The sequence below is a fragment of the Mycobacterium sp. NPDC050041 genome (genome assembly GCF_049541695.1).
Classification (GTDB): Bacteria; Actinomycetota; Actinomycetes; order Mycobacteriales; family Mycobacteriaceae; genus Mycobacterium.
On the sequence record NZ_JBMVDG010000011.1, the window covers coordinates 57,159 to 114,829 of the forward strand.

Here is a 57,671-nt window from a genome sequence, read left to right on the forward strand (position 1 = left end):
CGTGGTGGCCCCGGCGTGGCTGTCGGGCGGCGTCGAGATCTTCGGCGCGGTGGTGCCGAGAACCCGGATCTTCATCCTGGTGCTCGCGGTCGCCTGCGTGGCCGTGCTCGCGACCCTGCTCAAGGCCAGCCCGATGGGCAGGCGCATCCGCGCGGTGGTCGCCAACCGTGACCTCGCGGAGACGAGCGGGATCTCCTCTCGCAAGACCGATATCACCACCTTCTTCATCGGTTCGGGCCTGGCGTCGGTGGCCGGTGTCGCGCTGACGCTGATCGGCTCCACCAGCCCCACCATCGGACAGAGCTTCCTGATCGATGCCTTCCTGGTGGTGGTGGTCGGCGGGCTCGGCCAGATCAAGGGCACGGTGATCGCGGCGCTGGCGCTGGGCTTCTTGAACTCGTTCATCGAGTACAACACCACCGCGTCGCTGGCCAAGGTGATCGTGTTCGTGATCATCGTGATCTTCCTGCAGGTCCGCCCGCAGGGCCTGTTCACCGTCCGGACCAGGAGTCTCGTATGAGGACCATCATCGGACGGTGGCAGACGTGGGCGGCCTTCGGGGTCGCGGCGCTCGTGTTGTTCGTCGCGGCGCCCGCCGTGCTGTCGGACTTCCGGCTCGGCCTGCTCGCGAAGTTCCTGTGCTTCGCGATCGTGGCCGTCGGCATCGGATTGGCGTGGGGCCGCGGCGGAATGCTCGTTCTGGGTCAGGGCGTCTTCTTCGGCCTCGGCGGCTACATGATGGGCATGCACCTCAAGATCGCCGACGCGCAGATCCGCGGTGACGACGTGCCGGACTTCATGCAGATCGCCGGCGTGCGCGAACTGCCGGCCTACTGGGCGCCGTTCGCCTCGCCTGCGTTCACCCTGCTGGCGATCGTGGTGGTGCCCACGGGCATCGCCGCCGTTCTCGGTCTCGGCGTGTTCAAGCGCCGCGTCAAGGGCGCGTACTTCGCGATCCTGTCGCAGGCCCTGGCGGCGGCACTGGCGATCCTGCTGGTCGGCCAGACGGGTCTCGGTGGCAGCAACGGGCTCAGCGGCTTCCGCACCTTCTTCGGTTTCACCCTCAACGACCCGGTGAACCGGCGAATGCTGTTCTTCATCGCCGCGGCCACCCTGCTGGTCGTGGTGGCGGTGGTCCGGCAGTTGATGCAGAGCCGATACGGCGAACTGCTGGTGGCCGTGCGTGACGGTGAGGAGCGGGTGCGTTTCCTCGGCTACGACCCGGCCAACATCAAGGTGGTGGCGTACACCGTGGCGGCGCTGTTCGCGAGCGTCGCGGGCGCGCTGTTCACCCCGATCGTGGGCTTCATCGCGCCGTCGCAGGTGGGCATCCTGCCGTCGATCGCGTTCCTGATCGGCGTGGCGATCGGTGGCCGCACCACACTGCTGGGCCCGGTGCTCGGCGCGATCGGGGTGGCCTGGGCGCAGACGCTGTTCTCCGAACGCTTCCCGTCGGAGTGGATCTACGCCCAGGGCCTGCTGTTCATCGTCGTGGTGGGCTTCTTCCCGGCCGGTTTCGCCGGCCTGAGCGTGCTGGCCCGCCGCTACCGGCGGCGCAAACCCGATGCGCCGCACACGAATCCGACGCCGTCGGAACAGGTCTGCGAGCCAGAACCCGACACCAGAGTGGGAGCCGCGACATGACCACCGCGCAGGCGCAGCCGCAGCCGGTGGCAGGCGGAAACATCGGCATGGGCACCGAGTACCTCGAAGTACGCGGGCTGACGGTCGATTTCGACGGGTTCAAGGCGGTCAGCGACGTCGACCTGACGCTGTTCCAGGGCGACCTGAGATTCCTGATCGGACCCAACGGGGCCGGCAAGACCACGGTGATCGACGCCATCACCGGCCTGGTTGCCGCCTCGGGTTCGGTGAACAAGTCGGGGGTCGAACTGCTCGGCAAGAAGGTGCATCGAATCGCCAGGCAGGGCGTCGGTCGCACCTTCCAGACGGCCAGCGTGTTCGAACAGCTCACGGTGCTGCAGAACCTGGACATCGCGGCGGGCGCGGGCCGCTCACCGTGGACGCTGCTGCGCCGGCGTTCCGGAGTGCTGCCCGCCATCGAGGAGGCCCTGGAGACCATCGGCCTGACCGACCTGGCGGGCAAGCCGGCTGGAGTGCTCGCCCACGGGCAGAAGCAGTGGCTGGAGATCGGCATGCTGCTGGTGCAGAACGCCGACGTGCTGCTGCTCGACGAGCCGGTAGCCGGGATGAGCACCGAGGAACGCGAGGAAACCGGGAACCTCTTGCGGCGCATCGGTGGTGAGCGCACCGTCGTGGTCGTCGAGCACGACATGGATTTCATGCGCGCCTTCGCCACCTCGGTGACGGTGCTCGCGCGCGGCCAGGTGATCGCCGAGGGTTCGGTGGCCGAGGTCCAGGCCAATCCCAAGGTGCAGGAGGTGTACCTCGGCACCGCCGCGGCGGGCGCCGAAGGCATACCGGACGAACTGATCGAGGAAGTTGGCGACTGATGCTCGAACTCATCGACGTCCGCACCGGCTACGGCCGGTCGGAGGTCATCCACGGTGTCAGCCTCGAGGTGCCGTCCGACGGGGTCGCCGCGGTGATGGGCCATAACGGCGCGGGCAAGACGACGTTGTTGCGCGCCGCGGTCGGGCTGCTGAAATGCACTGCGGGCACGGTGCTCTTCGACGGTGAGGACATCACCAGGCTGCGACCCAGCGCCCGGGTCGCGCGCGGCCTGGCGTACGTGCCGCAGGGCCAGCAGTCGTTCGGGCAGCTGACGACGGCGGAGAACCTGCAGGTCGTCGCCGACGGGCGCAAGAACGGCAGGAAACTGATCGACGAGCAACTCGACCTGTTCCCCGCCTTGAAGGAACTGCTGACCCGGCGAGCGGGCCTGCTCTCGGGCGGTCAGCGTCAGCAGCTGGCGATCGCCCGTGCGCTGATCACGTCGCCGACGTGCCTCATCCTCGACGAGCCGACCGAGGGCATCCAGCCGTCGGTGGTCGCCGAGATCGAGGCGGCGATCACCGCGCTGACCGGGCGGGGCGATCTCGGCGTGCTGCTCGTCGAGCAGCACATCGGTTTCGCCCTCGAATCGTCGCAGCGCTACTACATCCTGGAGGCCGGCCGGGTCACCTCGAGCGGGGCCGGCGGATCGGCGTCGGAGGCCGACGTGCGCGCCGCGATGGCCATCTGACCTGCAGGTGCCACCCGCGAGTGTGCCGGGTGCGCCCCCGCTTGCGTGGCGTGTGTTGGACGACACGCGGCTGAATCCGGGCATCCGCGCACGATCACGCCCGTCGAGCGGGCACACTCTCCGCGTGACCGAACCATCAGTGTTTGCGGATTCCGGCAGATTCGTGGTCGCCGAGGACGGCCCGAAGGTGCTGGTCATCGACCGTGGCCGTACGGCGCCGGAGGTGATGGTGCTGGTGTTGACGATCTTCAGCCTGGTCTTCGGCGGGTTCGGCGTCGTATCGCTGTTCTCGGCCTTCACCGGCACGCTCTCGCTCCGGTCGTTGGTGATCGGCGGCTTCTTCTTCGCCATCGGGGTGGTCTCGCTGCTGGTGATGAATCGGATCAACGAGTCCATCGAGCGGGCGCGGTCGATGCCGCTGAGCACCATGCGCCCGGTGGCCGTGTTCGACCGCAGACACCGGGTGTACCTCGACGCGGACGGCGAAGTCGTCGCGCCGCTGGATCAGGTCCGTTTCGAGCGCAGGATGCAGATGACGTCGAGCGCGTCCAAACTGGTGGCGGTTACTCCCCGCGGCGCGCGGGACCTGCTGCGCGGCACGCCGTTCAACGGCGTCGGCAAGCTCGACGGGGTGCTGACGGATCTCGTGCACGCCGGTCGATAGCGGTTTATTGACGGCCGAGACTGTCCACGTTCGGGTCACGGCGGCGTCGCGGTGACCTAGCATCACGCTCATGGCCGATGCGGACGGTTGCGGGTGCTCACAGCCGTTGTCCGCGTTGTCACGCCGGGCCATGATCACGGCGTCGGTGTCGGCGGTGGTCGGGGGCGCCGCCGTCGGCTCGGCGGGCCTCGGTTCGGCGGCACCGCCCCTGGCGCAGACGCTGCCCGAGAACGCGCTGGTCACCCTCGGAGTACAGGCGGGGCCACCACCCGTTCCGCACAGGACCGGCGTCTCGTCGGCACTGAAGATCGGCGCCGCCGTCTATCAGATCGATTGCGGGCTGGGCTCGTTGAACGCGTTCACCGACGCGGGCTTCCGGTTCGACGATCTACAGAGCATGTTCATCACCCACCTGCACACCGACCACATCGTCGACTACTACAGCTTCTTCCTCTCCGGTGGCTACACCGCGGCCAAAGGCAAGGCGGCGGTGCGGGTTTACGGTCCAGGGCCTGCTGGCGGCCTGCCGCCGAGCGAGGTCGGTGACCCGCAGCCGGCCACGGTCAACCCCGCTGAACCCGCTCCGGGACTGGCCGCGACCAGCCGGGCGCTCCTGCAGGCCTACGCCTACACCAGCAACATCTTCATCCGCGACATGGGCACCGTCGACATCGAGGATCTGATCGATGTGCACGAGATCGCGGTGCCACCGGGCTCCAGTCATGTCGACAGATCACCGAGAACCGCGCCCTTCCCCGTGATGTCCGACGACAACGTGACCGTCACCGCGACGCTGGTCTCGCACTACGACGTGTACCCGGCGTTCGGCTTTCGCTTCGACATGAGGAAGTCGCCGGTCTCCGTGACGTTCTCGGGTGACACCACCAAGTCCGACAATCTGGTGGAACTGGCCCGCGACACCGACATCCTGGTGCACGAGGCGCAATTCAGCCTCGACGACGCCTACTACAACGACAGGTTCCCGCCCGACTATCTCGTGCGGTCACACACCTCGGCCGAGCAGGTCGGTGAGGTCGCGGCGGCGGCGAACGCCGGACACCTCGTGCTGAGCCACTACTCCCCCACCGACCTACCCGATTCGCAGTGGCTCGCCGCGATCGGGAAGCACTACACGGGCCCGGTGACCGTGGCCAGGGACGGCCAGGTGTTCGCGCTCTGATCAGCCCAGCCGTGCGGGCAGGCGAGCACCGAACAGCCGCACCGCGTTACCGGAGCCGACCATCCGCCGAGTGGCGTCGTCCATCGGGAATGCGGCAAGGAAGGCGGCTCCGGCCTGGTTGTCGTCCATCGGGTAGTCGACCGAGAACATCACCCGGTCGGCGCCCATCACCTCCAGCGTGCACGCGAATGCCGACGGACAGAAGTTCCCGCTGGTGGTGACGAAAACGTTGCGGCGCAGGTACTCCGACGGCAGGTGCTGCAGCCGGTTCGCCGAACCCGAGCCGCCGAGCCCGTAGTAGCGGTCGGTGCGGTACGCGGCGAACGGCAGCATCTCCCCGAGGTGGCCGATGATCATCTGCAGTCTCGGGAACTTGTCGAACAGGCCCGAATAGATGAGCCGCAGCAGGTGCGTGCCGGTCTCGACGGCGAAGCCCCACGACGCCAGGTGCAGGCCGGCATCGACGTAGGGTGCGAACCAGGCGTCCATCACCGCGGGGTGCGGCGTGGTGGGGTGCAGGTAGATCGGAACCCCGAGCGCCTCGGCCTGTCCGAAGAGATCCTCGTAGGCCGGATCGTCGAGATACCGGCCGCGACTGTGCCCGTTGACCAGTGCGCCGACCAGTCCGAGCTCGGTGACCGATCGGCGGAGTTCGTCCGCCGCCGCACCGGGGTCCTGGGTCGCGAGGGTGGCGAAACCACCGAAGCGATCCGGGTGTGCGCGCACGGCCTCGGCCAGGTCGTCGTTCGCCAGGCGCGCCAACTCGACGGAGCGCGCGACCTCGTCCTCCTGCTGGACGCCCGGATCGAACAGGGACAGGATCTGGAAATCGATGCCTGCGGCGTCCATCTGCTCCAGCCGCAGGGGGCCGCGGTCGTAGAGCCTGTCGTAGGCCACGGTGTCGTGGGATTGCAGCCATGTGCCCACCACGTTCCCGACGCTGGCCGGGTCCCACGCGTAGTGCTCCTCGAGCGCGATCAGCGACATCGGCACCTCCGGCGGGTCGGTGACCGGACCCTACCGCGACGCCCCGCGCCGGTGGAGGGTTCGCGCGGATGCGGGTGTCAGCGCAGGTGATGGCGTAGCGGCGCCAGAATGCCCCGACTGAATCCGGTTCCGCGCGGGCGAGTGTGCGGCGTGTCGTCGTCCACCTGCCGATCAAGCGGCAACACGCCGCACGGTCGATGAGAGAGTCAGCCCAGACGGGTCAGCACGTCGGCGACCACGCCGTCGATCGGCACGTCGACCTGCGCACCGGTGGCGAGGTCCTTCACGCCGACGGTGCCCGCGTCGATGTCCCGGTCACCGGCGACCAGCGCGAGCACCGCACCCGACCGGTCGGCGGCGCGCAGCGCGCCTTTGAGCCCGCGGTCGCCGTATGCCAGGTTGACGCTCACCCCGGCGCCGCGCAGTTCGGCGGCCAGCACCGCGAGCCGGAGCTTGGCCCGCTCCCCGAGCGGCACCCCGAACACGTCGACCGCCCGGGCCCGTCCGACCTGCTTGCCCTCGGCCTGCAGCGCCAGCAGCGTGCGGTCCACCCCGAGCCCGAAGCCGATCCCGGACACGTCCTGCCCGCCGAGGCGGCGCATCAGGCCGTCGTAGCGCCCGCCGCCGCCGATCCCGGACTGGGCGCCCAGCCCGTCGTGGACGAACTCGAAGGTGGTCTTCGTGTAGTAGTCCAGACCGCGCACCATCCGCGGGTTGACCACATACGGCACGCCGAGTGCCTGCAGGTGGGCCTGCACGGTCTCGAAGTGCTGCCCGGCGCTGTCGGAGAGGTGGTCGAGCATCACCGGTGCGTCGGCCGTCATCTCCCGGACGTGTGGCCGCTTGTCGTCGAGCACCCGCAGCGGGTTGATCTCCGCGCGGCGCCGGGTCTCCTCGTCGAGGTCGAGCTCGAACAGGAACTCCTGCAGCAGCCGGCGGTACTGCGGCCGGCAGGTGTCGTCGCCGAGCGAGGTGAGCTCGAGCCGGAAGCCGTCGAGGCCCAGCGACCGGAAGCCGCTGTCGGCGATCGCGATGACCTCGGCGTCCAGCGCGGGATCGTCCACACCGATGGCCTCCACGCCGACCTGCTGCAGCTGCCGGTACCGGCCCGCCTGCGGTCGCTCGTACCGGAAGAACGGCCCCGAATAACAGAGTTTGACCGGCAACGCGCCGCGGTCGAGCCGGTGCTGGATGACCGCGCGGATGACGCCCGCGGTGCCTTCGGGCCGTAGCGTCACCGACCGGTCGCCGCGGTCGGCGAAGGTGTACATCTCCTTGGACACCACGTCGGTCGACTCGCCGACGCCGCGGGCGAACAGCGCGGTGTCCTCGAAGATCGGCAGCTCCACGTCGCCGTATCCGGCGCGCCGGGCGGTGGCCAGCAGGCCGTCGCGCACGGCGACGAACCCCGCCGACTCGGGCGGCAGGTAATCCGGGACACCCTTGGGCGCCTGGAATGAAGACGGATCCGTCACGTTGTCAGCCTCTGAGGAACGGGTTGGTGCGGCGCTCGTCGCCGATCGTGGACTTCTCGCCGTGGCCCGGCAGTACCACGGTGGCGTCGTCGAGCACCAACAGTTTGGTCAGGATCGAGCCCAGCAGGTCGCGGCCGCTGCCGCCGGGCAGGTCGGTGCGGCCCACCGACCGGCGGAACAGGGTGTCGCCGGTGAGCGCCACCTCGGTGGCGTCGCCCTCGAGCCGGAACACCACCGAACCCCTGGTATGACCCGGGGTGTGGTCGACGGTCACCACCATGTCGCCGAGGTCGAGCTTCTCGCCGTCGGCGTCGAGTTCGATCACCTGCCGCGGTTCGCGGAACACCGCGCCGAAGGCCATCCGGCCCAGGCCGCCGAGGAAGCCCGAGGTGAAGTCCTTGACGGGGTCCGTCAGCATGTACCGGTCGTCGGGGTGGATGAACGCCGGGCAGCCGTACATGTCCGCGACCTTCTGCGCCGACCAGATGTGGTCGATGTGGCCGTGGGTGAGCAGCACCGCCGCCGGGGTGAGGCGCTGTTCGTCGAGGATGCGGCGCAGCGGGCCGAACGCCCGCTGGCCGGGGTCGACGATCACGGCGTCCGATCCCGGCCGCGGGGCCAGCACGTAGCAGTTGCACTGCAACATGCCCGCGGGGAAACCGGTGATCAACACGTCCACGAGTTTCCCATGCCGGATCTCCCGCGCCGATCCCGTGGGTCGTTCACCGTCCACTCAGCAACCTTTGGCACACTCGGTGCCGACCGGACGCGACGAGCGGCGGAAACGAGAAGGGACTACCGGCGGTGCCCACCAACGAACAACGACGTGCAGCGGCCAAGCGCAAGCTCGAGCGACAGCTGGAGCGGCGGGCACAACAGGAACGCAGGCGGCGCCAGCTGACGATCATCGGATCGGTGGTCGGTGTGCTCGTGGTCGCCGGCGCCGCCGTCCTCGGCTTCCTCTTCCTGAAGGACGACTCGAACGCCGACACCGCCTCGGCCGCACCGAGCAGCTCGACCACCCCGGCCGCACCGACGCCGTCGGCAGACGGCCTGCCCCAGCTGCCGGCGTTCGCCGCACCCGCCGGTCTGGGCTCGAAGTGTGAATACCCGGCCGGCCAGGAGCCCGCGAGCAAGAAGGTCAACCCGCCCCGCGCCGGTGCGGTGCCCACCGACCCGGCAGAGGTCAGCGTCAGCATGACCACCAATCAGGGCAACCTCGGCCTGGTGCTCGACAACGCCAAGGCGCCGTGCACCGTCAACAGCTTCGCCAGTCTGGCGCAGCAGGGTTACTTCAACGACACGGTGTGCCACCGGCTGACCGCGTCCACCGGCCTCAAGGTGCTGCAGTGCGGCGACCCGACCGGCAAGGGCACCGGCGGACCGGGTTACGGCTTCGACAACGAGTACCCGACCAACCAGTTCCAGCCCGACGACCCGGCGCTGCAGAGCCCGGTGGTCTACCCGCGCGGCACCCTGGCAATGGCCAACACCGGCGCCCCCGGCTCCAACGGCAGCCAGTTCTTCCTGGTCTACGGCGACTCCCAGCTGCCGCCGAACTACACGGTGTTCGGCAAGATCGACGACACCGGGCTGGCCACCCTCGACAAGATCGCCGCGGCGGGCGTCGTCCCCGGCGAACGTGGGGCCGACGACGGCGCACCGACCAACGAGGTGAAGGTCACCTCGGTTCTGCTCGACTGAGTCCGGCACACCCGACGTGACCGCGCCGCCGCCCTACGGCGGGTATCCGCCCTATCCCGGACCGCCGCCCCGGTCGACGAACGCGATGGCGATCGCCGCGCTGGTGTGCGCCTTCCTGTTCGCGCCGTTGGGCATCATCTTCGGCCACATCTCGCTGGCGCAGATCAAGCGCACCGGAGAGGACGGCCGCGGGCTCGCGTTGACCGGGCTGATCGTCGGCTACGTCGCGACCGTGCTGAGCATCGTCTTCGTCGTGCTGATGGTGCTCTTCCTCGTCGCGGTGTCACAGGAGATCGACAACCGGCCGAGTGGCCCGGTCTACACCGCCGCTCCGCCGCCATCCGGGTTGGCGTTGCCCGCGTTCGACCCGCCGCAGCCGCCGGGCACCAACTGCCAGTACCCCGCCACGCCTGCCGCGGCGAGCAAGCGGGTCACCGCGCCACGGACCGGCAGGGTGCCCACCGAGCCGGCGACGGTCGGTGCCGGCATCGAGACCAGCCGCGGCAACATCGGCCTGACGCTGGAGAACGCCAAGGCGCCGTGCACCGTGAACAACTTCGCCAGCCTGGCCCAGCAGGGCTTCTTCGACGGCACCACCTGTCACCGGCTGACGACCTCCCCGGTGCTGAAGGTGCTGCAATGCGGCGATCCGTCGGGCACCGGCGCCGGCGGGCCGGGCTACCGCTTCCCGAACGAGTACCCGACCAATCAGTACCGGCTGTCCGATACGGCGCTGAAGCAGGCGGTGACCTATCCGCGCGGGACGGTGGCCATGGCGAATTCGGGTGTGGGCACGAACGGCAGCCAGTTCTTCCTGATGTACGCGGACTCCCAGCTGCCGCCGACCTACACGGTGTTCGGCACCGTCGACGAGACGGGTCTGGCGACACTCGACGCGATCGCCGCCGGCGGTGTCGCCGACGGCGGCGACGACGGCCCGCCCGCACGTGAGGTCACGATCACGCAGGCGCGGCTGGACTGACACCCGCCGGTGGTCTGGGATTCGCCGCCGCGCGTCCCCCGCCGGCCGGGGTGTAATGGTGTGACCCCGTTCGCGGGTCAGTGAGGGGACGGTCCGATGAGCATGGCGCCACCACCCGGCGGCCCGTGGCCGTCTCCCGGCACCACTCACGGTCCGTGGCAGCCGGCGCCGCCGCCCGCTCCGAAGCGTGCGTTGCGCTTGCTCGTGATCGTGGTGCTGGCCGTCATCGTCTGCGGGTATGCGTTCGCGCTGTTGCTGACCCGGGACCGGTGGGCGCCGGGCGCCACCTCCGGGGAACGCACCGAGCTGACGCTGCGGCCTGCGCCGGGATCGTCGGCCTCCGCGGATTCCCTCGAACGCGCCCGCGGCGTCCTCGAGGCGCGCGCCGCCGCCCGGGGCGGGCGCGGCGCGCAGGCGGCGGTGAGCGGCGACGCGATCATCCTGTCGGTGCCCGGCACCGACGACGAGTGGGACGACATCGGTGCGGCCGGGCGACTCGATCTGCGTCCGGTCATCCACGCGACCGAAGCGCAGTCGGCAGGCGGACCGACGGACAGGCCGAAGACGCCGAGCCCGCAGGCGGTGGCCGACGAGAAACAACTGCGGCAGAGCGCCGACCCGTCGATCCAGCTGCTGGCATTGCAGTTCCAGGCCACCCGCTGCGGCGACCACGACGCATTGGCGGGCCGTGACGACCCGGACCAGCCGTTGGTCACCTGCTCCCAAGACGGCAAGACGGTCTATCTGCTCGGCAAGACGATCATCGACGGCGAAAGCATCCAGAGCGCGGGCCACGAATACGACGAAGGAAGCCGCCGATGGGTGGTGGACCTCGAATTCGACAATGCGGGGGCCGGCCGCTGGGCGCAGTTCACCGCTTCCAACATCGGCACGCAGGTGGCCTTCACACTCGACACCGCCGTCCTCAGCGCACCCGAGATCGTGGAGGCCATGTCCGGCGGACGCACGCAGATCGCCGGGAACTTCACCGAGGGCGACGCCCGCGACCTCGCCGCGGCGCTGCAGGGCGGGGCGCTGCCCTTCCCGTTGACCCTCGAGTCGTCGACCACTGAAACCGTTCCGCTGCAGGACAACTCGACGACATGGCGGATCGGACTGCTTGCCGCAGGGGCCGTCGTCGTGGCACTGGTGATCGGCGGCGTGCTGCTGGTGGTCGGTGCCGGCCGCGGCCGGGGCGCGCCGCCCGGTTACGCCGCCGACGTGACGCGGTACACGTCGTAGACGCCCTCCACGTTGCGCACCACGCCGAGCAGGTGGCCCAGGTGTTTCGGGTCGCCCATCTCGAAGGTGAACCGGCTGATCGCCACCCGATCGTTGGATGTGGTCACCGACGCCGACAGGATGTTGACCTTCTCGTCGGCCAGCACCCGGGTGACGTCGGACAGCAACCGGTGCCGATCGAGCGCCTCGACCTGGATCGCGACCAGGAACACCGACGACGGCGACGGCGCCCACTCGACGTCGATCAGCCGTTCTGCTTGCAGCCGAAGGGAATCGGCGTTGGTGCAGTCGGTGCGGTGCACACTCACCCCGCCACCGCGGGTGACGAAGCCCATGATGTTGTCGCCGGGCACCGGGGTGCAGCACTTGGCCAGCTTGGTCAGCACCCCGGGCGCGCCGGGCACCGCGACGCCGGTGTCGTCGGTGCTGCGCTGGCGCATCGGCATGGTGGCCGGTGTGGACCGCTCGGCGAGTTCGTCCTCGGCCGCCTCGTCGCCGCCGAACTGGGCCAGCAGACGCTGCACCACGTGACGGGCCGACACGTGGCCCTCCCCCACCGCGGTGTAGAGCGCCGACACGTCGACGTAGCGCAATTCGCGCGCCAGCGCCGCCGTCGACTCCGCATTCATCAACCGCTGCAACGGAAGTCCACCGCGACGCACCTCGCGGGCGATGGCGTCCTTACCGGCCTCGAGCGCCTCCTCACGGCGCTCCTTGGCGAACCACTGCCGGATCTTGGCCTTCGCCCGCGGTGACACCACGAAGCTCTGCCAGTCGCGCGACGGTCCGGCGTTGGGCGCCTTCGACGTGAAGATCTCGACCACTTCGCCGTTCTCGAGCTTGCGCTCCAACGCCACCAACCGGCCGTTGACGCGCGCACCGATGCACCGGTGACCGACCTCGGTGTGCACCGCGTACGCGAAGTCCACCGGCGTGGAACCGGTGGGCAGTGTGACCACGTCACCCTTGGGGGTGAACACGAAGATCTCCTGAACCGCGAGGTCGTAGCGCAGCGACTCCAGGAACTCGCCGGGGTCGGCGGCCTCCCGCTGCCAGTCGAGCAGTTGGCGCATCCAGGCCATGTCGTCGATCTCGGCGGCGGCGTGCCCGGCAGGAACCGCGTTGCGGCCCTTGGACTCCTTATACCGCCAGTGCGCGGCGATGCCGTACTCGGCGGTGTGGTGCATGTCGCGGGTGCGGATCTGCACCTCGAGCGGCTTGCCCTCGGGTCCGACGACGGTGGTGTGCAGCGACTGGTACACGCCGTAGCGCGGCTGGGCGATGTAGTCCTTGAACCGGCCTGCCATCGGCTGCCACAGCGAGTGCACCACGCCGACCGCGGCGTAGCAGTCCCGGATCTCGTCGCACAGGATCCGCACGGCCACCAGGTCGTGGATGTCGTCGAAGTCGCGGCCCTTGACGATCATCTTCTGGTAGATCGACCAGTAGTGCTTGGGCCTGCCCTCGACCACGGCGTTGATCTTGGACTTGCTCAACGTGGCGTTGATCTCCGCGCGGACCTTCGCCAGGTAGGTGTCGCGCGACGGCGCCCGGTCGGCGACGAGGCGCACGATCTCCTCGTACTTCTTCGGGTGCAGGATCGCGAACGACAGGTCCTCGAGCTCCCACTTGACGGTCGCCATGCCGAGGCGGTGTGCCAGCGGCGCGATGACCTCGAGCGTCTCGCGGGCCTTGCGCGCCTGCTTCTCCGGCGGCAGGAAGCGCATGGTGCGCATGTTGTGCAGCCGGTCGGCGACCTTGATCACCAGCACCCTGGGGTCGCGGGCCATCGCGATGATCATCTTGCGGATGGTCTCGCCCTCGGCGGCGGTGCCCAGCGCCACCTTGTCCAGCTTGGTCACACCGTCGACGAGATGGCCGACCTCGCTGCCGAACTCGGCGGTTAGCGCGTCCAGGGTGTAACCGGTGTCCTCGACGGTGTCGTGCAGCAGGGCGGCCACCAGCGTGGTGGTGTCCATGCCCAGCTCGGCGAGGATGTTGGCCACCGCGAGCGGATGGGTGATGTACGGGTCGCCCGAGCGCCGCAACTGGGTGGCGTGCCGCTCCTCGGCCACCTCGTAGGCCCGCTGCAGCAGCTGCAGATTCGCCTTCGGGTGGATCTCGCGGTGCACCGCGACGAGCGGCTCGAGCACCGGGTTGAGCGTGCCGCGCTGGGCGGTCATCCGGCGCGCCAGACGGGCGCGGACGCGCCGCGACGCGCTCGACGTCGTCTTGGGGGCCTCCGGCGGCGCGGCCTGCTCGGCCTCCGGTGACACCACCGGCATCGGCTGGGTCTGCGTCAGGGACCCGTCATCAGCCACTGTCACACCTCCTGCCCACGTCCCCGTCCGTGTCGAGGATATCCCTCACACCGTGTGCAAGCTGGTGACCGGGAGCGGGGCCACCACCTCGCGGCCACCGAGTGCGGTCAGTTCGAGCACCACGGCGGCGCCCAGCACGGTCGCGCCGCCGCTGATGAGCAGCTTGTTCGCGGCCGCAACCGTTCCCCCGGTGGCCAGCACGTCGTCGATGATCAAGATGGTGCGCCCCGTCAGGTCGAGGCCGTCCGCGGGGATCTCCAGCGTGGCGGTGCCGTACTCGAGCTGATAGGTCTCGGTGTGCACCGGTGGCGGCAGCTTGCCGCCCTTGCGCACCGCCAGCACCCCGGTGCCCAGCCTGATGGCGACCGCGGCGCCGAGCAGGAAACCGCGGGCGTCGATGCCCGCGATCAGGTCGGCGCCGTCGGCGGTGACGGCCAGCGCGTCGGTGACCGCGGACAGCCCGCCCGCGTCGGCGAGCAGCGGCGTCAAGTCCTTGAACTGGATGCCCGGCTCGGGGAAGTCGGGAACCTCGCGCATCATCGTCGCGACGAGCCGGGAGATCTCACTCCGCTCCTCCTGCCCGCCGGTGCCAATTCCCGGGTCGGCCCCCTGCCCTTCGGGCGGGAGGTACCCCCGTCGCTCCTGCCCGCCGGTCACTGCGACAGCCGCCAGCGGTCCATGTTCCAGCCCGCGCCCCAGCGCGTCGGATTACTGCTCACCGCATACATCTTGTCCGAAGTCAGCAGCGTGCGCTGCTGGCGGTACAGCGGCAGCGTCGGCACGTCCGCCCACAGCACCGGCGCGCCCTCGCCGATCAGCCGGGCGAGCTCCTTGGGGTCGGACGTCACGGCCAGCGCGCCGATCACCCCGTCGATGCGTGGATTGGAGTAGCGCGGCAGGTTGTTGCCGTTGCCGGTGTGCAGCGCGTATGCGTCCATCGCCGACGATCCCGTCGAACCGCTGCCCGCCGCGCCGCCGGTGCTCGCCAGCAGGACGTCGATGTCGTTGTTGCGCAGGGACAGCGGGCCGATCGCCGCTCCGGCGGAGTCCTGAACGGTGATGCCTGCCGGTGCGCACGCCTTGGCGATCGCGCCGACGGTGGCCGCCAGTCGCGCGTTGGGTGTCTGGTAGCCGATCCGCACCGTGAGCGGCCGGTTGTTCAGCGCGGCCCGCGCGGCAACCGGATTGGCCGTCGTGAACTGCGCCGCCTCCTGCACGTTCTCGGTGGTGCCGAATGCGTCCTCGTTGGCCGGGTTGAGCCGCGAATTGGCAATGGGTACTTGGGCGTTGCGGGCGATGACGTCGCGCGGGGTGCACAGCGCGACCGCACGGCGAGCCGGCGGGGCGGCCAGCGGCCCCACGGGCGCGAAGATGAGCTGTTCGATGCCGGCCGACGGGCTGTCGCTGCGGACGTAGTCCTCGGGCAGATTGAGCGTGCCCGACGACCCCGCCGCGATGTCGACCACGTCGAAGGTGCCCTCGTTCACCCGGTCCTGGATGTCGGCGCCGCGCGGCCACACCGTGATGCGCTCGGTGACCGGCTTGGCGCCCCACCACTTGTCGTTGGCCACCAGCACTACCGCGCCGTCGCCGGTCACCGACTCAAGCTTGTAGGGCCCCGACGACGGGAACTTCTTCAGGTCCACATCGGGCCGCAGATCCCAGGTGGTGTTCCACGCCTGCGCGATGCGGTCGATGGTGCCCAGATCGCCGGACTGCAGCGCGGTGGTGACGTCGACGCCGAGTTCGTCGGCGAGGACGTGCGAGGGCATCAATGCGGTGGCGGCGAACAACTGGCCGAAGTCCACGAAACCCCGGTCGGGCGCGAACGACACCCGGGCCCGTTTCTGGCCGGGGGCGCAGTCGACCGAGGCGATGTCGCTGTAGCCGGACCGGTTGGCGGCGTCGAAGCTCGGGAACCGGCCGGACTGGGCGACCCACGCCAGCACCAGGTCGTCACAGGTGATCGGCTTGCCGTCGGAGTACACCGCCTTGTCGCTGATCTGGTAGTCCAACACCAGCGGCGTGCGGCCGAACACCGAGATGGTGCCGAAGTCGTGGTCGCCGACGATCTGACCGTCGGGCCCGTGGTAGTTGAACCCGGTGAGGACACGGGCGAACGCCTGCGGTCCGCCCGACGCGGCGCCGGTCACCGTGTTGGTGTTGTACGTGCTCAGCGACCCGTCGACGGCGTAGTCGATGGAGTCGGCCGAGCTGCCCGAACACGCGGACGCGAGCAACGCGGTGATCGACAGCGCCGCCGCCAGCGCGACGGCGCGCCGCTTGAGGGCTGCCATCGGCGTCTACCGCCGGGGGCTCCGCTTGCCCGCAGGCCGCCCGGTCTTGCTGGCGGTCGGGCGCACCGGTCGCGCGCCCACAGCGGGTTTGGTGCCGGCCGATGCGGTGACCGACTCGGTCTGCTCGGCCTTTCTGTCGTCGGCTTCTGTGGCGTCGTCGGCCTCGGTGTCGATGTCATCCGCCGCGCCGGCGTCGGCGGCCGCCGCCGAACTCTTGGCTGCGGCACCCGTCCGGCGCCGCAGCACCCGGCGGTTGTGCGTGCGGACCTTGTCGGTGCGCTCGCGCAGCGTCACCAGCAGCGGGGTGGCGAAGAAGATCGACGAATAGGTGCCGACGATGACGCCGACCAGCTGGACCAGCGCGAGATCCATCAGGGTGCCGACGCCGAGCAGCCACACCGCGATGACCATCAGCGCGAGGATCGGCAGTACGGAGATCAGGCTGGTGTTGATCGACCGCATGAAGGTCTGGTTGATCGCCAGGTTGGCGTGTTCGGCGAAGGTGCGCCGGGTGGTGTGCTCGAAGCCCTCGGTGTTCTCCTCCACCTTGTCGAACACGATCACCGTGTCGTACAGCGAGAAGCCGAGGATCGTCAACAGGCCGATCACCGTCGCCGGGGTGACCTCGAAGCCGACCAGTGAGTACACGCCTGCCGTGACGATCAGGTCGAAGAACAGCGTCACGATCGCGGCGACGGCCATCCACAGTTCGTAGCGCACACCGATGTAGAGGGCCGCCAGCACCAGGAACACCAGGAGTGCGATGAGCGCCTTCTGGGTGATCTGGCCACCCCACGTCTCGGACACCGCGGAGTCGCTGATCACCTGTTCGCTGGGCTGGCCGTCGGCGCCCTTCGGCTGGAACTCGTCGAACAGCGCGCTGCGCAGATTCGCGGCCTCGTCGTTGCTCAGCGTCTCGGAACGGATCTGCACCGTCGCCGAGTCACCGCTGCCCACCACGACCACCGATTCCGGCGGCCTGCCGACGGCGTCGGTGAACACGGTCTCGACCTGGGTGGTGGTCGCCGTGCCGTTGACGCCGTTGACCGGCATCGACACCTTGGTGCCGCCCTCGAAGTCGATGCCGAAGGTGAAACCGCGGATGACGATGCTGAGGAGGCAGACCGCCACGATGCCGCCGCTGATCAGGTACCACAGCTTGCGGCGCCCGATCACCTCGAAGGCGCCGGTGCCGGTGTAGAGCCGGACGAAGAAACCGTGTTTCGGCGCGGTCGACCCCGCTTCGGCGGGAGCCGCCTCGACCGCGGTCGACGACTTCTTGGTGTTCCGGTTGATGGCCGCCATCTACTGTCCCCGTCCCGTGGTCGCGTGCGACGCGGCGCGTCGTTCCCGGGCGATCTGCTGCACCGCGCCGAGCCCGTTGTACTTGGGCTTGGCCAGCGTCGGAGACGTGGAGGCCAGGTACACCAGCGGCCACGTCACCAGGAACACCACGACGACGTCGAGGATGGTGGTCAGGCCGAGCGTGAACGCGAAGCCCTTGACCTGCCCGACGGCCAGGAAGTACAGCACCGCGGCGGCCAGGAAGCTGACCGCGTTGCCCGACAGGATCGTCTTGCGCGCCCGCGCCCAGCCGCGTGGCACCGCCGAGCGGAACGACCTGCCCTCGCGGATCTCGTCCTTGATGCGTTCGAAGAACACCACGAACGAGTCGGCCGTAGTGCCGATACCGATGATCAGACCGGCGATACCGGCCAGGTCGAGCGTGTAGTTGATGTATCTGCCCAGCAGCACCAGGATCGCGAAGACCATCGCGCCCGCGGCCACCAGCGACAGGGCGATGAGCAGACCGAGTACGCGGTAGTAGAGCAGCGAGTAGAGCAGCACCGCGGCGAGGCCGACGGCGCCGGCGATCAGGCCGGCGCGCAGTGACTGCAGCCCCAACGAGGCCGACACCGTCTCGGCCTCCGACGACTCGAACGACAGCGGCAGCGACCCGTACTTGAGCACGTTCGCGAGCTCGCGCGCGGTGTCGTTGGTGAACGACCCGGTGATCTGGGTGCGGCCGCCGGGGATCGCCTCGCGGATCTCGGGCGCGCTGACGACCTGCGAGTCGAGGGTGAACGCCGTCTGGGTGCCGACGTTGGCCGCGGTGAAGTCGGCCCAGATCTTGGCGCCCTCGTCCTTGAACTGGACGTCGACGACGTACTGGCCCTGCTGCTGGTCCAGCCCGGACGTGGCGTCCTGGATCTGCTCACCGCTCATGATCGACTTGTTGAGCAGGTAGACCGTCTGGCCGTCGGTGGAGCACGTGATCAACGGCAGGTTCGGGTCGTCGTTGCCGGCCAGCACGTCCTCGTCGCCGCAGCGGGTGGCCTGGAACTGCAGGGCCAGCAGCTGAATGGACGGGTCGGCGCTCTGCCGCAGCTGTTTCTCGTCGGAGATGCGCTGCGCGAGGTCCTTGCGCTCGTCACCCTGACCGGGCGGGGCCTGGCCCGGCGGCGCCTGGCCCGGCGGGGCCTGACCCGGGGCGTTCTGTGCGGGCGGCGCCTGCTGGCGCGGGGTGGCGGGCGCGGGTTCGGTGGTGGGGTCTGGCGGCGCCGGCTGCTGCGGGTAGGGCCGCGGCTGTGGTGCGGGCTGCTCACCGGCAGGCGGCGCCGGCGCCACGACGCCGGGCGGCAGGCCTTCGGGCCCGCCGGGCAGGATGCCGGGCGGCAGGCCGCCCGGTCCACCGGGCAGGCCGGGAGCGCCCTCGGGTCCGCCGGGCAGTCCGGGTGCGCCCTCGGACGGCGGCTGTCCCTCGGCGTTGCCTTCGCCGGGCGCCTGGGCCTGGATCGCCTGGATGACCGGGCGGATGTAGAGCCGCGCTGTCTGACCCAGGTTGCGGGCCTCGTTGCCGTCGTTGCCCGGCACCGTGATCACCAGGTTCTCCCCGTCGACCACGACCTCGGAACCGGAGACACCGAGGCCGTCGACACGGGAACTGATGATCTGCTGGGCCTGGGCCAGGGCGTCACGGGTGGGCGGCGAGCCGTCCGGGGTGCGCGCGGTCAGGGTGACCCTGGTGCCGCCCTGCAGGTCGATCCCGAGCTTCGGGTCGGGCTTCTTGTCCCCAGTGAGGAACACCAGGAGGTAGACGCCGACGAGCAGCACCAGAAAGAGCGTCAGGTAGCGGGCAGGATGCACCGGCGCCGAAGACGATGCCACGTTGGTTGGGTCTCCTCGAGATCGAGATCAGTTGCTCAGCACGGCAAAGAGTACGTGGTGGGGCTGAGTGCTCTGCTGTCAGTCTTTCTTCAGCCGGTCCGAATCGGCGGTGGAGTCGACGACGGGAGCGCTCTCGGTCACCTCGGTGGCCGACGAGGTGAGCTCGGTGGGCGCGTCGATGTCATCGACGTCGTCGTAGTCCTCGGCGTCTGAGGTGATGCGGTCCCGCACGGCGAGCTTCATCCACGTGGTGACCACGCCGGGGGCGATCTCGAGGTCGATGTTGTCGTCGGTGATGCCGGTGACGGTGCCCTGCAGGCCGGACGTGGTGTGGATCCGGTCGCCGATCTGCAGCGACTCGTGCAGATCGATGGTGGCCTGCATCGCCTTCTTCTGGCGGCGCGAGGCGAAGAACATGAATGCGCCCAGGATGATGAGCAGGGGCAGGAAAACGACCAGGTCCATAACGGCAACAGTCTTTCGTGTCGGCTTGTGCGGCGACGGCGCCCCGGTTCAGTCAGGTCGCGATGCCTCGTAGTTGTCCAGTGTGCCATTCCGGCAGCTGGCAGCAGACTGCCCCGTGCGTTCGCTTCAGCACGGCGACGGCCTGCGCCCCCTGAAATGGAGCCGATCGGACCGATCCTGCGCAGGACGACGCCGGGGCAGCACCGCGCAGTCCGGCTCGGTGCCCGGCGTTCGACGATCCCGTCACACAATGCCGGTGTTCGCCACCGATATCGCAATTTTTCGCCCGTTCTGATACGAATTACCTAGCGCGTCGGGTCGGCGGGCGCCGTTTACAGTCGCGTCGGGCCGATCGCCGACTAGGCTCGGTGCCGAAGCCGAAACCCCCTCGCCGTGCCTTCAGAAACGCCCCGTGATCGCAGGAGTCGTGCCGTGACCAGTCTCGAGCAGAGCCGCCACCTCGTCACCACCGTTCCCGGGCCGAAGTCGCAGGCGCTCATCGACCGCAAGGCAGCAGCCGTGTCGCGCGGCGTGGGCACCACCATGCCGGTGTACGCGGCGCGTGCCGGCGGCGGAATCCTCGAGGACGTCGACGGCAACCGGTTCATCGACCTGGGCTCGGGCATCGCCGTCACCACCATCGGGAACGCGTCGCCGCGGGTGGTCGACGCGGTGCGCACGCAGGTGGCCGAGTTCACCCACACCTGCTTCATGGTCACGCCCTACGAGGGCTACGTCGCGGTCGCCGAGGCACTCAACCGGCTCACCCCAGGCGACGAGGAGAAGCGCTCAGCACTGTTCAACTCGGGGTCGGAGGCCGTCGAGAACGCGATCAAGATCGCCCGGGTCTACACCGGCAGGTCGGCCGTGGTGTCGTTCGACCACGCCTACCACGGCCGCACCAACCTGACGATGGCGTTGACCGCGAAGGTGATGCCCTACAAGCAGGGCTTCGGCCCGTTCGCCCCCGAGGTCTACCGCGCGCCGCTGTCCTACCCGTTCCGCGACGCGGAGTTCGGCAAGGAGCTGGCCACCGACGGCGAGCTGGCCGCCCGGCGCGCCATCGACGTTATCGACAAGCAGGTCGGCGCGCCGAACCTGGCCGCGGTGATCATCGAACCGATCCAGGGCGAGGGCGGCTTCATCGTGCCCGCCGAGGGTTTCCTGCCCACCCTGCTCGACTGGTGCCGCGACAACGGGGTCGTGTTCATCGCCGACGAGGTGCAGACCGGCTTCGCGCGCACCGGGGCGATGTTCGCCTGCGAGCACGAAGGCATCGCGCCCGACCTCATCGTCACGGCCAAGGGCATCGCCGACGGTCTGCCGCTGTCGGCGGTCACCGGCCGCGCCGAGATCATGGACGCGCCGCACGTCTCCGGGCTGGGCGGCACCTACGGCGGCAACCCGCTGGCCTGCGCCGCCGCCCTGGCCACCATCGAGACCATCGAGTCCGACGGGCTGGTCGCGCGCGCCCGCGAGATCGAGACGCTGATGAAGGACCGGCTGCACCGGCTGCAGGCCGAGGACGAACGCATCGGCGACGTGCGCGGCCGCGGCGCCATGATCGCCGTGGAACTCGTCAAGCCCGGCACCACCGAACCGGACGCCGACCTCGCCAAGAAACTCGCCGCCGCCGCCCATGCCGCCGGGGTCATCGTGCTGACCTGTGGCACCTACGGCAACGTGCTGCGGTTCCTGCCTCCGCTCGCCATCTCCGACGACCTGCTCGTCGAGGGACTCGACGTGCTCGCCCTCATCCTCGCCGACCTGTAAAGGAGCCCCTATGACCACGGTGAAGAACTTCATCAACGGCGAACTCGTCGACTCGGTGTCCGGCGCCACGATGCCGCTCGTCGACCCGTCCACCGGCGAGGAGTACGGCTCCGCCCCGGTGTCCAACGAGCAGGACATCGACAACGCCTATGCGGCGGCGTCGACGGCCTTCAAGGCCTGGAAGAAGTCCACCCCCGCCGACCGGCAGAAAGCACTGCTCGGCCTGGCCGACGAGGTGGAGAAGGCCGCCGCCGATCTGATCAGGGCCGAGGGCCGCAACACCGGCAAGCCCGATCACGTGACGGCGGCCGAGGAGATCCCGCCGATGGTCGACCAGATCCGGTTCTTCGCCGGCGCCGCGCGGGTCCTGGAAGGCCGGTCGGCAGGCGAGTACATGGCCGATCACACGTCGTGGATCCGCCGGGAGCCGATCGGCGTGATCGGCCAGGTCGCGCCGTGGAACTACCCGATGATGATGGCGATCTGGAAGATCTGCCCGGCGATCGCGGCGGGCAACACCGTGGTGATCAAGCCGAGCGACACCACGCCGGTCACCACCGTGATGCTGGCCGAACTCGCGGCCAGGCACCTGCCGCCCGGTGTGCTCAACGTCGTCACCGGCGACCGCGTCACCGGCGCCAACCTGGTCTCCCACCCGACGCCGGAGATGGTCGCGATCACCGGGTCGGTGGCGGCCGGCCGGGCCGTGGCGGTCAGTGCCGGCGGCAACCTCAAGCGCACCCACCTCGAACTCGGCGGCAAGGCGCCGGTGATCGTGTTCGACGACGCCGACATCGCGGCCGCGGCCGAGGGCATCGCGACCGCCGGGTACTTCAACGCCGGCCAGGACTGCACCGCGGCCACCCGCGTGCTCGCGCCCGCCTCGATCGCCGGCGACCTGACCGAGGCACTCGCCGAGCAGGCGAAGGCGGCGACGACGACGTTCGGCAGGGCCGCCGACGACGAGGACGCCTGGGTGCCACCGGTGAACAACGTCAACCAGATGGAGCGCGTGCTGAGCTTCTTCGACGACGTGCCCGGCCACGCGAAGGTGGCTGCCGGCGGAAACCGGCAGGGCGACAAGGGTTTCTACGTGGAACCGACCGTGGTGGGCGGCCTGCTGCAGGACGACCGGATGATCCAGAACGAGATCTTCGGCCCCGTCATCACGGTGCAGAGCTTCTCCGACGAGGACGAGGCGCTCGGCTGGGCCAACGGCGTGGAGTACGGGCTGGCGTCGTCGGTGTGGACCAGGGACGTGTCCCGTGCGATCCGCATGTCGAACGCGCTGGACTTCGGCTGCGTGTGGATCAACACCCACATCCCGCTCGTCGCCGAGATGCCGCACGGCGGGTTCAAGTCATCGGGCCACGGCAAGGATCTGTCGATGTACGGCCTGGAGGACTACACGCGCATCAAGCACGTGATGGTCTACACCGGCTGACGCGCGACTAGGTGGTCAGCAGCGCGACGATGATGGCGCGCAGTTCGTCGGCGGTGAACCCGTCGCCGTCGACCTCGGCGGCGATCAGGTCGGACAGCAGGTCGTCGGCCGGCCCCGCGCAGCGCGCCGCGACCATCACGTCGATGTAGGAGCCGAGCGCCTCGAGGGCGAACTCGTCGGCCTCGTCGGCCCAGCAGGCGACCTGCACCCAGTCGCGGCTCGGCAACCCGAGGGCACTGAACAGCACGCAGGACCAACGGCCCAGTGCGATCTCGGCGATCTCGTCATGGCTCTGCTGTGCCGCCGACGGGTTCAGGCGTTCGGACAGCGCCCGGTGCACCTGCTCGGAGAGACCGTGCAGACGAAGTGGCGTGGTCATCGAAAGCCTCCTGTTCTTGGGACGGCACTACAGTGCGTCACCACCGTCAGGTAACCACTTCGTCGGGCTAACCACCATCAAAGGTGTTGTGGAACACAAAGTTCCATCCCTCGTTCGGTCTGCTGGTGTGGGAAGGATCACAGAACGGCCGCCGAGCGCAATGCTCGGCGGCCGTGACTGCACAGCGGTTCAGCGGTGAGCCAGCGTGTTCCCACTACCCCGGTTGCGGAGCCGGCTGAGCAGACCGCGACGCCGCGGGGCGGCTTCCACGGGCTGACCGGTCGGCCCGTAACCGGTCGGCTGGCCGACGGGCTGCTGGCCGATCGGCTGCTGGCCGATCGGTTGCTGGCCGACGGGGCCTTGCCCGACCATCGGCTCGTGCGTGCCGTGCTGGTCGACGACGGGCTGCGAACCCGTGTTGGTGGTGAGCGGCGCATCTACCGGCCGCTGCGCATAGGCGATGTCACGCGCGCTGCGGACGGACAACCGGCCGATCGCGAGCGCGCCGAGGAACACGATGAGTGCACCGAGGCCGTAGAAGTAGGTCAGCTCCAGCCAGACCCGCTTGGTGTCGTTGGTGGCCACCGGCGCGCCGGCGTTGCCGAGGCCGAGCGGACCGGCCAGTGCGCGCCCGACGACGAACCAGGCGCCGGCCGCCACGGTCAGCCAGCCGCCGAGCATCGCCGTCGCGCGATTGCGTGAGGTCAACATCAGGAAGCCGCCGACCACGGTCACCACGCCGGGCAGGACTTCGAGCCACCCGCGGGCCGTCGTCCACGCCCAGACCTGGTCCGGGGTGAAGGCGAAGTCGAAGTACGGGCCGATGAAGGGGACGAGCGCACCCCAGAGGCCTAGCAGGATCAACAGGAATCCGCTGGTCGCACCTCGGCTGCGCGGAATGCGCATCCGTCCTCCCCGAACGCGCGCCGGGGTGTCCGTGCTGTCGTAGTCCTTCATGGTGCCTCCTTTGTTGAGGCGGGAGTACCCGTCCGGTGCCCTGCTGTAACGCTGCCGCGCGACCCGCGCCACCTGTTGTTTCGCCGGTTCCGGCCGCTGGTGCGACGCCGCGGCGGGGTGCCCGATCCGACGACCCACGAGAGCGACATCACAATACATTGACAGCCTATGTACAGCTGATCTAGGAATAACCTTAGTTTTACTAACGTAGTTCTGATCAGGCGCAGCGTCGCGTCACAATCTGCACCGATTGCACTGGAGATCGCGCATGTCCACTGAGACCCCCGACGAGCGGCTCGCTCGCCGTATCGCCGAATTGACCGCCACCGACCCGCAATTCGCCGCCACCACCCCGCTCGCGGACGTCAGCGCCGCAGCCGCGGCGCCCGGCCTCCGGCTGCCCGAGGTCATCGAAACGGTGATGACCGGCTACGCTGACCGGCCCGCACTCGCCCAGCGCACAGTGCGCCTCGTCGAGGACCCGTCCACCGGCGACACCACCGCCGAGCTGCTGCCGTCGTTCGACACCGTCACCTACGGCGAGCTCTGGGCGCGCGTGCAGAACCTGGCCGCGGTCTGGCAGGACAAGCCCGTTCACTCCGGTGACCGCGTCGCGATCCTCGGCTTCACCAGCGTCGACTACACCGTCGTCGACACCGCCACCATGCTGCTCGGCGCGGTATCGGTGCCGCTGCAGACCAGCGCCCCGGTCGAGCAGCTGCGGCCGATCGTCGCCGAGACCGAACCAACCCTGATCGCCGCAGGCATCGACATGCTCGACGACGCCGTCGAGCTGGTCCTCACCGGACATCAGCCCGCCCGCCTGGTGGTCTTCGACTACCGGCCAGAGGTGACGACACAGCGCCAGGCCTTGGAGGCCGCTCAGCGCCGGCTGGCCGACGGCGGTCGAGACGTGCCTGTCGAGACGCTCATCCACGAGGTCGCCCGAGGCGCCGGATTGCCGACCGCGACGACGGCGCCCTTGGACGACGCCGACCCGCTGAGCCTGCTCATCTACACCTCGGGCAGCACCGGCGCCCCCAAGGGTGCGATGTACCCCGAGCGCAAGGTCGCCGACATGTGGAAGGCCGCCAACAACAACGGCTTTCACGAGCAGAACCCCGTGGTCCCGTCGATCACGCTGAGCTTCATGCCGATGAGCCATGTGATGGGCCGCGGCATCCTCGTCGGCACGCTCGCCGCAGGCGGCACCGTCTACTTCGCCGCCAGGAGCGACCTTTCCACCCTGTTGGAGGATCTCGCGCTGAGCCGGCCGACGCAGCTCAGCTTCGTCCCGCGAATCTGGGACATGATCTTCCAGGAGGTCACCAGCGAGGTCGACCGGCGCACCGCGGACGGCGCAGACCGGTCCACCGCCGAGGACGAGGTGCTGGCCGAGACGCGCCGGAACCTGTTGGGCGGGCGCTTCGTCGGGGCCATGACGGGTTCGGCGCCGCTGTCCGCCGACATGAAGGCCTGGGTGGAACGGCTGCTCGACATGCACCTCGTCGACGGCTACGGCTCGACCGAAGCCGGCGCCGTGTTCGTCGACGGCGTGGTCCGTCGGCCACCGGTGATCGACTACAAGCTCGTCGACGTCCCCGATCTCGGGTACTTCCACACCGACCGGCCGCACCCGCGCGGCGAGCTGCTGGTCAAGTCGGAGCAGCTGTTCCCCGGCTACTACCGCCGGCCCGAGCTTTCCGCCGAGATGTTCGACGCCGAGGGCTATTACCGCACCGGCGACATCGTCGCCGAGCTCGGACCCGACCGGTTGCAGTACGTCGACCGCCGCAACAACGTGCTCAAGCTCTCGCAGGGCGAATTCGTGACGATCGCCAAGGTGGAGTCGGTGTTCGCGACCAGCGCACCGGTGCGCCAGATCTACATCTACGGCAACAGCGCGCGGTCCTACCTGCTCGCCGTCGTCGTGCCGACCGAGGACGTGCTCGCCGAGCACGAGCCGGCCGAGCTCAAGGCGCTGCTCACCACCGCCCTCCAGGACGCCGCGAAGGCGGCCGGGCTGCAGTCCTACGAGATCCCCAGGGACTTCCTCGTGGAACCGCAGCCGTTCACCCTGGAGAACGGGTTGCTCACCGGCATCCGCAAGCTGGCCCGCCCGAAGTTGAAGCAGCACTACGGCGAACGGCTCGAGCAGCTCTACATCGACCTCGCAGAGGGACAGGCCGACGAGCTGCGTGCGCTGCGCCGCGACGGTGCCGGCCGGCCGGCGCTGGAGACCATCGGCCGGGCGGCGGGCGCTCTGCTCGGCGCGGCGGCATCCGACGTGCGGCCCGACTCGCACTTCACCGACCTCGGCGGCGACTCGCTGTCCGCGCTCACCTTCGCCAACCTGCTCAACGAGATCTACGGCATCGACGTGCCGGTCGGCGTCATCGTCAGCCCGGCCAACGATCTGCAGGCGCTGGCCGGCTACATCGAAGCGGAGCGCACCTCGGGCACCAGGCGGCCCAGCTTCGCCGCGGTGCACGGCCCCGACACGGCCGAGGCGCATGCCCGCGACCTCACCCTCGACCAATTCATCGACGCCCGTACGCTCGCCGACGCCGCGTCCCTGCCCGCACCCCGCGGCGAGGTGCGCACAGTCCTGCTCACGGGTGCGACCGGATTCCTCGGCCGCTACCTGGCGCTGGACTGGCTCGAGCGGATGTCACTCGTCGGCGGCACGGTGATCTGCTTGGTGCGCGCCAAGGACGACGACGCCGCACGGCAGCGCCTGGATCAGACGTTCGACAGCGGCGACCCCGAGCTGCTGCGGCACTACCGCCACCTCGCGGCCGATCACCTCGAGGTGATCGCCGGTGACAAGGGCGAGGCGAGTCTCGGCCTGTCCGAACAGACCTGGCGCCGACTGGCCGACACCGTGGATCTGATCGTCGATCCCGCCGCCCTGGTCAACCACGTGCTGCCGTACAGCCAGCTGTTCGGGCCCAACGTGGTGGGCACCGCCGAACTGATCCGTCTCGCGCTCACCGCCAGGCTCAAGCCGTTCACCTACGTGTCCACCATCGGTGTCGGCGCAGGCATCGAACCCGGCAACTTCACCGAGGACGGCGACATCCGCGTCATCAGCCCGGTGCGCCGGATCGACGACAGCTATGCCAACGGCTACGGCAACAGCAAGTGGGCAGGCGAGGTGCTGCTTCGGGAGGCGCACGACCTGTGCGGCCTGCCGGTCGCGGTGTTCCGCTGCGACATGATCCTGGCCGACACCACCTACGCCGGGCAGCTCAATCTCCCCGACATGTTCACGCGCACCATCCTGAGTCTGGTGGCGACCGGCATCGCGCCTGCGTCGTTCTACGAACGCGACGCCGACGGCGGGCGCAGCCGCGCCCACTACGACGGCCTGCCGGTCGAATTCATCGCCGAGGCCATCGACACCCTCGGCGCCCAGGCGGTGGCCGAGCGCGGGGCGGGCTTCGAGACCTACCACGTGATGAACCCCTACGACGACGGCCTCGGGCTCGACGAGTTCGTCGACTGGCTGGTGGAGGCCGGCTATCCGATCAGCCGCATCGACGACTACCGCACCTGGCTCGACCGGTTCGAAACGGCCATTCGCGGGCTGCCACAGCAACAACGTCAGTATTCGCTCCTGCCGCTGCTGCACAACTATCAGCAGCCGGAGAAGCCGATGCGTGGCTCGCTCGCACCGACGGATCGATTCCGCACGGCGGTGCAGGAGGCCAAAATCGGGGCCGACAAGGACATTCCGCATGTCACTCCGCCGGTCATCGTCAAGTACGCCACTGATCTGCAGCTGCTCGGATTGTTGTGACGTCACCGGCAGATGCCGGATGCTGACACATTGCTGATGTTCAGCAAACCGGTCGTTGAATAGGTAACATCCCGTACCAACGCCGACGCGCGGGCAGTTGCGCGGCGAACCGTACGGGGGCGCGAGTAGTGGGACGGATTCGCCAGTGGTGGGGGCAACCCGACAACTTCCACTGGCTCTCCGAATATCTCGGCGCGCGTCAATTGCAGCGCTTCACCCGGTTCATGATGGGCACCATCGTGGCCGCGCTCGGCGCGGTCCCGGTGCTGATGCTGTGGAGTCCGTCCGGCCCGCACTCCCCCGTCGGCCGCGCCATGGCGGTGCTCGTGGCCGTGTGCTGCGCCGTGATGGCGACGATGTGGTTCACCCGGTGGCCCACGCATCAGCAGTCCGCCACGTTCGCGGTCCTGTCCAACGGGTGCATCGCCGCGTCCTGCCTGATGGAGGTCAATCCCGAGACGGCGCTGCTGGGTTCGATGGCCTTCGCCGCCCTGGCCGGATACGTCGCGTTCTTCCACTCTGTGCGGTACCTGACGCTGACGCTGTGCACGGCCGCAGGCACGGCACTGTTCGCCGCCTGGGAGATCGCCGCGGCCGGTGACGTCGCCATGGCGGCCGCCAAGCTGCTGGTGGTCACCGTCGGCGTGCTCGCCGTGCCGTTCTCGGGTCAGGTGCTCGTCCACCTGCTCAGCGCCGACGCACTGAACGCGAACACCGACCCGTTGACCGGACTGCGGAACCGGCGCGGATTCAACCGGGGCGCGCGGGAACTCATCGCCGCCTCGACCGGGGATCCGCCGCCGTGCTTCACCGTCGTGATGCTCGACCTTGACGGGTTCAAGAAGGTCAACGACACCCAGGGCCACGCGATCGGCGACCGGATACTGATCGCCGTCGGTGACAGCCTGCGCCGGGCCAGTCCCGCCGGGTCGGTGGTCGCCCGCGTCGGCGGCGAGGAGTTCCTCGTGGCCGAGACGACGCCCGCGAGCGAGGCCCAGGTGACCGCCGAGCGACTGCGCCGGGCGGTCGCGGCCAACCCGTGGGGCGTCACCGCGAGCCTGGGTGTCGCCAGCGTGACCCTGCTCAGCATCGACGGCGACACCACCCGGCGCATGGTCGGCCATCTCGTCGACTCCGCCGACGCTGCCATGTACGAGGCGAAACGGGCGGGCGGCAACCGGATCCGGCACAGCGGGGCGGCCGTCTTCCGCACCTGAAAATGCCTGCGCCGCCGCCTATCTCGTGCTTTTCCTACTCGAACAGGTCGGGCTGCCCCAGTGCGGTGGCCCGGCTCGGCGGTGACATGCCGAGGTGGGTCCAGGCCTGCGCGGTGGCCACCCGGCCGCGCGGGGTGCGCGCCACCATGCCGGCGCGCACCAGGAACGGCTCGCACACCTCCTCGACGGTGGTGGCCTCCTCCCCCACCGCGACCGCCAGCGTCGACACCCCGACCGGTCCGCCGCCGAAGCTGCGGGTCAACGCCGACAGCACCGCCCGGTCCAGCCGGTCGAGGCCCAGTTCGTCGACGTCGTAGACCGCGAGCGCGGCCTTGGCGATGTCGCGGGTGATCACGCCGTCGGCCCGCACCTCGGCGTAGTCGCGGACCCGGCGCAGCAGCCGGTTGGCGATCCGCGGCGTGCCGCGCGAGCGCCGCGCGATCTCGGCGCCCGCATCGCCGCCCAGGGTGATGCCGAGGATGCCCGCCGACCGGGCCAGCACGCGTTCGAGTTCGGCCGGTTCGTAGAAGTCCATGTGCGCGGTGAACCCGAACCGGTCGCGCAGCGGGCCGGTCAGCGCGCCCGACCGGGTGGTGGCGCCGACGAGGGTGAACGGTGCCACCTCGAGCGGAATCGACGTGGCGCCGGGACCCTTGCCGACGACCACGTCGACGCGGAAGTCCTCCATCGCCAGGTACAGCATCTCCTCGGCCGGCCGGGCGATGCGGTGGATCTCGTCGATGAACAGCACGTCACCCTCGACGAGGTTGGACAGCATCGCAGCGAGATCGCCGGCACGCTCCAGCGCAGGACCCGACGTCAGCCGCAGCGACGATCCCAGTTCGGCGGCGATGATCATCGCCAGCGACGTCTTGCCCAGCCCCGGCGGGCCCGACAGCAGGATGTGATCCGGTGTGCCGCCACGGTTCTTGGCACCCTCGAGCACCAGTTGCAGTTGTTCGCGCACCCGGGGCTGGCCGATGAACTCGCGCAGCGAGCGCGGCCGCAGGCTGGCGTCGACGTCGCCCTCGCCGACGGTCAGCGCCGCGGAGACCTCGCGCTCGTCGGGCGCCTCGGCGGACTCGGAGTCCTCCGGGCTGTTCGCGAAGCGGCCCATCGCTACTTCTTACCCAGCATCGACAGCGCGGCGCGCAGGGCGGCCGCCGTGCTCGCGCCCGGATCGTCGGCGAGCACCTTGTCGGTGGCCTCCTCAGCCTGCTTGGCGGCGAAGCCGAGGCCGACGAGGGCCTCCACGACCGGTGCCCGGACCGCGTGACCGCCGACCGCCGAACCGCCCGCAGCCGGGCTGACCGGCCCGATCTTGTCGCGCAGTTCGAGCACCAACCGCTCGGCGCCGCGCTTGCCGATGCCCGGCACCCGGGTGAGCGCGGTGACGTCGCCGTCGGCCAGTGCCTGGCGCAGCGCCTGCGCATCGTGCACCGCGAGGGTCGCGAGCGCGATCTTCGGACCGACACCCGACACGCCGAGCAGGGTGAGGAACAGGTCGCGGGCCTCGGAGTCGGCGAAGCCGTACAGCGTCATGGAGTCCTCGCGCACGATCATCGCCGTGATGAGGCGGGTCTCGGCGCCGCGCCGCAGCGTGGACAGCGTCGACGGGGTGGCCATCACCTTGTAGCCGACGCCCGCGGCCTCGACGACCACATGGTCGAGAGCGATGTCGATCACCTCGCCGCGCACCGACGCGATCACGTCGTGCTCCGCGACGGCGCCGGGGACGAACCCTTCTTCGTCTTCGCCTTGAGCGTCGCCCGGTATCGGCGCTGCTGTTCGGCCGCCAGCGCCTCGGCGGCGGCCATCCGCGCGATCATCGGCGCGCGCCAGCAGTGACAGATCGCCAGCGCCAGGGCGTCGGCGGCGTCCGCCGGCGTCGGCTTCGCCTGTAACGCAAGGATTCTGGTGACCATCTCGGTGACCTGCGCCTTGTCGGCCCGGCCGTTGCCGGTGACGGCGGCCTTGACCTCGCTGGGGGTGTGGAAGTGCACGTCGATCTCACGCCGGGCCGCGGCAAGCGCGATCACGCCGCCGGCCTGTGCCGTGCCCATCGCGGTGGACGCGTTCTGGTGGGCGAACACCCGCTCGATCGCGATCACATCGGGCCGGTGGGTGTCCATCCAGTGCTCGACGGCGTCGCTGATCGCCATCAGCCGGCGCGCCAGCGGCTCGTCGGCGGCCGTGCGGACCACGTCGACGTCGAGCGCGACCACCTGGCGACCCTGGCCGCTCTCGATCACCGAAAGCCCACAACGGGTCAACCCGGGGTCGACTCCCATCACGCGCACGCCAGCCCCTTCCCGAACAGCTGTTCGACACCCTAGCGCGCCCGCGCTGCCGGGCCGGGTGACGACACGCGGGCGTCGCGGCGTCCAGGTCAGAGCGTGAAGTGCCCGGACCGGCTGCCCTGGCCGATCTCCAGAGCCAGGTCGTTCAGCCTGCGCCCCGAGGCCGACCAGCCGCGCACCAACTCGTCGCCGACCTGGGCATGGGCCCGCTCGATGATGATCCGCCACCGCTGCAGGCCGAGGAATTTCGTCGCCAGCCAGAACGGCCACACCAGTAGGAAGGGTGCGGCGATCAGCAGTGCGAACCAGCCGAAGAAGTCGATGTCGGCCCAGTCGCCGATGTCGCCGAACGGCCACCATTTGCGCTTGAGGTTCCACTGGACACCGTTGGGATCCGTCACGACTACCGCCACGCGGCAATTGTGCTGCCAGTGAGCGAATTCCGGGTGATATCCGGGCAGCCGCCCGTCGCGCGATGTGACGTCTCGCGCAACCGCCGCTACCGTCGCGGGGGACCTGACCTCGATCCGTGGAGCTGATTTCACCCCGATGCCAGACGAGAACGAATTCGAGTCCGCCACCAATGTCGCCGTCACCCTGGCCTGGGCCTGTGGCGCCGTGGTCGCCGCGTACCTGGTGGGAATCGTCCTCACCTGGGGGGTGCGGCGCATCGGCCGCCGCAGTGCGGTGCTCTGCGACGTCGCGACGCTCACCCGCAGGCCGCTGCGGGCGACGCTGATCGTCTTCGCGGCGTCGGTCGCCGTGCAACGCACCTCCCACGACGCCGACCCGTGGCGCGGCTGGGTCGACCACACGATGCTGATCGTGAACATCGCCACCGTGACCTGGCTGCTGACCAGCCTGGTGATGGTGGCCGAACGCCGGATGATCGCCCGCTACGGCGGCGGCGAGGAAGGCGAGGTGACCGACGCCGACCGCGTGTGGCGCCGGATCCGTACCCAGGTGACGGTGCTGCGCAGGCTCGCCATCGCCGTCGTCGTCATCCTCGGCATGGCGGCGATCCTGATGACGTTCCCGTCGTTCTCCGACATCGGGACCACACTGTTCGCCTCCGCCGGTGTGCTGTCGGTGGTCGCCGGCCTGGCCGCGCAGACGTCGCTGGGCGCGGTGTTCGCCGGCATGCAGATCGCCTTCTCCGGCGCGATCCGGGTGGGCGACGTGGTGGAACTCGAACAGGGCCAGTGGTGGGGCCGCATCGAGGAGATCACGCTGACCTATGTCGTGGTGCGACTCTTCGACGAGCGCCGGCTTGTGCTGCCCTGCACCTACTTCACCACCACCCCGTTCGAGAACTGGACGCGCAACGCCACCGAGATCATGGGCACCGTCGAGTTCGACGTCGACTTCTCCGTCCCGTTCGACGAGATGCGCGCCGAACTGGACCGCCTGCTGGCCGCCAGCGACCAGTGGGACGGCCGCCGCGGCGTGCTGCAGGTGACCGACGCCGTCGGCGGGGTGGTGCGGGTGCGCATGATGGTCAGCGCCCCCAACGCCGGGGCCCTGTTCGACCTGCGGTGCGCGGTGCGCGAGGGAATGGTCTCGTGGGTGCAGCGCACCCCGCACGCCGTGGTGCCCGCCCAGCGCATCAAACCGGCGCCTGCCGAGGCCGAACGGCCGGCTCGCCGCGGCCGGGACACCGAGACCGCCCGCGTGGCGGCCGGCCTGTTCACCGGGAGCCCGGAGGCCGAGGAGCGCGGCCGGGCGTTCGACGACACCGTCGACTACGAGGACGAGTTCGTCACCATCAACGGACGCGCCTGACGCACTCGCCCTCGTGCGCGTGGGCACCGATCTACCATGCGCTCATGGCGTTCACCGGCCCGGCCCACGACCGGCAATCCGTGCGCGAGCGGCTCGAGCTCTACAGCGACGCCGTGGTGCGGCAGGACCTCGAGGCCTATCTGGGGTGCTGGGCCGAGGACGGCCGTCGAACCGGCGCCGGCGGTGAGTGCCAGGGCATCGACGAACTGCGCACCCACTGGAGCGAGGTGTTCGGCGCCGTCGAGAAGATGGCGTTCTTCGTCCAGGTCGCGGCCATCGAGATCGACGGCGACCGGGCCCGGGCGCGGTCGAGCAATCTCGAGATCATGCAGTTCCGCGATGGCCAAGCGATGCGACTGGTCGGCGAGTACGTCGACGAACTGCGCCGCGATGCCGGCGAGTGGGTGTTCACCCACCGCGACTACCAGGTGCAGCTGACGTTCTAGCTACTCCTCGATCTGGGCGAGGATCTCGTCGGGGATGTCGGCGTTGGTGTAGACGTCCTGCACGTCGTCGCTGTCCTCGAGCGCGTCGACGAGCTTCATGATCTTGCGCGCGCCCTCGGCGTCCAGCGGCACCGTCACCGACGGCTGGAATCCCGCCTCGGCGGAGTCGTAGTCGATACCGGCTTCCTGAAGGGCGGAGCGGACCGCGACGAGATCGGTCGGCTCGGAGAGGATCTCGAAGCTGTCGCCCAGATCCGTGACGTCCTCGGCGCCGGCGTCGAGCACCGCGGCGAGCACGTCGTCCTCGGCCAGGCCGTTCTTCTCCAGCGTGATGACGCCCTTGCGGGAGAACAGGTAGGACACCGAACCGGGGTCGGCCATGTTGCCGCCGTTGCGGGTCATCGCGACGCGCACCTCGCCCGCGGCCCGGTTGCGGTTGTCGGTGAGGCACTCGACGAGCACCGCCACCCCGTTGGGGCCGTAGCCCTCGTAGGTGATGGTCTGCCAGTCGGCGCCGCCGGCCTCTTCGCCTGCGCCCCGCTTGCGCGCGCGCTCGATGTTGTCGTTGGGCACCGAGTTCTTCTTCGCCTTCTGGATGGCGTCGTAGAGCGTCGGGTTACCGGCCGGATCGCCACCGCCGACGCGCGCGGCCACCTCCACGTTCTTGATCAGCTTGGCGAAGTTCTTGCCGCGCCGGGCATCGATGATCGCCTTCTTGTGCTTCGTGGTGGCCCACTTGGAATGGCCGCTCATCGGGGACTACCTCGCTCTGGTCGGTGCTCTGCTCGATCGGTGGCAACCCGACGATTCTACGTGCCGCGATGCCGGCGGTGAGGGGGCAACGCGCGACGCGGGCCGCGCGGCGTCAGCGGACCGCCCCACCTCACTCCTGTTACATGCGCCACAGCCACTACTGCGGCGAACTTACTCCGGAGTAAGATCGGCTCATGTCGTTCTCCCTCGAACTGTCCCCCGACCTCATCCACGTCCGGGACTGGGTCCACGATTTCGCCGCCGACGTCATCCGCCCGGCCGCCGCCGAGTGGGACGAGCGCGAGGAAACGCCCTGGCCGATCATCCAGGAGGCGGCCAAGGTCGGGCTGTACTCGATGGAGTTGTTCGCCGAGCAGGCGGGCGAACCCACCGGCCTCGGCCTGCTCGTGGTGTTCGAGGAGATGTTCTGGGGCGACGCCGGCATCGCGCTGTCGATCCTGGGCACCGGGCTGGCCGCCGCGTCACTGGCGGCCAACGGCACGCCCGAGCAGCTCGGCGAGTGGCTGCCGCAGATGTTCGGCACCGTCGACGACCCGAAGGTCGCCTCGTTCTGCTCGTCGGAGCCCGGCGCCGGCTCCGACGTCGGCGCCATCCTGACCAAGGCCCGCTACGACGAGGCCACCGACGAGTGGGTGCTCAACGGAACCAAGACGTGGGCCACCAACGGCGGCATCGCCAATGTCCACATCGTCGTGGCGTCGGTGCACCCGGATCTGGGCACCCGCGGCCAGGCGACGTTCATCATCCCGCCGGACACACCGGGTTTCACGCAGGGCCAGAAGTTCCTCAAGCACGGCATCCGGGCGTCGCACACCGCCGAGGTGGTGCTCGACGACGTCCGCATCCCGGGCCGGCTCATCGTCGGCGGCAAGGAGAAGTTCGACGAGCGCATCGCCAGGGCGCGCGAGGGCAAGAGCTCCAAGGGCCAGGCGGCGATGGCCACGTTCGAACGCACCCGGCCCACCGTCGGCGCGATGGCCGTCGGGGTGGCACAGGCCGCCTACGAGTACGCACTCGACTACGCCAGGCAGCGGGAACAGTTCGGCCGCAAGATCGGTGAGTTCCAGGCGATCGCGTTCAAGCTGGCCGACATGAAGGCCCGCATCGACGCGGCGCGCCTGCTGGTCTACCGCGCCGGCTGGATGGCCCGTAACGGCAAGACGTTCGACAACGCCGAAGGGTCGATGGCCAAGCTGGTCGCCAGCGAGACCGCGGTCTACGTCACCGACGAGGCGATCCAGATCCTCGGCGGCAACGGCTACACCCGCGACTACCCGGTGGAGCGCATGCACCGCGACGCCAAGATCTTCACCATCTTCGAGGGCACCAGCGAGATCCAGCGGCTGGTGATCGGGCGGGCGGTCACGGGTCTGCCGATCCGCTGATCCGGGCCGGCGACACCGGCGACACGGATTGCTGCAGACGGAACATCGCCGTCACAGACCGGAAACAAAGTCGCCCTAATTTTGCCGAATGACCCAAGAGCTCAGCGACGAGGTGCGGCGCAACGAGGCGGTCGAGGCCGACCTCGACACCATGACCGCCACCAAGGAGACGCTGGAGGACTACACGCTGCGCTTCGCGCCGCGCAGCTACCGCAAGTGGTCCACCCGGGTGGTGGGCATCTCTGCCCTCGGCGGCATCGCCTATCTTGCGGACTTCGCGATCGGCGCCAACATCGGCATCGCCTACGGAACCACCAACGCGCTCTGGGGAATCCTGATCTTCGCGGTCGTCGTGATGGTGACCGGATTCCCGGTGGCGTACTACGCGGCGCGCTACAACATCGACCTCGACCTGATCACCCGCGGCAGCGGGTTCGGCTACTACGGCTCGGTGGTCACCAACGTCATCTTCGCGACGTTCACGTTCATCTTCTTCGCCCTCGAGGGCTCGATCATGGCCCAGGGTCTCGAACTCGGTCTCGGCATCCCGCTCTGGGCCGGCTACGCGCTGTCCACCATCATCATCTTCCCGCTGGTGATCTACGGCATGAAAGTGCTGTCCACGCTTCAAGTCTGGACCACCCCGCTGTGGCTGGTGCTCATGGTCGCGCCGTTCGTCTACCTGGTGGTCAGCCATCCGGAATCGGTCGGCGATTTCTTCGCCTACCAGGGTGAGAGCGGCACCGGCGGCTTCGACCTCGGCATGACCCTGCTGGCGGCAGGCGTGTGTCTGTCGCTGATCGTCCAGATCGCCGAGCAGATCGACTACCTGCGGTTCATGCCTCCCCGCACGCCGGAGAACAGCCGCAGCTGGTGGACCTGGATGTTCCTCGCCGGACCCGGCTGGGTGATCTTCGGCGCCATCAAGCAGGTCGTCGGCCTGTTCCTGGCGGTGTACCTGATCGCCAACGTCTTCGACGGCGCCGTGGCGAACGCCAACGAGCCGGTGCACCAGTTCCTGGAGATCTACCGGAACTTCCTGCCGCCGTGGCTGGCGATGACCCTCGCGGTGATCCTCGTGGTGATCAGCCAGGTGAAGATCAACGTCACCAACGCCTACTCCGGGTCGCTGGCGTGGACCAACTCGTTCACCCGGGTCACCAAGCACTACCCGGGCCGGCTGGTGTTCCTCGCATTCAACCTGGTGATCGCGCTGATCCTGATGGAAGCCAACATGTTCGCGTTCCTGAACTCGATCCTGGGTTTCTACGCCAACTGCGGTATCGCCTGGGTCGTGGTGGTGGCGTCGGACATCGTGTTCAACAAGTACCTGCTGAAGATCTCGCCGCTGCAACCCGAGTTCCGCCGCGGCATGCTCTACGCGGTCAACCCGGTGGGCTTCGTCTCGCTGTTCGTCGCCGCGGGGGTGTCGCTGCTGACGTTCTTCGGCGTGCTCGGCGAGGCGATCCGGCCGTACTCACCGCTGGTCGCCATGGTGCTCGGACTGGTGCTGCCGCCGATCCTCGCCGTCGCGACCAAGGGCAAGTACTACCTGCGACGCACCGACGACGGCATCGACCTGCCGATGTACGACGAGCTGGGCAACCCGTCCGGTGAGCACCTCAAATGCCATGTCTGCCATCACGATTTCGAGCGGCCGGACATGATGAAGTGCGCCACCCACGACGCGTTCGTCTGCTCGCTGTGCCTGTCCACCGACAAGGTCGCCGACCACGTCCTACCCGCCTCCTGAGTGATTTGTGGAGCCGCAGCCGCGCTCACCGCGGTTGCGGCTCCACAAATCGCGCTGAAGCTAGAGGGAGTCGACGAAGAGCTTGTGCACGCGGCGGTCGCCGGTGATCTCCGGATGGAACGCCGTCGCTAGCACCGGACCCTGCCGCACCGCCACCGGATGGCCCGCGGCAGTGGCCAGGACCTCGACGTCGGGCCCGACCCGTTCCACCCACGGCGCCCGGATGAACACCGCGTGCACCGAACCGTCGAGACCGATGAAGTCGATGTCCCCCTCGAACGAGTCGACCTGACGGCCGAAGGCGTTGCGCCGCACCGTGATGTCGATCGCCTTGAGCGGGTCGGCCTGCCTGCCCGCCGCACCCGCGTCGAGGATCTCGGTGGCCAGCAGGATCATCCCCGCGCACGACCCGTAGGCCGGCATGCCGTCGGCGAGGCGGGCGCGCAGCGGGTCGAGCAGGTCGAGTTCGCGCAACAGCAGGCTCATCGTGGTCGATTCCCCGCCCGGGATCACCAGCGCGTCGACCGCCTCGAGTTCACCGCGCCGCCGCACCGTCACGGCGTCGGCGCCTGCCTCCCGCAGCGCCGCCAGATGCTCGCGGGTGTCGCCCTGCAATGCGAGCACCCCGATCCGGGGGCTCACTCCCCCGCCGGCGAATAGTCGCGCTTGAAGCGGGTCAACCCCTCCTGCATCACCGCCGCGACCATCTCGCCGTAGCGGTTGAACAGCTTGCCCTGCGTCAGCGCACGACCACCGCACGCCGACGGCGACGACTGGTCGTAGAGCAGCCACTCGTCGGCGCGGAACGGCCGCATGAACCACATCGCGTGGTCCAGCGAGGCGATCATCAGGTGCTTGCGCTCGTCGGGGTGGTTCACCTGCGCCGATCCCAGCAGCGTGAGATCGCTCAGGTAGGCCAGGGCGCAGATGTGCAGCACCGGATCGTCAGGCAGCGGGTCGGTGTGGCGGAACCACACCTGCTGCTGAGAAGCCTTGCCGGGCAACCGGTGCACCTGCTCGCGCGGCACGATGCGGACGTCCCACTCGGCGAACTGGGCGAATCCTGCGTCGTCGAACGCCCCGCCGGAGCGGAAGCTGGGCAGGTCGTCGGGCGGTGGCGCGCTGGGCATCACGTCCTGGTGTTCGATGCCGCTCTGGTCGGCCTGGAACGACGCCGACATCGAGAAGATCGTCTCGCCGTGCTGGATCGCGCTGACCCGCCGGGTGCAGAACGAGCCGCCGTCGCGGAGCCGCTCGACGATGTACACCGACGGCGCCTTGGCGTCACCGGGCCGCAGGAAGTACCCGTGCAGCGAGTGCACCTGGAACAGCGGGTCGACGGTCCGCACGGCGGACACCAGCGACTGGCCGGCGACATGCCCACCGAAAGTGCGCTGCAGGAAACCGGATTCGGGACTGAACACACCGCCGCGGTAGATGTTGACCTCGAGCTGCTCCAGGTCGAGGATCTGTTCGATCAAGGCTTACCAGCCGCGTTCGGCCAGCCGGTGCGGCTGCGCGATGTCCTCGACGTTGATGCCGACCATGGCCTCGCCCAGCCCACGCGACACCTTCGCCAGCACGTCCGGGTCGTCGTAGAAGGTGGTGGCCTTGACGATCGCGGCCGCGCGCTCGGCGGGATTGCCCGACTTGAAGATGCCCGAGCCGACGAACACGCCCTCGGCACCGAGCTGCATCATCATCGCCGCGTCCGCCGGCGTCGCGATGCCGCCCGCGGTGAACAGCGTGACCGGCAGCTTGCCCGCCCGCGCCACCTCGGCGACCAGTTCGTAGGGCGCCTGCAGCTCCTTGGCCGCCACGAACAGCTCATCCTCCGACAGCGACGTCAGCCGGCGGATCTCGCCGCCGATCTTGCGCATGTGGGTGGTGGCGTTGGAGACGTCGCCGGTGCCGGCCTCACCCTTGGAGCGGATCATCGCCGCGCCCTCGGTCAGCCGCCGCAGCGCCTCGCCGAGATTGGTGGCGCCGCACACGAACGGCACGGTGAACTTCCACTTGTCGATGTGGTTGGTGTAGTCGGCCGGGGTGAGCACCTCGGACTCGTCGACGTAGTCGACGCCGAGGCTCTGCAGGATCTGCGCCTCGACGAAGTGGCCGATGCGGGCCTTGGCCATCACCGGGATCGTGACGGCGTCGATGATGCCCTCGATCATGTCCGGGTCGCTCATCCGCGAGACGCCGCCCTGTGCCCGGATGTCGGCGGGCACCCGCTCGAGCGCCATCACCGCCACCGCGCCTGCGGCCTCGGCGATGCGCGCCTGCTCGGGGGTGACCACGTCCATGATGACGCCGCCCTTGAGCATCTCGGCCATGCCGCGTTTGACCCGGGCGGTACCCGTCTGTGCGGATCCGTTCGTCGACCCGTTCGATGCGGTTTCCACTACTATCTCCTCCGAAGCGCTACTGATCCAGTCTAAACGAGCTGCCAAATCGATTAGATCCGCAGTTCAGCGGATCGACAGCAACTCGCGGTGGACGGACCCGTCCGCCAGTTCGTTCGCCTCCGCCAGCAGCTCAGCGAGCTGCCGGGGATACACCGCCTCTCCGGCGGCCACCAGTTCTCCGATCATTGTCGCATCGCACCAGCGGTGGCCGTGAATGTAGCGGCGCTCGAGGTCCGTGCGGTGGACCGCCGACACCTCGAACCGCCGGGTCCGGTGCACGAAGAACAACTCCACGCTGCGCATCACCGAGCCGTTGAAGTCGATGGTCGCCTCCCGGTGCCACACCGGCCCGATCAGCTGCGACCGGTCGATGCGCAGGCCCGTCTCCTCGAACACCTCGCGCACCGCGGTGTCGGGCAGCTCCTCACCGGGAGCCACCGCGCCCCCGATCGTGAACCACCACCGGGGCGGGTCGGCGTCGACCGACGCCGGGTCGGAGCCGCAGAACAGCAGCACCGCGCCCGAATCGTCGAGCAGCACCACGCGTGCCGACGTGCGGCGGCTGACCGGCCCGGCGTCGTCGGCCGACACCTCGGCGCGTTCGGCGATCTCGAAATACGTCGGCAGCGCCGCCGTGCCGCCGAGCCGCAGCAGGCGCACCGCGAAACGCTCCCGCAGCGCCAGGGTGTCGCGCACCGCGTCGTTGTGGAACCGCCGTGCCAGCAGCACCCGCGCCTCGGCGTCGGCCAGTTCGGCCAGCAGCGGCACCGGAACCGCCGCGGGGTCGACCATCGTCAGCGCCGAGGACAGGTCGTTCTCCGAGGCCTCGCGGGCCGACCTGGGCGCCCGCTCGGCGACGTCGGCCAGCGCAGCCAGCCGCTTGCCCTGCGGTGCGCCGGCATAGGCGTCCACGGCCACCGCGCGGGCCACCACCGCCCGGCGCGCCAGTGCCGCGTCCAGCGCCTGCCAGCTCAGGTCGTAACGGACGTGCAGGCGGTCCAGCCGGTTGGCGGTCTGGAAGGCCCAGCCGCCGACCAACAGCAGCGTCACCAGGAGAATCGCGACGAGGACGATCACGAGCCATCCGGTCACGTCGCTTCACCGGCCGCCCTGCTCCTGGCCGCCGCACTCGCGGCCCGCGGCGATTCCCCCTCGCCCGCCACTCGCACCTTGCGCCCTGACCCGGCCACCGTCTCGTAGACCCGCAGGATCTGCCGCGCCACCACCGACCAGTCGTAGCGGCGGACGGCGTCGGAGGCGGCGTCGATGTAGCGCCGCCGGACGGCGTCGTCGTCGAGCACCTCGACCAGCCCGGCCGCCAACGCGTCGGCGTCGTCGACCGTCACCAACCGCCCGGCCGCCCCGTCGAGCAGCACCCGGCGGAACGCATCGAGGTCGCTGGCGACCACCGCCGTGCCAGCGGCCATCGCCTCCACCAGCACGATGCCGAAGCTCTCACCGCCGGTGTTGGGCGCGCAGTACACGTCGGCGCTGCGCATCGCCGACGCCTTGGTCGCGTCGTCGACCTGTCCGAGGAACCGCAGGTGCCCGGCGAGATCCTTGGCGTCTTCCCGCAACTCGTCCTCGTCACCGCGGCCGACGACCAGGATCTCGATGTCGGGGAACCGCTCGACCAGCGCGGGCAACGCCCGCAGCAGCAGCGCCATCCCCTTACGGGGTTCGTCGAAGCGGCCGAGGAACAGCACCGACCGCCCCGGCCTGGGGTAGCCGTCCAGCAGCGGCGCCTCGGCGAACGACGCCACGTCGACTCCGTTGGGGATCTCGACCGCGTCGGACCCGAGCGCCTCCATCTGCCAGCGCCGCGCGAGATCCGACACGGCGATGCGGCCGACGATCTTCTCGTGGTACGGCCGCAGCAGTCCCTGGAACACCGACAGCGTCAGCGATTTCGTGGTCGAGGTGTGGAACGTCGCGACGATCGGCCCCTCGGCCGCCTGCAGCGCCAGCATCGACAGGCTCGGGGCGTTGGGCTCGTGCAGGTGCAGCACGTCGAATTCGCCCTGCTGCAACCACTTCTTGACCTTGCGGTGGGTGGCGGGGCCGAAGCGCAGCCGCGCCACCGAACCGTTGTACGGGATCGGCACCGCCTTGCCGCCGGACACCACGTAGTCGGGCAGTTCCACGTGCGGCGACGACGGCGCCAGCACGCCGACCGTGTGGCCGCCGTCGCGCATCACCTCGGCCAGTTGGAGCACGTGCGACTGCACCCCGCCCGGCACGTCGAATGAATACGGGCACACCATGCCGATTCTCACTGCGCCTCCCGCAGGCGAGCCTGACGTGCCTCCGACAGGTCCGCCAGCCACTGCGGCTGCATCATGTGCCAGTCGGCCGGGTGCGCGGCGATGTTGTCGGCGAACCGGTCGGCGAGTGCCTGGGTGACGACGGTGACGTCGGCCGACGACACGTCCAGCGGCGGGAACACCCGCATCCCCCACCCGTCATCGGTGAACCAGCAGTGCACCGGCAGCAGCGCCGCCCCGGTCGCGATCGCCAGTTTCGCCGGCCCGGCGGGCAGCCGGGTCGCCTCCCCGAACAGATCGACCTCGACGCCCGTGCGGGTCAGGTCCCGCTCAGCCATCAGGCACACCACGCCGTTGTCGGAAAGCCGTTCCCGCAGTACGTCGTACGGCGGTCGCTCACCACCGGTGTGGGTGATCACCTCGAACCCCAGGCTCTCCCGGTACGCGATGAACCGGTTGGCCAGCGACTCGGGCTTCAGACGCTCGGCCACGGTGGTGAAGGGCCCGTGATTCTGCACCAGCCACACACCGGCCATGTCCCAGTTCCCGCTGTGCGGCAACGCCAGCACCACGCCGCGACCGGCCTCGAGTGCCTGCCAGACGTAGTCGATGTCCTGCACTTCGAGCTGGCGGCCGATCTTCTCGTGATCCATCGTCGGCAGCCGGAACGCCTCGCGCCAGTAGCGGGCATAGGACGACAGTGAGGCCTCGACGAGCGCCGCAGGAACGTCGTCGGCGGACGTGCCGATCACCCGTGCCAGATTCTTGCGCAGCTGCTCGGGCCCACCGTCGCGGGCGGCGTACCACGCCCCGAGATCGAAGGCGTTGCGCGCCACCAGCTCCGGCATGGCGCGCACGAGCCGCCAGCCGCTGGCATAGCCGAGATCCGTCAGCCGGCCGCCGAGACTCACCGCTCGCTCGTCTCCGGTTCCCCGCCCCGGTCGGTGTCGTCGGCGCCCTCGTCCGCGGCGCCTGCTTCGTCCTTCGGGGGTATCGGATCCATCGCACCCGCCGAGAGCCGCACCGAGTGCAGCCGCTGCAGCACGGTCACCACGCTGGCGACCGCCAGCACCCACATCGCCACCTGCACCAGCCACGGCACGTGCAGGAACGGCACGCCCGAGAGCCCGGTGCCGATCAGCACGATGACCAGCCGTTCCGGCCGCTCGATGAGGCCGCCGTCGCCCTTGAGGCCGCTGGCCTCGGCGCGCGCCTTGATGTAGGAGATCACCTGGGAGGTGACCAGGCAGATCAGGGTGGCCACCACCAGTGCCGGGTTGTCCATCCCGAACGCCGCCCACCATGCCAGACCACAGAAGATCGCACCGTCGGCGATGCGATCGCAGATCGCGTCGAGTGCGGCGCCGAAACGGGTGCCGCCGCCGCGCTCGCGGGCCATCGCGCCGTCGAGCATGTCGGCGAGCACGAAGAACGCCACCGCGAAGGCGCCCCACCACAGCTGTCCCATCGGGAACAGCGTCAACGCCGCGATCACGGTGCCCGCCGTACCCAGGATGGTGATGCTGTCGGGGGTGAGCCCGACGCGCAACGCGCCCTTGGCGATCGGACGCGACAGTTTCGTGTACGCCGCGCGCGTCATCAGATAGAAGTTGCTCAGTTCCCCGACCCCCCGTCGCTGCGCTCACCCAGCGTCGCAGCCCCGGCGCGCTCCGACTGGCCCGCCCACTCGGTGGCCAGCAGCTCGCGGGTCTCCCGCAACAGCTGCGGGATGATCTTCGATCCGCCGATGATCGTGATGAAGTTGGCGTCGCCGCCCCACCGCGGCACCACGTGCATGTGCAGGTGCTCGGCCAGCGATCCGCCCGCCGAGTGGCCCAGGTTGAGCCCGACGTTGAAACCGTGCGGGCTGGACACCGCCTTGATCACCCGAATCGCCTGCTGCGTGAACGACATCAGCTCGGCACTCTCCGCGTCGGTGAGGTCCTCGAGCTCGGAGACCCTCCGGTACGGCACCACCATCAGGTGGCCGGGGTTGTACGGGTAGAGGTTGAGCACCGCGTACACCTGCTCGCCGCGCGCCACCACCAGGCCGTCCTCGTCGGGCATGGTGGGGATGTCGGTGAAGGGCTGCGACGACATCGACGAGCCGGACCCCTTCTTCATGGGGGCCTCGGCGATGTAGCTCATCCGGTGCGGCGTCCACAGCCGTTGCAGATGGTCGGGGTCGCCGACGCCGTGGTCGACGATCGAGCGGTTGTCTGCGTGGCTCGCGTCACCTGTCACGTCTGCGCGCCCACCTTCACCAGATCCGCTGTCGGGGCGGCATTCTCGCGATCGGCGATCCACTTCACGATGGTCGCCACCGCCTCGTCGCGCGGCACCCCGTTGATCTGCGTGCGGTCGCCGAACCGGAAGCTCACCGCACCGGCGTCGACGTCCTTGTCGCCGGCCAGCAGCATGAAGGGCACCTTCTGATTCGTGTGGTTGACGATCTTCTTGGCCATCCGGTCGTCACTGGAATCCACCTCGACGCGCACTCCGCGCGCCCGCAGCGCGGCGGCCACCTCCTCGAGGTAGGCCACGTGCGCGTCGGCGACCGGCACGCCCACCACCTGCACCGGCGCCAGCCACGCCGGGAAGGCGCCGGCGTAGTGCTCGGTGAGGATGCCGAAGAACCGCTCGATGGAGCCGAACAACGCACGGTGGATCATCACCGGGCGCTGCCTGCTGCCGTCGGCGGCGGTGTACTCGAGTTCGAAGCGTTCCGGGAAGTTGAAGTCCAGTTGGATCGTCGACATCTGCCAGCTGCGGCCCAGCGCGTCGCGGGCCTGCACCGAGATCTTCGGGCCGTAGAACGCCGCACCGCCCGGGTCGGGCACCAGCTCCAGGCCCGACTCGGCGGCCACCTCGGCGAGGGTGGAGGTGGCCTCCTCCCAGATCTCGTCGGAGCCGACGAATTTCTTCGGGTCCTTGGTCGACAGCTCGAGGTAGAAGTCGGCAAGGCCGTAGTCCCCGAGCAGGTCGAGGATGAACTGCAGCAGCGACGCCAGCTCGCCGCGCATCTGGTCGCGGGTGCAGAAGATGTGGGCGTCGTCCATGGTCAGGCCGCGCACCCGGGTCAGGCCGTGCACCACGCCGGACTTCTCGTACCGGTACACCGCGCCGAACTCGAACGCGCGCAACGGGAGTTCGCGGTAGGACCGCCCCCGCGCCCGGTAGATCAGGCAATGCATCGGGCAGTTCATCGGCTTGAGGTAGTAGTCCTGGCCGGGTTTGCGTACCGTGCCGTCCTCGTTGAATTCGGCGTCGATGTGCATCGGCGGGAACATCCCGTCGGCGTACCAGTCGAGGTGTCCGGAGGTGTGGAACAGCTGCGCCTTGGTGATGTGCGGGGTGTTGACGAACTCGTAGCCCGCCTCGATGTGCTTGCGGCGGGAGTAATCCTCGAGCTCGCGCCGGACGATGCCACCCTTGGGGTGGAAAACCGGTAGGCCCGAACCGATTTCGTCGGGGAAGCTGAACAGGTCGAGTTCGGACCCGAGCCTGCGGTGATCGCGGCGCTGCGCCTCCTCGAGGAGTTCGAGGTGCCGGTCCAGCGCCTCCTGCGACTCCCACGCCGTGCCGTAGATGCGTTGCAGGCTGGCGTTCTCCTGGTCGCCTCGCCAGTACGCCGCCGAACTGCGGGTCAGCTTGAACGCCGGGATGTACCTGGTGGTCGGGATGTGCGGGCCCCGGCACAGGTCGCCCCAGATACGTTCCTGAGTACGAGGATTGAGGTTGTCGTAGGCGGTGAGCTCGTCGCCGCCGACCTCCATCACCTCGGGATCGCCGGACTTGTCGTCGACGAGTTCGAGCTTGAAGGGTTCGGCGGCCAGTTCGGCGCGCGCCTCGTCCTTGGACGCGTAGACGCGCCGGGAGAACAGCTGGCCGTCCTTGACGATCTTGCGCATGCGCTTCTCCAGCGCCTCCAGATCCTCCGGAGTGAATGCGCGCGGCACGTCGAAGTCGTAGTAGAAGCCGTCGGTGATCGGCGGGCCGATGCCCAGCTTGGCTTCGGGGAACATCTGCTGCACGGCCTGGGCGAGGACATGGGCGGCCGAGTGCCGGATGACGCTGCGGCCGTCCTCGGTGTCGGCCGTCACCGGCGTGACGTCGGCGTCGGCGTCGGGCGTCCAGGCCAGGTCGCGCAGCCGGCCCTCGCCGTCGCGGACCACGACGACGGCGTCCGGTGCGCCCCGGCCGGGTAGTCCCGCCTCCCGGACCGCCGCCCCGGCGGTGGTCCCGGCAGGCACCCGGATCGGGGCTGCTGGGGCGGGACTGGCGGCGGCGCTCATCGCGGACTCTCCGTTGTGTCGAGGGTGGTCGGAAAACTCAGGTCGCGACCATGCTATCGGGGTGCCATCGAGGTCACACGGCACGCCCTGAACCCACTCGAAGCGCCCGCCGGCCCCTAGGAGCCCAACCCGATCGGGCTGTTCAGCCAGGGATGGTCGATGCCGAACAGTTCTCCGGTCCAGTTGACGGCGCCGAGCAACCACAGCGTCGCGAACACCACCAGCGCCGTGAGCAGCCCACCCAGGATCTGGACGACGGCGCCCTGGCGGTGGAACCAGTCCATCACCTTGTCGTAGCGCTCCTTGGCGTAGGCCAGCAGCCGCCGCGCCCAGTCGAACTCGGTGGCCAGGATGCCCAGGCCGATGAACACGATGGCCCAGCCGGGTCCGGGGTACGGGATGGCGAGGATGCCGAGGCCGAACACGGCCAGCCCGATCACCCCGACGGCGATGCGGTAGAAGAACTCGACCCGAGGACGTTCGCGCAGCCGGTCCCGCCACCGCGCCCAGCGGCGTTTGACCGCGGAGAACCGCGACTCGTCGTCGGTGTCCGTCTCTGCGGTGTCCCTCTCGGGGGCCGTCTCGTCGCGCTCCTGCGGGGTGCTCACGGCTGTCCCGGGTTGAGCTTGACGAACAGGGCCTCGGCCTCGGCCAGCACGTGCTCGCCGTCGAGCAGTCGGCCCGTGACGAAGATCTTGCGGCCCTCGATGCGGTCGATGCCGGCGTCGACCTGCAACTTGCGCTCCACCGGGGCGATCTTGCGGTAGTTGACGTGCAGGAACGCCGTGCGCTGGTAGCGGCTGCGGGTGAGTTTGTAGGCGGCGTAGCCGAGCACCGAGTCGAACAGCAGTGCCACCGCTCCCCCGTGCGCGGCGCCGTTGCGGCCCAGGTAGAAGCGGCGGAACTCGGCTTCTCCGGTGATCCGGTCGTCGTCGGTGCGGCGCAGCAGCATCGGCACCTGCAGGATGTTCCCGCGGTTGGGCAGATCCATCCGGCGGCCCGAGGGGGCGTGCCACTCGTCGGCGCGGTGCGGCGCCAGCAGTGCCGAGACCCGCTCGATGAGGTCGGCGGCCTCGCTGATCACCTCGTCGGGCGCGTCGACGGACCGGGCGTCGTCCTGCAGTGTGCGCACGGCGGCGACGAATCTGCCGTAGTCGGGCCCGCCCCGGGTGGTGGGGACCGGCGGGTTGAAACCGCCGCCGGTCGCCGGTGTCGACGTCTGCGTGGAGTCGGTGCTCACCCCGCCACCGTATGGGTCGCGGGGTCAGCCGGCTTCGCCGGCACGGCTGAGCGTCTCGAACTCGTCGTCGGACAGCGTGATCTGTGCGGCGGCGACGTTCTCCTCGAGGTGGGCGACGCTCGACGTGCCGGGAATCGGCAGCACCACCGGCGAGCGCTTGAGCAACCACGCCAGGGCGAGCTGCGACGGCGTGGCGCCGTGGTCGTCGGCGATGCGCTGCAGCGGCCCACCCGGAGCGGCCAGCGGGCCCGCGGCGAGGGGGAACCACGGGATGAAGCCGATGCCCTCGTCGGTCACCTTGTCCAGCAGTGGTTCGGCGGTGCGGGTGCTGACGTTGTACATGTTCTGCACCGAGACGATGGTGGCGACCTTCTGGGCGGCCGCGAGCTGGTCGACGTCCACCTCGGACAGGCCGATGTGGCGGATCTTGCCCTCCTGCTGCAGCTTGCGGAGTTCGCCGACCTGGTCCTCGGCGGGGAACTTGCTGTCGATGCGGTGCAGCTGGAACAGGTCGATGGTGTCGACGCCGAGGCGGCGCAGGCTCGTCTCGCACTGCTGACGCAGGTACGCCGGGAAGCCGAGCGGCGTCCACTCGTCGGGTCCGGTGCGCAGCAGGCCGGCCTTGGTCGCGATGACCAGCCCGTCGGTATAGGGGTGCAGCGCCCGGCGGATCAGGTCCTCGGAGACATAGGGCCCGTAGGAGTCGGCGGTGTCGATGAAGTCGACGCCGAGTTCGACGGCGCGGCGCAGCACCCGGATGCACTCGTCGGGGTCGGCGGGTGGGCCCCACACGCCCTTGCCCGCCAATCGCATGGCGCCGAATCCGAGCCGGTTGACGGTCAGATCGCCGCCGAGGGAGAACGTTCCGGATGCGCTTGCGACGGTTTCGTTGGCCACGACAACGACCGTACGCCGCGGGTGAGAAGGTGGCGGGGTGAAGCTCAGCGACCTCGCCGGACTGCAGTTGACCTACGACGAGGTGGGCGCGACGGCCGGCCGGTTGCCCGCGGGTTACCACCACGTGGTCGAGTCGGCGGTGATCGGGCACGGCAGGCAGCGCTTCGACGAGGCCGGCGCGGCGGTGATGCGGTGGGGCATGCTGCGCGGGGCCGGGGTGCGGGTCGACGCGAGCTCGGAGGTCGCCGCGGTGGGGTCCGAGGTGGTGGTCGGTGTCGGGCCGGTGCGGGCGCCGTGCCGGGTGGTGTACGTGATCGACGAGCCCGACCGGCACGGGTTCGCCTACGGCACGTTGCCCGGCCATGCCGAGTCGGGTGAGGAGTTGTTCTCGGTGCGCTTCGACCCGGCCACCGAGCAGGTGTACGCCGAGGTACGGGCGTTCTCCCGGCACGGCACCTGGTGGAGCAGGCTGGCGGCGCCGGTGACGTCGCGGATGCAGCGCATCATCACCCGGCGCTATCTCACGGCGCTGTAGGCAGCGGGACGACCGGCCCGGCGGCGGGGAGTTCGGCGCGCGCCGCGACATCGAGGTGGTAGGACAGCACCGCCAGGGTGAACACGCCGATCGCGAGTCCGATCAGCGCCGCGAAACCAACGGTCGCGAAGTCGACGAGCGCGTTGAGGAAGGTGAACAGCAGGGCGGCGTTCCGCAACCACCGCAGCGGCCACACCTCGGCTGTACGCCTGCGGGCGATCATCGCGGGCACCGCCATCGCGGCGGTCAGTGCCGCGCTGACGACCAGCAGGATCGACGCGACGCCGGCCCCGTCGAGATGCAGCGTCAGGTCGTCGTCCTGGTAGTCCCAGCCGCCCAGCGCGATGCCGAGCAGGCCGAGCACCAGGCTGCCGAGTGCGCCCACGACGAGCAGCCAGCCGACCACCGTTATCCATCGGGGACTGCGCAGGAAGCCCGGGACCAGCCGCGGTGCCCACTGCTGCAGGCGGTGCACCCGGTCCCCCGCCGGGTCGGCCGACCGCAGCAGCGACCGGACGTGATCGACGTCGGCGGGGTCAGCTCCCTGCTGCTGCGCACGTTCCACCAGCACCAGCCCGACGGTGCGGCGGTGGTCGGCCAGACCGCGAGCCAGCCCGTCGGCGGCGATTGCGGCTGCCGAGGCCAGACATTCGCAACCCGACAGCGGCCGGAAGTCCCGGAAAATCCGCGCGCCGACCAGGATGAGCACCACCAGGACGTACATGATCTCGGCGGCCGGGCCGTAGAAGTAGTCGTTGTCCTTGGTGACGAACTTGCCGACCTCGTCGAGAAACAGCCCGAACCCGATCCCGCCCATGACGACGGCGACGATGCGCGTGCCCGCCCCCAGCGTCAGCCAGCCCAGCAGCAGCGCCAGCATCATCAGCGCGCCACCCCACAGTGCGTGCGCGATGTGCAGGTCACCGCCTCCGACCTGGGGGTAACCGGTCAGCTGGAGGTACAGCCGGGTCAGCAGAATCGTGGCGATCGCCATGAGCACGAACGCCTCGGCAGCGCCCGGGCCGGTGGCGTGGCGGGTGATCGCGCCGCGGGGGGTGTGACCTGGGTTCTTCATGCATCCTCCCCGTGGTGCAACGCGTATTGTTGAGCAACCTATCGGAGGAGACGCTGTCAGGATGGTGCTGGTGAACGAGCCAACGGGGGCAGAGGGCACCCACCTCCGCATCGCCGAGATCGTGCAGGAACTGCACGGCCGTTCGGACACGGATTCGGAGACCGTGCTCGCCGAGCTCGTCGAACACGCCGCCGTCGAGATCCCCGGCGCGCAGTACGCCGGCATCACCGTCACCCGCGACGCCCGCCACATCGACACCCCCGCGGCCAGTCACAAGTGGCCGATGATGCTCGACGAGATCCAGCAGCGTCACGGCGAGGGGCCGTGCCTGACCTCGGCGTGGGACGAGAAGACGGTTCTGGTCGACGATCTCGAGCATGACGACCGCTTCCCGATGTACCGCCGGGATGCGTTGGAGCAGACGCCGATTCGTACGATCATGTCGTTCCAGTTGTTCATCGCCGGCGAGACGATGGGAGCACTCAACGTCTACGCCGAGGAACCCGGCGTCTTCGGCGAACAGACCCGCGACATCGGCCTGGCCTTCGCCGCGCACTCGTCGGTGGCGTGGAATTCGGCGCGGCGCGAAGAGCAGTTCAAGCGGGCGCTGGCCAGTCGAGACATCATCGGCCAGGCCAAGGGCATGGTGATGGAGCGCTACGGGGTCGACGCCGTGCAGGCGTTCGCACTGCTGCGGAAGCTGTCGCAGGATGCGAACGTGCCGCTGGCCAAGATCGCCGAGGACCTGATCGAGACGGCCCGCTCGGCGCACTAGCCGACGCTGCGTCCAACAGACACGCGATCAGCGGGCGACCGGGGGTTTGTACGGCGTCCGGCGGGGGCATGCCACGTCCAGCAGGCTAAACGGAGATTGGGTGTGCCATGAGTGTGGAATCGAAGCCGGGCGCAGACGCGTCGGTCGGCGAATTGATGAGCCAGCTGTCGGCACAGACGTCGCGGCTGGTGCGCGACGAGTTGAAGCTGGCGCAGAAGGAGTTTCAGGAATCGGCCAAACACGCCGGCATCGGCGCGGGGCTGATCAGCGTCGCCGGATTGTTCGCTGTCCTGGGGCTGATGACCGTGATCGCAGCCGCGGTGGCGGCGTTGTCACTGGTGCTCGACGTCTGGGCGGCCGCGCTGATCGTCGCGCTGGTGCTGTTCGTCGTCGCGGGTATCGCCGCATTGATGAGCAAGAAACAGGCCGAGCAGGTCACGCCCGCGGCGCCGCGGACCGCGGAGACCGTCAAGGCCGACATCCAGGAAGTGAAGGACGCGCGCAAATGACCGCACCTGAGCCCAATCGCCCCGAGCCCGGCCCCGACGCCGGCGTCGAGGACATCGAGAAGGACATCGAGGCCACCCGCCACGAGCTCGGCGAGACGGTCGAGGCACTGTCGGCGAAGCTCGACGTCAAGCAGCAGGCGAAGGACAAGGTCGAGGACACCAAGGCGCAGGCGAAGGCCAAGGTCGATTCGGCCAAGCACGCCGCGGTCGACAAGGCACACACCGCGCAGCATGCGGTGGCCGACAACCCGCAGAAGGCGGTGCCGGTGGCGGCCATCGTGGTAGCGGTCGCGGTGGCGGCAGGCATCATCATCTGGCGACGACGCCACTGAGCTAGCCTGCCGCGGCGCAGTTTTCGCTGTTTTGGTCACGCCGGATGAGGCACGCCGCGATCACGGCGCCCACCATCAGGGCGAGACCGGTGATGACCTGCGCATTGCCGACGACCTGGCGAATCACGGCCTCTGCGCCCGTGGTGTCGGCGCGCGGCAGCGCGAAATACGGGCCGACCGCGAACACGACACCGGCCGCTGCCAGCCACGGTCGCCAGCTTCGGTGCTCTGGGGTGAAGACCAGCGGGACGAAGATGACGACGTAGGCCCAGTGGTGGGTGACCGCCATCGGCGCGGCGAGCAGGGCGGCCAGTGCCACGACGGCGACAGCGGCGACGTGCATTCCGGCCTGAGTGAAGCGGTGACCAGCGAACACAGCCGCCGCGACGATCATCGCGACACCGAGCAACCAGAGGACGGTGCCGGCGAGTCCGGTGGCACCCAGTCGGGTGATCAGACCGGTGAGCGCCTGGTTGCGGTCGAAGTCGTGATTGCCTGCGCGATCTGTGCGGAAGAACTCCGTCGCCCAGAAGTAGAGCGATGCCTGAGGACGAACCAGGAATCCGATCGCCACCGTCGCAGCGAAGGCGGCCAGCGCCCTTGCCGCGCCAGCAAAGTCACGCCGGAGCAGCAGCACCAGGCCGAATGCCGCCGGGGTGATCTTCACGCCGGCGGCGATGCCGATGCCTATGCCGCGGAATCTGCGCGGGAGCACACCGAAGCAGTCGGCCACCACCAACGCCATCAGCACGATGTTGATCTGCCCGAACTCGAAGTTCGACCTGATCGGCTCCAGCACCAGCGCCGGTCCGAGCGCGGCCACGGCGGCCCAGTTGGTTGACGGCACGCGCAGTCGGGCGAGGACCGTGCGCAGGATCCACCACAGCAGGAACAGGTTGAGAGCGCTCCACCCGATCTGCAGCGCGGCGAACGGCACGGCAACCATCGGAGCGAACAGGATCGCCGCGAACGGCGGGTAGATGAACCGGAATCCCGACGCGCTTGGGAACTGCTCGGAATACAGCGGCAGGTTGTGGACTATGGCGTAGCCGGCGTCACGAAACACCGACAGGTCCAGATAGGGGTGGGTAACGGACTGCTCCATATAGCCCGCGCACATCGTGAGGCCCAGGAGTGCGCCGACCACCCATAGGGGCCGTTGCCAGGGATGCCGATGCGAACGTCCGTTCTCCTGGATGTGCCGATCGTCCTCAGCGACGACCAGGTCACCTGGCGGGCTTTCCACGATGCGAGCGTTACCCCCGAATGCTTCTCCGAAAACCGGGTATCGACCGGAACCACCGGTGCAGGCGTTCGATCGTATCGCGGGGGCCGGGCACAACCGCCGGCACCGGTGCCGACGTGCGGCAGCAGTACCCCGTCAGTTCGATTTGTCGAACCGCTGGCGCTGTCTGGTGCCGTATGCGGCCGCCTTCACCGCGTCGTCGTCCTCCATCCCCGATCCGAGCGCGCCGCCCAAGGTTGCGATGGCCGCGACCAGCCAGGCCATCCGCAACAGGGTCGGGAGGTCGACGGAGTGGCCGATGTTCTCGGCGACCAGTTGTGGCGGGAGTGTCCACCACGCGGTGACAAGGAGCAGGAGGAACAGCCCGACGTGGAAGATGGCGACGCCGATGGTCAGGGTAATGACGGTCGCGGTGTTGTACAAGGCCGCGAGTTCGCGTTCGCCGGCGGACTTCGGCCGTTCCCAGAGTTCGTGGTCCACGACGAGCCACGCGATCATCGCAGCGGTCGCCAGGATCGTCGCGACGCCCATCCGCCACGGGCCCATCGTGTCGGACAACTGCCAGATCGTCGGGTACGCCAGGCTGACCGCGCCGGTGGCGAACGCGGCCATGACGACCTTGGACAGGCCGGTCACAAGTCGCCACGGGCGGTTCGCGTAGACCATGCCCGTCAGGAGCCGCAGACGCGATAATCCGGTCGGTGCGACGTAGCGGACCACATCGTCGTCCTGCATCCGCGTCAGCTGTCTCATCGAACGGTGTTGCTTGTCCGGCTGCTGAGTCACCTCGGCCACGACGGTCTGCGCCACATTCTTCACGCGGCGGTCGATGAACAGGCCGCCGAGTCCGGGGATCGAGATGAGTCCGAACCGGTTCTCCAAACTGATGTCCGCGACGACTGGTGTCGTGTCGAGACGTCGCGGTAGATCGGTCAGGTAGATGACGACGTCTTGGGTTTCACTCCCCGGATCGACGGTCCGGACCACCTCGACGACATCGGCGTGTTCGTCGACCGGGTACGGGTGAGATCGCACAGACACGTCCCACTGGTCACGTTCGGACGCGAGGGCATCCGGCAGCGACTCGGCAAGGCGTTCGGCGATCGCCGCCGGGGCGCCGGGATCGGCGAGGAGAAGGATGGATGACGGCGCACCACTCGTCATGACGTGGCCGCCCCGATGCCCGTCATGAGACCCCTTGTCCGTTGATCAGCATTGGTAGCAAGCGTGCCCGAACTCGAGGCGGAACTCCTCGCGCTGTGGTGACAGTTTCGGCCAACAGATTTCACGCTCGAGGGCTGAGAAAGCGCCACACGCGCGTTGCGGCATGCAGATTGAAGCGCGTGTCGACGTTGCGGAGGTCGAAACCCGTCAGGTCCTCGATGCGGCCGAGGCGGTACCGCAACGTGCTGCGGTGAACATGCAACGCCGCTGCCGACTCGTCGTAATTGCCGCCGCACTCCAGGTAGTGGCTCAAGGTGAACACCAGATCGGAGTTCTTCGCGGAGTCGTAGTCGATCAGCGCCCCGAGCCATTGGCGGACATACTCATCGGCGACGCCGGCGGTGTGCGCGGCATCCACCAGGTGATAGAAACCCAGCTCCTCGTAGTCGGACACGCCATGGGGGTCGGCCGAGTTCAGTCGGATGTTCAGCGCGCGGCGGGCCCGGACGAAGGATTGTGGAATGTCGCTCGGCGCATCGCAACACGACCCGATCCCGATGGCAATCGCCGAGTGGCCGAGCTGTCGACTGACCTCTCTGTACAGCGCCTCGACAGCAGGGGGACCATCGGCGAGTAAGACGATCAGGCCTGCCTGTTGACCTACCAGATGATTCAGGTGCAGGTTGCCTGCGGCACGGCCGACGGCCGCGATATCGGCCTTGTTCACTCCACGCCCGCTGTGGACGGCCACTGCACAGTGCGTACGGCGCAAGTCGTGACCCATCGCCTCGGCGCGCGCGTACGCCCCCTCGGCGTCGGTACCCGCCAGCAGGTCATCGACGAGTTCGCGCCGCGGATTGAGCTGCATCTCAGCGAGGCTGCGTCGATGAGACAGCTCGAGACCCAGCACCGTGCTGCCGTACCGGAGGGCGAACAGTTGGTCCTCGTCGACGTCGTCGCCGGCGTCGATGAGCGCCACGACGCCGAGGATCTCGGCGTGCGGCTGAATCAGAACGCAGACGCGATTCTCGGTTCGCACCGGACCGGCCTGCGTGGACAGCGTGCGCAAGAACCGGTCGCGCTTGTGGGGCATCGGCTTCGGATAGCGGACCGGTCGGCCCGGACCCGACCAGGTGAGCAGATTGCCGAACCTGTCCTCTACGCAGACCGAGCGTCCGGTCAGTCGATGGAGGGCATCGACGACGCCTTGTTGTCCCGCGCCATCGGCCAACACCGCTTCGAGGAACTCGTGGACACGCGTCCGGGCCTGAAGCCGCGCAACGGTGCTGGCCAGATGGTCGTTGGACTCCTCGAGCTGGCGCGCCCGCCGAACGTTGCGCTGATGTAGGTCAGCGCATGCCAGTGCGGCACCGGCCCGTTGCGCCAAGACCTCCAGCAGCAGGAGGTGATGGGGAGTGGGCGCGTCCGGGGCACCCAAGACCAGGCACCCATGGACGACGTCGCGATGACTCAGTGGGAATGCGCGGCCCCAATCTCCCTGCCGGAGCGAGATCTCACCCTTCCAACTCGACCGCCGGAGTATGTCCGTCAACTCCGGGCGCTCGGACTGCGCGGGTGGGCAGAGCTTCATGATCTCGTCGACTGAGCAGTAGCTCGCCTCCACGCGGCACACGCCCAGCGCCTCGGCGCCGTCCGCCGCGGTCGCCGTTATCTCCATCGGATCCAGCGACGGAAAGCTGATCTCTGCCAGCGCTGCCAGACTGCCTGCAGACCTGGTTGCCCCAGGATCGTCAGCGATCGCCCGATTGACGTCCATAGTGTTTGTCGAGACCAGCGCCCCTCCGCCTGTCACGCCGATTCGGGCGTGACCTCATCTCGGGAACCCGTCCGGGGGGATCCGGTCGCGCGCCGCCCCCCTTCGAGCAGAGTGAATCACTGTTCAGCACTGCTCCGATCGAAGTTCGGCGCACCGCTACATATCGCCTACCCGCAATATGCGCGCCGAAACGGGCCCGGCCCCCGCTTGTCGACATCCGTCGGCACCGGGGCCCGGTGTCGCGACCCTCCCCTATTTCCTCCGCTTGAACACCCTGCTCACCGCGTAGATGGCAACGATCCAGGGGCCGGCGACGATGACCGGATCCGCCCACGCGTGCGCCAGATCGACCCGCTTCCGGCCGAGACGCGACTTGATGCCGTTGTGGGTGAATTCGGCCTTGACGCCGGTTTCGGTGATCGGGTTGTCGGGTCGGAGGCTCAGCAGGGAGCGCAGGTGATGCTCGGCGGCGTCGACCCGGTCCGCGTACAGCAGAATCAGCCAGTGCGCGGCGCGGCCCTCGCTGAACTTGTAGGCGAACTTGCGCATCACGCCCGACAGCCCACTGGGTGGCTGGGCGGTTCCGAACACCGGGGTGAGGAAGCGATGCTCGATGGACCGCTCGCGCGGCCACTTCTCAGGCTGGCGCTCGGGAAAGTCCCAATGGGCACCGGTCTCGAGCATCTTGAGCTTGGGGACTGACGGCCGGTCCTCCTTGTTCAGGTCGGCGCCCCAACCGGGAATGCGGGACCGCAAATCGTCGCTGTCCGGCACCGGAGGGTGGTCCGGCGTGTAGGCGGGCACGCGTTCGGATGTCTGAGTCATATCGGTTCTCCTTGAGTTTCAGTTCTGGCTTACGAGAACGACCGGCTTGATGATGTTGTCCAACTTCGAGGAGAAGATGTGATAGCCCTCGGCGATGTGCTCTAGCGGGATGCGATGCGTCACAATGTCGTTGGGCTTCAAGTACCCGTTCTCGATGTGTGACCAGAGTCGCGGCCACTGCCGCTTCACCGGACACTGATTCATGTGAATGGTGAGGCCCTTGTTCATGGCATCGCCGAACTTCACCGCGCTGAACATGGGCCCGTACGCGCCGACCACCGAGACGGTCCCGCCCTTACGGACCGAATCGATCGCCCAGTTGAGGGCGACCGGAGATCCGCCCTGAAGCTTCAACTTCGCGGTGGAGATGTGCTGGAGCAGGTTGCCGTCCGCTTCCGCACCCACCGCGTCGATCACCACGTCGGCGCCGAGGTAGTCGGTGGTCTTCTTCATCTCCACCACGATGTCGTCGTGTTCAGCGAAGTTGACGACTTCGGCGTTCGCGAATGTGCGGGCTTTCTCCAACCGGTACTCCAGGTGGTCGACGACGATGACGCGGCCGGCACCCATCAACCACGAGCTCTTCGCCGCGTACAGGCCGACCGGTCCGGCGCCGAAGACGACGACGGTGTCACCCTCGACGATGCTGCCGAGCTGCGCGCCGAAATA

55 protein-coding genes (2 of these 55 cut by a window edge) are annotated in these 57,671 nt (G+C 69.0%); 21 read left to right on the plus strand and 34 right to left on the minus strand.

Annotation, left to right across the window (positions count from 1 at the left end; genetic code table 11):
* The 6 genes from urtB to ACPCHZ_RS25645 all read left to right on the plus strand — a co-directional run.
* Nucleotides 1-520, plus strand: partial view of an urea ABC transporter permease subunit UrtB gene (gene urtB, locus ACPCHZ_RS25620; RefSeq protein ID WP_302913948.1) — the 3' portion only. The gene continues 365 nt to the left of window position 1, outside the view; only the last 520 of its 885 coding nucleotides appear in the window; its start codon lies beyond the left edge, outside the window; its stop codon occupies nt 518-520.
* Complete coding sequence (urtC, locus tag ACPCHZ_RS25625; protein ID WP_423487337.1) at nt 517-1,644, plus strand: urea ABC transporter permease subunit UrtC; 1,128 nt, start codon at nt 517-519, stop codon at nt 1,642-1,644. The genes urtB and urtC overlap by 4 nt, the downstream gene beginning before the upstream one ends.
* Nucleotides 1,641-2,474 (plus strand): urea ABC transporter ATP-binding protein UrtD, encoded by an 834-nt coding sequence (gene urtD, locus ACPCHZ_RS25630; RefSeq protein ID WP_423487338.1) that lies wholly within the window; start codon nt 1,641-1,643, stop codon nt 2,472-2,474. The genes urtC and urtD overlap by 4 nt, the downstream gene beginning before the upstream one ends.
* Entirely contained in the window at nt 2,474-3,166 is a 693-nt protein-coding gene (urtE, locus tag ACPCHZ_RS25635) for an urea ABC transporter ATP-binding subunit UrtE (RefSeq protein ID WP_364979472.1), read from the plus strand. Before urtD ends, urtE begins: the two co-directional genes overlap by 1 nt.
* Before the next feature lie 124 nt (nt 3,167-3,290).
* Entirely contained in the window at nt 3,291-3,830 is a 540-nt protein-coding gene (locus ACPCHZ_RS25640) for a hypothetical protein (RefSeq protein WP_364979469.1), read from the plus strand.
* Between the two features lie 70 nt (nt 3,831-3,900).
* Nucleotides 3,901-5,010, plus strand: a complete 1,110-nt coding sequence (locus tag ACPCHZ_RS25645) for an MBL fold metallo-hydrolase (protein WP_423487339.1) — start codon at nt 3,901-3,903, stop codon at nt 5,008-5,010.
* Here the strand turns inward: ACPCHZ_RS25645 and ACPCHZ_RS25650 are convergent, their stop codons facing one another.
* The 3 genes from ACPCHZ_RS25650 to ACPCHZ_RS25660 all read right to left on the minus strand — a co-directional run bounded on the left by ACPCHZ_RS25650 (nt 5,011) and on the right by ACPCHZ_RS25660 (nt 8,145).
* Entirely contained in the window at nt 5,011-5,997 is a 987-nt protein-coding gene (locus ACPCHZ_RS25650) for an amidohydrolase family protein (RefSeq protein WP_423487340.1), read from the minus strand. It lies immediately after the preceding gene.
* Between the two features lie 206 nt (nt 5,998-6,203).
* Complete coding sequence (hisS, locus tag ACPCHZ_RS25655; protein ID WP_423487341.1) at nt 6,204-7,472, minus strand: histidine--tRNA ligase; 1,269 nt, start codon at nt 7,470-7,472, stop codon at nt 6,204-6,206.
* A 4-nt stretch (nt 7,473-7,476) separates the two neighbouring features.
* The gene (locus tag ACPCHZ_RS25660; RefSeq protein ID WP_364979458.1) at nt 7,477-8,145 is read right to left on the minus strand and encodes an MBL fold metallo-hydrolase; all 669 of its coding nucleotides are present in this window, start codon (nt 8,143-8,145) and stop codon (nt 7,477-7,479) included.
* A 131-nt stretch (nt 8,146-8,276) separates the two neighbouring features.
* On the opposite strand from ACPCHZ_RS25660, the gene ACPCHZ_RS25665 reads away from it, so the two are divergent.
* The 3 genes from ACPCHZ_RS25665 (at nt 8,277) to ACPCHZ_RS25675 (ending at nt 11,400) form a co-directional block, all read left to right on the plus strand.
* On the plus strand, nt 8,277-9,176 hold the full coding sequence (locus ACPCHZ_RS25665) for a peptidylprolyl isomerase (RefSeq protein WP_423487342.1): 900 nt from the start codon (nt 8,277-8,279) through the stop codon (nt 9,174-9,176).
* Between the two features lie 16 nt (nt 9,177-9,192).
* Nucleotides 9,193-10,158, plus strand: a complete 966-nt coding sequence (locus ACPCHZ_RS25670; protein ID WP_423487343.1) for a peptidylprolyl isomerase — start codon at nt 9,193-9,195, stop codon at nt 10,156-10,158.
* Between the two features lie 96 nt (nt 10,159-10,254).
* On the plus strand, nt 10,255-11,400 hold the full coding sequence (locus ACPCHZ_RS25675; protein WP_423487344.1) for a SecDF P1 head subdomain-containing protein: 1,146 nt from the start codon (nt 10,255-10,257) through the stop codon (nt 11,398-11,400).
* Here the strand turns inward: ACPCHZ_RS25675 and ACPCHZ_RS25680 are convergent.
* The 6 genes from ACPCHZ_RS25680 to yajC form a co-directional block, all read right to left on the minus strand.
* Nucleotides 11,367-13,685 (minus strand): RelA/SpoT family protein, encoded by a 2,319-nt coding sequence (locus ACPCHZ_RS25680; RefSeq protein ID WP_364980450.1) that lies wholly within the window; start codon nt 13,683-13,685, stop codon nt 11,367-11,369. The two genes, ACPCHZ_RS25675 and ACPCHZ_RS25680, sit on opposite strands and share 34 nt — an antisense overlap.
* A gap of 81 nt (nt 13,686-13,766) precedes the next feature.
* A complete protein-coding gene (locus tag ACPCHZ_RS25685) occupies nt 13,767-14,282 on the minus strand; it encodes an adenine phosphoribosyltransferase (RefSeq protein WP_423487423.1) in 516 nt (171 codons plus the stop codon).
* A 92-nt stretch (nt 14,283-14,374) separates the two neighbouring features.
* Complete coding sequence (locus ACPCHZ_RS25690; protein ID WP_423487345.1) at nt 14,375-16,018, minus strand: ABC transporter substrate-binding protein; 1,644 nt, start codon at nt 16,016-16,018, stop codon at nt 14,375-14,377.
* 6 nt (nt 16,019-16,024) lie between these two features.
* Nucleotides 16,025-17,323, minus strand: coding sequence for a protein translocase subunit SecF (gene secF, locus ACPCHZ_RS25695; protein ID WP_423487346.1), 1,299 nt, complete (start codon nt 17,321-17,323; stop codon nt 16,025-16,027).
* The gene (secD, locus tag ACPCHZ_RS25700; protein ID WP_423487347.1) at nt 17,324-19,186 is read right to left on the minus strand and encodes a protein translocase subunit SecD; all 1,863 of its coding nucleotides are present in this window, start codon (nt 19,184-19,186) and stop codon (nt 17,324-17,326) included.
* 78 nt (nt 19,187-19,264) lie between these two features.
* Entirely contained in the window at nt 19,265-19,651 is a 387-nt protein-coding gene (gene yajC, locus ACPCHZ_RS25705; protein WP_423487348.1) for a preprotein translocase subunit YajC, read from the minus strand.
* 432 nt (nt 19,652-20,083) lie between these two features.
* Between yajC and gabT the strand changes: the two genes are divergently transcribed.
* Together gabT and ACPCHZ_RS25715 are read left to right on the plus strand one after the other, a co-directional pair.
* Entirely contained in the window at nt 20,084-21,424 is a 1,341-nt protein-coding gene (gene gabT, locus ACPCHZ_RS25710; protein ID WP_423487349.1) for a 4-aminobutyrate--2-oxoglutarate transaminase, read from the plus strand.
* Between the two features lie 10 nt (nt 21,425-21,434).
* Entirely contained in the window at nt 21,435-22,868 is a 1,434-nt protein-coding gene (locus ACPCHZ_RS25715) for a gamma-aminobutyraldehyde dehydrogenase (RefSeq protein WP_423487350.1), read from the plus strand.
* 7 nt (nt 22,869-22,875) lie between these two features.
* On the opposite strand, the gene ACPCHZ_RS25720 is transcribed toward ACPCHZ_RS25715, so the two are convergent.
* On the minus strand, nt 22,876-23,247 hold the full coding sequence (locus ACPCHZ_RS25720; RefSeq protein ID WP_423487351.1) for a hypothetical protein: 372 nt from the start codon (nt 23,245-23,247) through the stop codon (nt 22,876-22,878).
* Between the two features lie 189 nt (nt 23,248-23,436).
* Nucleotides 23,437-24,204: a hypothetical protein gene (locus ACPCHZ_RS25725; protein ID WP_423487352.1), complete on the minus strand. Its 768-nt coding sequence runs from the start codon at nt 24,202-24,204 to the stop codon at nt 23,437-23,439.
* Nucleotides 24,205-24,472: 268 nt separating this feature from the next.
* Here ACPCHZ_RS25725 and car point away from each other — a divergent pair, with 268 nt between their 5' ends.
* Both car and ACPCHZ_RS25735 read left to right on the plus strand, forming a co-directional pair.
* Nucleotides 24,473-28,006 carry a carboxylic acid reductase gene (car, locus tag ACPCHZ_RS25730; RefSeq protein ID WP_423487353.1) on the plus strand — a complete coding sequence of 1,178 codons (3,534 nt, stop codon included), beginning with the start codon at nt 24,473-24,475 and terminating at the stop codon, nt 28,004-28,006.
* Nucleotides 28,007-28,134: 128 nt separating this feature from the next.
* Nucleotides 28,135-29,223: a GGDEF domain-containing protein gene (locus ACPCHZ_RS25735; protein WP_423487354.1), complete on the plus strand. Its 1,089-nt coding sequence runs from the start codon at nt 28,135-28,137 to the stop codon at nt 29,221-29,223.
* Nucleotides 29,224-29,257: 34 nt separating this feature from the next.
* Here ACPCHZ_RS25735 and ruvB read toward each other — a convergent pair whose 3' ends face one another.
* The 4 genes from ruvB to ACPCHZ_RS25755 all read right to left on the minus strand — a co-directional run bounded on the left by ruvB (nt 29,258) and on the right by ACPCHZ_RS25755 (nt 31,936).
* On the minus strand, nt 29,258-30,340 hold the full coding sequence (ruvB, locus tag ACPCHZ_RS25740) for a Holliday junction branch migration DNA helicase RuvB (RefSeq protein WP_423487355.1): 1,083 nt from the start codon (nt 30,338-30,340) through the stop codon (nt 29,258-29,260).
* Nucleotides 30,341-30,342: 2 nt separating this feature from the next.
* The gene (ruvA, locus tag ACPCHZ_RS25745; RefSeq protein WP_364979415.1) at nt 30,343-30,933 is read right to left on the minus strand and encodes a Holliday junction branch migration protein RuvA; all 591 of its coding nucleotides are present in this window, start codon (nt 30,931-30,933) and stop codon (nt 30,343-30,345) included.
* The gene (gene ruvC, locus ACPCHZ_RS25750; protein ID WP_423487356.1) at nt 30,930-31,523 is read right to left on the minus strand and encodes a crossover junction endodeoxyribonuclease RuvC; all 594 of its coding nucleotides are present in this window, start codon (nt 31,521-31,523) and stop codon (nt 30,930-30,932) included. Before ruvC ends, ruvA begins: the two co-directional genes overlap by 4 nt.
* A gap of 89 nt (nt 31,524-31,612) precedes the next feature.
* Entirely contained in the window at nt 31,613-31,936 is a 324-nt protein-coding gene (locus ACPCHZ_RS25755) for a hypothetical protein (protein WP_364979403.1), read from the minus strand.
* Nucleotides 31,937-32,072: 136 nt separating this feature from the next.
* Here ACPCHZ_RS25755 and ACPCHZ_RS25760 point away from each other — a divergent pair, with 136 nt between their 5' ends.
* Together ACPCHZ_RS25760 and ACPCHZ_RS25765 are read left to right on the plus strand one after the other, a co-directional pair.
* Complete coding sequence (locus tag ACPCHZ_RS25760) at nt 32,073-33,305, plus strand: mechanosensitive ion channel family protein (RefSeq protein ID WP_423487357.1); 1,233 nt, start codon at nt 32,073-32,075, stop codon at nt 33,303-33,305.
* A 44-nt stretch (nt 33,306-33,349) separates the two neighbouring features.
* Entirely contained in the window at nt 33,350-33,751 is a 402-nt protein-coding gene (locus ACPCHZ_RS25765; RefSeq protein WP_423487358.1) for a nuclear transport factor 2 family protein, read from the plus strand.
* Here ACPCHZ_RS25765 and ACPCHZ_RS25770 read toward each other — a convergent pair whose 3' ends face one another.
* Nucleotides 33,752-34,504, minus strand: a complete 753-nt coding sequence (locus ACPCHZ_RS25770; RefSeq protein WP_264014244.1) for a YebC/PmpR family DNA-binding transcriptional regulator — start codon at nt 34,502-34,504, stop codon at nt 33,752-33,754. It lies immediately after the preceding gene.
* 194 nt (nt 34,505-34,698) lie between these two features.
* Between ACPCHZ_RS25770 and ACPCHZ_RS25775 the strand changes: the two genes are divergently transcribed.
* A complete protein-coding gene (locus ACPCHZ_RS25775) occupies nt 34,699-35,910 on the plus strand; it encodes an acyl-CoA dehydrogenase family protein (RefSeq protein WP_364979390.1) in 1,212 nt (403 codons plus the stop codon).
* 151 nt (nt 35,911-36,061) lie between these two features.
* Complete coding sequence (locus ACPCHZ_RS25780; protein WP_423487424.1) at nt 36,062-37,663, plus strand: purine-cytosine permease family protein; 1,602 nt, start codon at nt 36,062-36,064, stop codon at nt 37,661-37,663.
* 60 nt (nt 37,664-37,723) lie between these two features.
* Here ACPCHZ_RS25780 and pdxT read toward each other — a convergent pair whose 3' ends face one another.
* The 12 genes from pdxT to ACPCHZ_RS25840 all read right to left on the minus strand — a co-directional run bounded on the left by pdxT (nt 37,724) and on the right by ACPCHZ_RS25840 (nt 48,764).
* Entirely contained in the window at nt 37,724-38,305 is a 582-nt protein-coding gene (gene pdxT / locus ACPCHZ_RS25785; protein WP_423487359.1) for a pyridoxal 5'-phosphate synthase glutaminase subunit PdxT, read from the minus strand.
* Entirely contained in the window at nt 38,302-39,144 is an 843-nt protein-coding gene (gene tesB / locus ACPCHZ_RS25790) for an acyl-CoA thioesterase II (RefSeq protein WP_364979385.1), read from the minus strand. The genes pdxT and tesB overlap by 4 nt, the downstream gene beginning before the upstream one ends.
* A gap of 3 nt (nt 39,145-39,147) precedes the next feature.
* Entirely contained in the window at nt 39,148-40,065 is a 918-nt protein-coding gene (gene pdxS, locus ACPCHZ_RS25795; RefSeq protein ID WP_423487360.1) for a pyridoxal 5'-phosphate synthase lyase subunit PdxS, read from the minus strand.
* Nucleotides 40,066-40,131: 66 nt separating this feature from the next.
* On the minus strand, nt 40,132-41,160 hold the full coding sequence (locus ACPCHZ_RS25800; protein WP_423487361.1) for an NUDIX hydrolase: 1,029 nt from the start codon (nt 41,158-41,160) through the stop codon (nt 40,132-40,134).
* Nucleotides 41,157-42,344, minus strand: coding sequence for a glycosyltransferase family 4 protein (locus tag ACPCHZ_RS25805; RefSeq protein ID WP_423487362.1), 1,188 nt, complete (start codon nt 42,342-42,344; stop codon nt 41,157-41,159). Before ACPCHZ_RS25805 ends, ACPCHZ_RS25800 begins: the two co-directional genes overlap by 4 nt.
* Nucleotides 42,341-43,243, minus strand: coding sequence for a phosphatidylinositol mannoside acyltransferase (locus ACPCHZ_RS25810; RefSeq protein WP_423487363.1), 903 nt, complete (start codon nt 43,241-43,243; stop codon nt 42,341-42,343). The genes ACPCHZ_RS25805 and ACPCHZ_RS25810 overlap by 4 nt, the downstream gene beginning before the upstream one ends.
* Nucleotides 43,240-43,950: a phosphatidylinositol phosphate synthase gene (gene pgsA, locus ACPCHZ_RS25815; RefSeq protein WP_423487425.1), complete on the minus strand. Its 711-nt coding sequence runs from the start codon at nt 43,948-43,950 to the stop codon at nt 43,240-43,242. Before pgsA ends, ACPCHZ_RS25810 begins: the two co-directional genes overlap by 4 nt.
* The gene (locus ACPCHZ_RS25820; protein WP_423487364.1) at nt 43,947-44,576 is read right to left on the minus strand and encodes an HIT family protein; all 630 of its coding nucleotides are present in this window, start codon (nt 44,574-44,576) and stop codon (nt 43,947-43,949) included. Before ACPCHZ_RS25820 ends, pgsA begins: the two co-directional genes overlap by 4 nt.
* A complete protein-coding gene (thrS, locus tag ACPCHZ_RS25825; RefSeq protein WP_423487365.1) occupies nt 44,573-46,627 on the minus strand; it encodes a threonine--tRNA ligase in 2,055 nt (684 codons plus the stop codon). The genes ACPCHZ_RS25820 and thrS overlap by 4 nt, the downstream gene beginning before the upstream one ends.
* Before the next feature lie 116 nt (nt 46,628-46,743).
* Nucleotides 46,744-47,235 (minus strand): TIGR02611 family protein, encoded by a 492-nt coding sequence (locus tag ACPCHZ_RS25830; protein ID WP_423487366.1) that lies wholly within the window; start codon nt 47,233-47,235, stop codon nt 46,744-46,746.
* Entirely contained in the window at nt 47,232-47,867 is a 636-nt protein-coding gene (locus ACPCHZ_RS25835) for a PaaI family thioesterase (RefSeq protein ID WP_423487367.1), read from the minus strand. The genes ACPCHZ_RS25830 and ACPCHZ_RS25835 overlap by 4 nt, the downstream gene beginning before the upstream one ends.
* Nucleotides 47,868-47,891: 24 nt before the next feature.
* On the minus strand, nt 47,892-48,764 hold the full coding sequence (locus ACPCHZ_RS25840) for an aldo/keto reductase (protein ID WP_423487368.1): 873 nt from the start codon (nt 48,762-48,764) through the stop codon (nt 47,892-47,894).
* 37 nt (nt 48,765-48,801) lie between these two features.
* Between ACPCHZ_RS25840 and ACPCHZ_RS25845 the strand changes: the two genes are divergently transcribed.
* Entirely contained in the window at nt 48,802-49,299 is a 498-nt protein-coding gene (locus tag ACPCHZ_RS25845) for a DUF1990 domain-containing protein (protein ID WP_423487369.1), read from the plus strand.
* Here ACPCHZ_RS25845 and ACPCHZ_RS25850 read toward each other — a convergent pair.
* The gene (locus tag ACPCHZ_RS25850) at nt 49,286-50,374 is read right to left on the minus strand and encodes a hypothetical protein (protein ID WP_423487370.1); all 1,089 of its coding nucleotides are present in this window, start codon (nt 50,372-50,374) and stop codon (nt 49,286-49,288) included. The two genes, ACPCHZ_RS25845 and ACPCHZ_RS25850, sit on opposite strands and share 14 nt — an antisense overlap.
* A gap of 61 nt (nt 50,375-50,435) precedes the next feature.
* Here ACPCHZ_RS25850 and ACPCHZ_RS25855 point away from each other — a divergent pair, with 61 nt between their 5' ends.
* The 3 genes from ACPCHZ_RS25855 (at nt 50,436) to ACPCHZ_RS25865 (ending at nt 51,990) form a co-directional block, all read left to right on the plus strand.
* On the plus strand, nt 50,436-51,149 hold the full coding sequence (locus ACPCHZ_RS25855; protein WP_364979353.1) for a GAF and ANTAR domain-containing protein: 714 nt from the start codon (nt 50,436-50,438) through the stop codon (nt 51,147-51,149).
* A 107-nt stretch (nt 51,150-51,256) separates the two neighbouring features.
* Nucleotides 51,257-51,658, plus strand: coding sequence for a phage holin family protein (locus tag ACPCHZ_RS25860; RefSeq protein WP_364979350.1), 402 nt, complete (start codon nt 51,257-51,259; stop codon nt 51,656-51,658).
* Entirely contained in the window at nt 51,655-51,990 is a 336-nt protein-coding gene (locus ACPCHZ_RS25865; RefSeq protein ID WP_423487371.1) for a DUF3618 domain-containing protein, read from the plus strand. The genes ACPCHZ_RS25860 and ACPCHZ_RS25865 overlap by 4 nt, the downstream gene beginning before the upstream one ends.
* 1 nt (nt 51,991) lies before the next feature.
* Here ACPCHZ_RS25865 and ACPCHZ_RS25870 read toward each other — a convergent pair whose 3' ends face one another.
* The 5 genes from ACPCHZ_RS25870 to ACPCHZ_RS25890 all read right to left on the minus strand — a co-directional run.
* The gene (locus ACPCHZ_RS25870) at nt 51,992-53,236 is read right to left on the minus strand and encodes a glycosyltransferase family 87 protein (protein ID WP_423487372.1); all 1,245 of its coding nucleotides are present in this window, start codon (nt 53,234-53,236) and stop codon (nt 51,992-51,994) included.
* A 135-nt stretch (nt 53,237-53,371) separates the two neighbouring features.
* Nucleotides 53,372-54,400: a hypothetical protein gene (locus tag ACPCHZ_RS25875; RefSeq protein WP_423487373.1), complete on the minus strand. Its 1,029-nt coding sequence runs from the start codon at nt 54,398-54,400 to the stop codon at nt 53,372-53,374.
* Nucleotides 54,401-54,521: 121 nt separating this feature from the next.
* Nucleotides 54,522-56,177, minus strand: a complete 1,656-nt coding sequence (locus ACPCHZ_RS25880) for a PucR family transcriptional regulator (protein ID WP_423487374.1) — start codon at nt 56,175-56,177, stop codon at nt 54,522-54,524.
* 252 nt (nt 56,178-56,429) lie between these two features.
* Nucleotides 56,430-57,002, minus strand: a complete 573-nt coding sequence (locus ACPCHZ_RS25885; RefSeq protein ID WP_423487375.1) for a hypothetical protein — start codon at nt 57,000-57,002, stop codon at nt 56,430-56,432.
* A gap of 18 nt (nt 57,003-57,020) precedes the next feature.
* A protein-coding gene (locus ACPCHZ_RS25890; protein WP_423487376.1) for a zinc-dependent alcohol dehydrogenase crosses the window boundary here: on the minus strand, nt 57,021-57,671 show its 3' portion. The gene runs 498 nt beyond the window's last position; the window shows 651 of its 1,149 coding nt (coding positions 499-1,149); its start codon lies off the right edge, out of view; it ends in the stop codon at nt 57,021-57,023.

Coding starts and splice junctions, on each gene's coding strand:
- ACPCHZ_RS25680 (WP_364980450.1), bottom strand. CDS start 13,685: ATGCCGGTGGTGTCACCGGAGGCCGAGCAGGCCGCGCCGCCGGAGGCC.
- ACPCHZ_RS25720 (WP_423487351.1), bottom strand. CDS start 23,247: ATGACCACGCCACTTCGTCTGCACGGTCTCTCCGAGCAGGTGCACCGG.
- ACPCHZ_RS25875 (WP_423487373.1), bottom strand. CDS start 54,400: ATGACGAGTGGTGCGCCGTCATCCATCCTTCTCCTCGCCGATCCCGGC.
- ACPCHZ_RS25855 (WP_364979353.1), top strand. CDS start 50,436: ATGGTGCTGGTGAACGAGCCAACGGGGGCAGAGGGCACCCACCTCCGC.
- ACPCHZ_RS25780 (WP_423487424.1), top strand. CDS start 36,062: ATGACCGCCACCAAGGAGACGCTGGAGGACTACACGCTGCGCTTCGCG.
- ACPCHZ_RS25650 (WP_423487340.1), bottom strand. CDS start 5,997: ATGTCGCTGATCGCGCTCGAGGAGCACTACGCGTGGGACCCGGCCAGC.
- ACPCHZ_RS25880 (WP_423487374.1), bottom strand. CDS start 56,177: ATGGACGTCAATCGGGCGATCGCTGACGATCCTGGGGCAACCAGGTCT.
- thrS (WP_423487365.1), bottom strand. CDS start 46,627: ATGAGCGCCGCCGCCAGTCCCGCCCCAGCAGCCCCGATCCGGGTGCCT.
- urtC (WP_423487337.1), top strand. CDS start 517: ATGAGGACCATCATCGGACGGTGGCAGACGTGGGCGGCCTTCGGGGTC.
- ACPCHZ_RS25675 (WP_423487344.1), top strand. CDS start 10,255: ATGAGCATGGCGCCACCACCCGGCGGCCCGTGGCCGTCTCCCGGCACC.
- ruvB (WP_423487355.1), bottom strand. CDS start 30,340: ATGGGCCGCTTCGCGAACAGCCCGGAGGACTCCGAGTCCGCCGAGGCG.
- ACPCHZ_RS25765 (WP_423487358.1), top strand. CDS start 33,350: ATGGCGTTCACCGGCCCGGCCCACGACCGGCAATCCGTGCGCGAGCGG.
- ACPCHZ_RS25860 (WP_364979350.1), top strand. CDS start 51,257: ATGAGTGTGGAATCGAAGCCGGGCGCAGACGCGTCGGTCGGCGAATTG.
- ACPCHZ_RS25850 (WP_423487370.1), bottom strand. CDS start 50,374: ATGAAGAACCCAGGTCACACCCCCCGCGGCGCGATCACCCGCCACGCC.
- ACPCHZ_RS25715 (WP_423487350.1), top strand. CDS start 21,435: ATGACCACGGTGAAGAACTTCATCAACGGCGAACTCGTCGACTCGGTG.
- yajC (WP_423487348.1), bottom strand. CDS start 19,651: ATGGACCTGGTCGTTTTCCTGCCCCTGCTCATCATCCTGGGCGCATTC.
- ACPCHZ_RS25885 (WP_423487375.1), bottom strand. CDS start 57,002: ATGACTCAGACATCCGAACGCGTGCCCGCCTACACGCCGGACCACCCT.
- ACPCHZ_RS25865 (WP_423487371.1), top strand. CDS start 51,655: ATGACCGCACCTGAGCCCAATCGCCCCGAGCCCGGCCCCGACGCCGGC.
- ACPCHZ_RS25770 (WP_264014244.1), bottom strand. CDS start 34,504: ATGAGCGGCCATTCCAAGTGGGCCACCACGAAGCACAAGAAGGCGATC.
- ACPCHZ_RS25725 (WP_423487352.1), bottom strand. CDS start 24,204: ATGAAGGACTACGACAGCACGGACACCCCGGCGCGCGTTCGGGGAGGA.
- ACPCHZ_RS25775 (WP_364979390.1), top strand. CDS start 34,699: ATGTCGTTCTCCCTCGAACTGTCCCCCGACCTCATCCACGTCCGGGAC.
- urtD (WP_423487338.1), top strand. CDS start 1,641: ATGACCACCGCGCAGGCGCAGCCGCAGCCGGTGGCAGGCGGAAACATC.
- car (WP_423487353.1), top strand. CDS start 24,473: ATGTCCACTGAGACCCCCGACGAGCGGCTCGCTCGCCGTATCGCCGAA.
- urtE (WP_364979472.1), top strand. CDS start 2,474: ATGCTCGAACTCATCGACGTCCGCACCGGCTACGGCCGGTCGGAGGTC.
- ACPCHZ_RS25690 (WP_423487345.1), bottom strand. CDS start 16,018: ATGGCAGCCCTCAAGCGGCGCGCCGTCGCGCTGGCGGCGGCGCTGTCG.
- ACPCHZ_RS25760 (WP_423487357.1), top strand. CDS start 32,073: ATGCCAGACGAGAACGAATTCGAGTCCGCCACCAATGTCGCCGTCACC.
- secF (WP_423487346.1), bottom strand. CDS start 17,323: ATGGCGGCCATCAACCGGAACACCAAGAAGTCGTCGACCGCGGTCGAG.
- ACPCHZ_RS25645 (WP_423487339.1), top strand. CDS start 3,901: ATGGCCGATGCGGACGGTTGCGGGTGCTCACAGCCGTTGTCCGCGTTG.